This window comes from Rhodococcus sp. KRD175, assembly GCF_017168275.1.
In the GTDB taxonomy this organism is placed as follows: domain Bacteria; phylum Actinomycetota; class Actinomycetes; order Mycobacteriales; family Mycobacteriaceae; genus Rhodococcoides; species Rhodococcoides fascians.
Genome location: NZ_JABFAQ010000016.1, coordinates 1 through 55,650 on the forward strand (window position 1 = coordinate 1; position 55,650 = coordinate 55,650).

A 55,650-nucleotide genomic window follows, 5' to 3' on the forward strand; every position below is an offset into this window, starting at 1 on the left:
CAACACTCGTACGATGATTCTTCACTGGGGCCTCCCACATCTGTGGCTCTACCGGCCAGGACCCACTCCTGTCGGCAACCCACGCTTACATGCGGAGGGGCCCCAGCCAAGACCTCCATACCGTCTAGGTGCACCGGGAGATTCGCCGGCCGAAATGTTCCGGCCGGCGGATCAGGCCACCTACGGTGTCCACCGAATCGAGCTCCGCTTCGCTCCGCACCGTGGAAAGAGCACAGACGTTTTTTCACAGCGGTTCTGGCTACCGGCGAGCATTCATCACCCGTGCCCGCCGCCTCAACCCCGCGCTCCGCTGCGCTACGGCCGAAGGCTCCGGTGCCTCTCTGTTTGTCAAGCCGCGAGTCTGTTGTCTGCAGCCGCATTCACCCGACGCGTGCAATCGCTGTTACCGACATCGACACATCCAAATCTGGAGGGAGGGGCTGACAACACCGCCTGGCCGATGGGTTCGATCGGGGGCATGCGCGATCGTTCGCGGTGTTCTCGGAATTATCGATCCGCGGGCGCGCCGTCATCATGTACCTGCGTGAGCAGACAGTCAGTCTGGTAACACGATTCGGCCGGTAAGAGTCAATATTAGTGTCGTCGCTGACATTGCCGTTGCCGGTCCGTTGCCTATGGTGAAGTCCACGTCGTTCGCGGCCAGGGTGCGGTGGCCGATATCGACGCCGAAGTGGCGTGCGCGGTTTTTGGTTTCGATGGTCTCAAGGACGGTCAGGAGCTGCTGGGAGGTCGCGGTGGACGGTCGGCCCAATCCCTCGGTGAGATCGAGTCCGTGAATGACATCGTGGCAGAGCGAATCGGTGAGATCGCTGCCCGGAACTTTCCACCGGGTGGTGGTGTTGACCCGAAGAACCTCCACCAATTCGGATCGGCTTAGGCGCTCGATGTCGTGTCTGGCCAATCGGTCCGCTACTCGATCGAAATCCCCACGGGCGGCAACGAGCGATACGAACAGTCTCGGCAGTCCTATCCGGAACGGCATCGACAGGTGCGCGGCTAAGTGTGCAACAGTCCATCCGCGACACAACGTAGGACCGGTCCACTCGGTGTCGGTCAGATCCGTCAGCACATCAACTGTTGCGGCTCGCTGCTCGCGCGTCATGATCTCTACGGACTTGTTCTCGGCCTTGCCGGTCATCTCGATCTACTCCTTGCGATGATTTCTGATGGTCATCCAGTCAGACTCGCGATTGAATGAAAAGTCATCGTCGGCGGCATGTCGAATCGATCGTAGAGGGTTTTCTGTGCAGACATCGGCCATGTCAAACGCTGCGCTCGTACAGGCGTGTTCTGCGCGCGTGCGTCCGTGAGCGATGTGGCTGCGCCGGGTAGTCGAGATGTGAAATCCGTTGGCGCTCAGGCTGAATTGAGTTGAGCGGAGCTGTTGTCGTGTGCTGATCGAATGTGGTCGGCGAGCATAATTTTCCACAGGTGTGTCGCGAGATGACGTTTGAGTGATCGTCTTGCCGCGCGGGGTGTTTTGCCCTCGGCAATCTTCTTGTCGTAGTAGGCGCGGCCGTCTGTGTGGGGCATGCGGATCTGGGTGATGGCGACGGTGTGGATCGCGGAGTTGAGTTTGCGGTCACCGAACCGGGAGAGTCGGTGGTGGGAAGTGTGGGCGCTGGCGATCTGCACGGGTGCGGTGCCGGTGTAGGTGGCGTAGGCGGCAGCGGTGGGGAAGCGCGATGGTGTACCGGTGCGGGCCAGGATGCGGGTAGCGACGACCTCGCCGATGCCATCGATCTCGCGCAGCCGGGTGCCGTGTTCGTCGAGCAGTTTCTTCGCTTGGGCGCTGTTGGAGCGTAGTTGTCGATCGAATCGGCGTAGATCGTAGATCAGGTCGCGGACGAGCACCAGCCGTTGTGTATCGGTCGCTGTGAGCGGGGTGAAGTTCTCGATCGCTGCCTCGGCTTTGGCGGGACTGAGTGCGGTGGGTGCGCCGCCTGCGAGCAAATCGCGTAGCAAGGCATGAAGTTGGTTGACTGTTCGGGTTCTGCTGTTGGACAGGTTCTCTCGGCGTTCGTCGAGTATCCCGAGGGTGTCGGTGATCGTCTCCGGTTGTATGCGGCGAGCATCGCCTTGCAACGCCGCGACGCAGGCCGCTGCGGCGGCATCGATGCGGTCGGTCTTACGTCGTCCACCGCGCGAGAGTTGTCGAACTCGGGCGGTCGCGGTAGGCCGCACGTCGAGGACGGTTTCACCGATGGCCAGGAGCCAGAGAGCGAGGTGGTGTCCAAGTCCTTCTGCGTTCTCGATGGCCCATTTTCTGGTCGGCCAGGACTGGGCCCAGGTCATCAGGCGTTGGTAGTGCCCGAGGTCGGCGTCGATGCGGATCGAACCGAGATCGGTGTTGGTGGCCGCGTCGACGGCGGTGGCGGTGTGGGTTGTCTTGTGTGGGTCGATTCCGATGACGATCATGGTGTGCGCTGGTGCCCTTTCTGTGTTGGTCGATAGGGGGATTCGCAGCGGACATTCCGACTTTCAGTCCCTGACGTATCTGGGATTCACGCCTCTCTCGAGTCACACCGCGAACGCAGGGCGGGAGAGTGAACACACCGGAGCTGGGTCAACCCGGATGCGGGTGACAAACACTTTTCGAGTCAACCCTCCCGTCCTGCTACGGGACGCTAGAGGTAGCTGACCTTGCCACGTGCCCGTGACACACATACAAGTCGAACACTTTTCGTCCCGTGCTCGCTCCGCTCCCACGAAAACTGTCCGGCCGAAGGGTTGCCCCGTCGGCCCCGTGCGCTGCCTTCTCTCCTCACGCCAGAAACGGCGAAAAAACGGGGGGAGGACGCAAGACCGACCCGGCACCAGTTCCGAAGGGCAGCAACAGTTATGACCGAGACCACGAACACCGAGACCGCTACCTGCATCGCGGACGGACCCGACTGCACCGGCGACGTCGAATACCGGGACGCACTGTCCGGAACCGGAGTAGCGCACCCGAGATGCGACAAGCACTGGCAAGACCGCCTCGACCTCGAGGACGACCTCCGACGCCGCTACCCGGCCCACGCACCCGCCGACTTCGACCCCACCTACGCAGGAGAGCGGTGGGACGAGGACTACTGACCCGCCACGCCCACCACCGATCGACCAGACAGAGGAGCAAGTCATGACCGCCAACGACAACGACGACTACTGGACCACCTACGACAAGGCCCTCGACGCGGCCGCCGAATGTCGGAGCGTCGAATCGCTGATCGACACCCTGGGCCGCTACTACCCGCCCTCGTCCGGAGTCGCGTTCTTCCCCAACGGAGCCGACCGCGACCTACTCGGCACCCTCACCGGCGCCGGACACTTCGATACCGTCTGGATCCAAGCGGACTACCACTTCGCGCTCCGTGACGGCCGAGGAGACGGATTCACCTACATCGAAGGCGACATCGTCCGCGGAACCGCACGCCTGTGACCACCCGCCCCGGTGCCTGACGGCACCGGGGCAACCAACCTCGCACCACCTGGAAGGAACGCCCCTGATGCCCGCTCAAGCAGTGAACACTGGACACAGGGTCGCTAGGCACCACGATTGACCTACCGCACAAGTGACCGGTGTGTCTTTCCCAAGACGCGTCGTCGCGGTGTCGAGCGGCCCGCTCGTCGGTGGTCGGGCCTGGCGGCGTGACTTCATAGGACCTTGAAGCGACTCTGCCCCATCACTGTTTTGTCCACCGCCAGCGTCCGCCCACCCAGCGCGAAACTCGGTCGGAAGGCCCGCCGAGTCCGTCGAACGGGAAGGCTCGGATCACATGGACGGTGACATCGTCGTCGGCATCGATTCACACAAAGACACTCACTACGCAGCTGTGCTCACACGGGGTGGAAGGAGGCTCGGAGCGCGCCAGTTCGGAGCCACAGCGCAGGGCTACAACGAGCTGTCGGAATGGGTGGAGACGTTCGGAACTCCGGCGAGCTTCGGTGTCGAGTGCACCGGTTCGTACGCTGCGGGACTGACGCGTCACCTGCTCGAACGTGGCATGTCGGTCGCGGAGATCAACACGACCAACAAACATGCGCGGGCTCGCCGTGGGAAGGACGATGCCCTCGATGCGGAGATGGCTGCTCGGCACGTCCTCACCGGAGCCGACGCCATCGTTCCGAAGTCGAGTACCGGAGCGGTGGAATCGATCAGAATGCTGCTTCTCACGCGGGAGTCGGCAGTGAACGCTCGTACCGTTGCGCTGCAACAGATTCAAGATGTTCTGATCACCGCCCCGGTGGCTCTGCGTGAGTCGATCACCTACAAGCGGGGGAAGGGAGCCGTCGAAGCGTGCTCCCGGTTGCGTCCGGACTTGTCGCGCCTGTCCGATCCGGAACAAGCTGCGAAGTTGACATTGCGGACTCTCGGTCGCCGGGCCAGCGATCTGGCCGAGGAGATCGCCGTTCTGGAGCGCGAGCTCGACACTTTGGTGACCGCGACGGCTCCGACGATGCGCGCAGCGTGCGGGGTAGGACCGGTCAACGGGGCGCAGTTGTTGGTGACCGCGGGGCAGAACATCGGCCGGCTTCATTCCGAGGCCGCGTTCGCCCGGTTGTGCGGTGTCGCCCCTGTTCCTGCCTCGTCGGGCAAGACGACGAGGATGAGGCTGCACCGAGGCGGTGATCGCGCCGCGAACAGAGCGCTCTACTTGATCACCGTGTGTCGGCTGCGGTACGACCAACGCACGATCGACTACATGCAACGCCGGCGCGGTGACGGGTTGTCGAAGAAGGACGTCATCAGGTGCCTCAAGCGGTTCGTGGCGCGGGAGGTTTTCAACGATCTCGTCGCTGATCTCGCAGGATGTGGCAGCATGTCAGCAGAGGTTGACGTACCTGCCGCTCGCGCCCCGTCCGGGGTTCGGTGAACACGTTGCTCTGAGGGTCCACCATCGGAATCCGTCAGGAAGCAGCTGACCGCCGGTAATGCGAGCATCCGGACTCGGTTGTGCTTCCAACGAAGGATCCCTGATGCCCGTTCACATGACCATCGATGAGTTGAAGTCCGCTGCACGAACGTTGCGAAAGTTCCTGGCCGAATCAGGTGCTGCACAATTGACCCACGCCCAGTCACTCGAGGCCGTCGCTCACACTGCCGGATTTCGAGACTGGAACAGCTGCAGCGCCGCTCTTCTCGCTCCCCGTCCGCTGGCGGCTGTTCCGATCCTGCGGGTGTATGACGAGGTCGCGACACGAAACTTCTATTGCGACTACCTCGGATTCGAGGTCGACTTCGAGCATCGCTTCGCCGCCGATCTACCGCTCTACATGCGGGTCACCCGTGGCGGTGTTCACCTGGACCTGAGTCAACACCACGGGGATGGAACACCAGGGGCCGCTGTGTGGCTGCCGACGGTCGACATCGCGGCGTTCCACCGGGAGCTGCGTCGGCGAGACCATCTGGTGACTCTGCGACCCGGTATCGATCGCTCCGCACCTGGTGGACCGACCGTCGAGCTACTGGATCCGTTCCAGAACGCCCTGCGCTTCTGCGAACTCGACGACTGACACATGCTCGACTGACAGACGATTCACTGCTCCCGCCCACGGATCGCTTGACATGTATAGGACCGTCCTGGGTCACCCTGATCGTCGGTGTCCTCGCCGTCGTCGGCGTCGCCCTGACCGTCCGCCAACGCACCGTGGCCGACAAACGCGCCCAAGCCTGGCAACGGATCACCTGGTGCCTCGAACGCACCACCAGCGACAACGAAGCCGAAGCCGCCCTGGGCTGGGACATCTACACACCGGTGACCGACTCACCGCTCATCACCCGAACCGAACGAGACGTCCTGCGCGCTGTCGCAACCCGGGCATTGTGGCGAGCACTGGCGTCACCGGCACAAACCGAGGACACTGACAACCAGAACGAGCAGGAGGACCCACGATGACCACCACCGAGAAGCGCACCACCGCAGCCCGACCACAGGTCGCGCGGGCCGCAGCACGGGCATCGGTCGCGTTGTACGAACGCGACGGCCTCGAGGTACCCCAGTGGATCCGTGACGCCGCCGAAGGGCGCCCGACCACCCCACCAGCCGAACAGCCCTGACACCGGCTCACAGCCCGTAGACCGAAAGGCCCGCACCCCACACCGGGTGCGGGCCTTCTCCATTGCCTGGGATCGGGAAAGCGTGAGGGAGCAGGGTCGGGCCACCCTGCGGGCGTCCGCCGAATCGAACTCCGCTGCGCTCCGCACTGCTACACCCCGACCACAGCGCAGACGGGCCGCTCGTGCACGCGCGGTTCAGGCTTCAACCCGTTGCAGCGCAACACAATCTGTCGGTACCCGATGCCACACTCGAGGCCATGCGAATCCGAACCATCGACGGACCACCACTACCCGCCGAAATCGCCGAGATGACCGCCCGCGCAATCGCTCTGACGCAGCTACACCACGCCGCCAGACGTTCCATCAACGGGAACAACACCGCAGTGGGTGGTCTTGACGCGCTCACCAGCGCAGTTGAATATCCGTCCCCGTCAGCTGCCGAACGTATGAACGCTGACTAAAGCTTATATGTGCGGGTTACTCAGCGAGACAAAGCAACTGGCCGTCCGATGACAGGCCGGAGAGGTAGTGTCGAGCTATGCCTACTCTCCCGGAAGGTCAATCCCTGCTCGTTCGTACCCATTTCGCCGCCGACGATGTCTGGCAGCAGATTGCAGCTGATGCCCAAGCTTCTCACCGACAAGCCGACGGAACCGAGGCACAGGCTTTCCTTACCGTGGTCGACGACAGCGAGTTCAGTGACCTGACACCAACCGATCTTGCCGAATTGATCCCGTCACCACCGCCGTATTACGTGTTTGTGGTCGACCGACAAGCGTGTGAACAGCCCGAGCATCCCGTTCTCGTCCTCGATATTGCAGAAGGCGTCGCACCTGCCTCGTTCCGCGTGATTCCCAGTCGACTCGCGGTGGTGGAGAACAACCTGTCCATAGCAAACCTGAGTTTCGACGAGCTGCGCTCCCAGGCCGACCCTGACGGGGTGTACCGCGGTACACCCGCGGAGCCGCTTCCGGCGGAACGGAGCGTGAACCATGAGGATTTGGTCGGTGCTGCAAACCGCGCAGAGGAGACACCAGTCGTTCAGCAACTACGACAAGATCTCGAGGCGAACCACGCACCCACCCTGACCGCGAGACTCAATAATGATTTGTACGACACATACACCGTATTGGCTGGTCAAACCCACCGACCTGATCTAAAAGTCGGTCGCGACGAAATGTTGGAAGTCCTCGAGCACGGGGGGAGGGGGTATGGCATTCATCTGCCCCTGATCGACAGTTACTGGACGATCTTCTTGGATCCATCGAGTTTGGATCTACAGGCCGCGATGAAAGTCTTCTATCCGCCGCAACCCGCCCCACGGCGACGCCCGGCATAACCGCAGCTCGATGGCCGGCCCCGAGAACGCCGGGACCGGCCATCGACGGTGTCAGGAAATCGCGAACTCGCTGACCTGAGTCGTTCCGTCCTCCGCGTACACGGGAACAGTCTTAGGGGCAGATCCGAACACCTCGGTGCCGTCGATGTTCTGCTTGCGCAGCTTAGAAGCTTCGGCCGGCGACGTGGCTCCGCTGTCGAGGTCCTGCTTGAGGATGTATCCCTGCACTCCGTCGGTGCCGATCGCAGCGACGAGGTCGGGCAATTCCGCGTCGGACGGTGCGGTGTCGCCCGGTCCGAAGGATTGACCCGCTGCATTGGTTCCCGACTCGACAGTGGTCGTTTCGGACTCGGAGGTGGTCGCGGACCGGGCAGCCGGGGCGGTCCAGTCCAGCGGGTTGCTCGGGAAAGTCAGGGCTTCGCGGTATTTGCTTCCATCCCATACCGCAGTGAAACCGTGACTGTTGTACGAACCTGTCCCGCAGGTCGCGGTCGTGCCCAGTGTCAGTGAAGCTGTACCGGTGGAGCTGTACTTGTAGCCGACAGCCTCACACAATGCTCCGCTCTTGAACAGTCGAGCTCGCACGCCGATGTCACCGGGTGCGACCTGCTGGCCGAAGACAGAGTAGATCTTCGACTGTGCGGTCAGGTTGGGCGAATTGATGATTGTGGAGGTGTTCAGGAACTGAACACCTGCGCCGTTACTTCCTGCTGGGCCGACCCAACCGGTGACAACGTCCGCGCTAGCAGCGCCTGGAGCGGCGAGCACCAACGCTCCTAGCAGGGCGGCGATGGTAGCTGTTTTACGTAGTGGTCGAGTTCTCATGTTCGAGGCCTTTCCGTTGGGTACCTTTTATCGGATTCTGAAGATGAAACGGGCTCGTTCAGCCGATTGCCGAAACGAAGTAGTCGTCACCGGGCATCACTCTGTTCCCGCGGTAAAATTCGACCATAAGGGTGCCTTGTTTATTGTTCTCGGTAAGAGGGACCCATCGGACGGTCGACCCGTAGCCGCCCTGCACGGTCGATGCGAAAGGGTATTCATCGCAGGATGGGTCTTTCATGTTGAGAGGTTTCTCGCCGAGTAGATCCAACCGCTGTTGTGACGACCGTGGGCATGCGGCGTCCCGATTTGCCTGATTGTCAGCAGAATTTCCACGAGTCAGCGGCGCGCCAGTACCAGGAATTCCGAAACCAAAGGCAGCCTGGCCAGCCTTAACTGTCTGAGATATGTTCGGGAACGCTGCTTGGGTGTACTGGACAGTCGGCTTCTCGTTCGGGTTGACGCAGCCGGTGCCGTAGTTGACTGATTGAGCAGCATCACACCTGAATTGCTGGCCGGTGGTGCGCGTGCGAACGGGAGTACCATCCAAGTCGTTCGCCGGCGAGTCTCCAATGTATATGAATTGAAGCGTTCGCTTGTCGAACGCGTTTGTCGCGTTTCTCGTCACATAATGCTCGTACTGCTGGTACCCAGTCCCTCCGATGACCATCGGAAAAACGTAGGCGGGATAGGTAGTGGTGCTGTCGTTGGCGAGATCGAGAACAACGAGTTGGAAAGAGTACGTACCCGGAATGGTGGTTGTTGGAGAAGTCGACGAGACATCGCCGTAGAATTGGATCACGTTTTCTTTGGTCTGTGTCTGAAGAGGGCTACGGACCTGGAGAGTGACGTCGATGACCCAGTTTCCGATCGGCTCCAACGGGCCGTTAGGGAAATTGGGTTGAATGAATTGCTCGACGATGGTCGAATATGTTTTGCACGACTGAAAACGTGTTTGGAAACATATAGGACCGGATTGGCGTGCAGATATACCCGACTCCTCGGCATGCTTCTGTGTCAGCCTTTGTGCAATTTCCTCCGCTTCGGCAGGGTCGGTCACTTCGCGAGAACTCCGCTTTTCGACCACCTTCTGACCTGAGGTGGTCGTCGCTCCGGAGTCCGGTGGCACCTCGACTGGAGGCGCATTCTGGCCAGGTGGAGTGCCCTCTATGTCGCCCGGCGCGCCTCGTTTATCGACGGCACCTGAACCTCCACCGGAGCGGAGTCGCCCCCCGAGGGGCTGGGCTCGACTGGTTGCGCGCTGGCGGTGACGCTAGGTGCCGCGATGACGACCAAGCAGGTAAGACCAGTAGCCAACAACCTTGCGAACGAGCGAACTGCTGGCTTCTTCACGACTTTCTTCCGCACTGATTCCTCGTAAGGTCCGTCTGCCCAGACGCCATTACGCTTAAAAGCAGCGTCAGGCAGAATTCGGGCAGGAGAGTGGAACGTCCGAAAAAGACGTGGAGGCCGCCCCGACTACTACAAGGTGCGTGCCACAGGCGCTCGGTGAGCGTAGGCAAACGCTACCAACAGCTGGCTTGTCTTGGCAACGGAAACAGAAATTACGGAACCTGTGGTCGGAGCGTCACCAGGATTGCTCTGGAGCGGTCATCGAGGTCGATAGCTCTCGCAGACACCGACACCGCGACATAATCCGAATAGGGTGTCAGAAAACGAAATTCGGCCGATTCCACAGCCCCGGCTTGCGCAACTTTCAAGGATTGTCCGATTCGGATTGCATCAGGAATGTCACCGGGGTGTAGAACCGGTTTAGCGCCGGGTAAGTGGCTTGTTTGCCATGCAATGCCAGTCGGAGCGTCGCCATACCAGTACAAAAGCTGAAGTGAATCGGGGTCAGCGATCGCGCGATACTCCGAGGGATCGGACAGCGACCGTGCAACCAGCGTATCCAGACCCGCGTTACGTCGATCGATGTGTTCAGTACCCTCCGAAGGACCAATATCCACAGACACTCCCCGAACAACCCGATGAGGTTCACCAGTAGGGCCGATGCCGTCGTGGAGAAAGTGTGCCGTGAACTGCATACGCCGATGTGCACCCGATGGACGGCATTCCACACCGACCTCTTGGAGCACAGTTCCCGGCCCACCGGAAACGAGCTGCGCCAGCACCGATGCTGTGGCGTCCCCAAGATCCAGCTTCGCCAAACCATCCGGAATCGGCCGACTCAGATCAACGCCGAGCTCAGCCCACGTCTGAGTCGCGCTCACGATCGGGCTGCGCCGGGCCACCCCTGAGGTCAAGTCCCACTCGAATGCCCACGCCGAGGGCCGATCACGCAGAGGAGCCAGACGATTAGCAACCTGAACCCACACGCCATGAACGCGACCAGACACATCGTCGGCAATCGGATCAACGCCAACCGTCCGCGAACCATGACTACACCGAACAGGGCTCCCATTTCGGCACACCTGCATGACAGCATCCAGTACGGCCTCGGAATCTCTACGCCAAGTATTTCGGTTGTCCTCATTCCTGGATATCTCGGAGTCGGACCCCGGTGTCATCGCGGGATCTCGTGGCGGGCCGAACCCCAGGGGAGGAAGAGGGAGTAAGCCGCTCAACAGCGGCAAGCGCCCGCATCAGCCGCGCGGGTGACCGCCTGCGGTCGCGTCGAAATGTCGCTATCTGTTGTCGGGCTGGTCTCGACCGGGCCGAGTTACGTCAGTGTGTACAACGCCTGGGGGCTGGCTGCGTAGGCGGTGTCGTAGTCGACCGCGGTCAATGCCTCGACGGACCCGGTTGCGGAACGCTTCTGCCAATCGGCGCCGTTGCGACTACGCCAGGCGTATCCGTCGGTGTCGATCCCCCACAGTGCATCGCCGGCACCGGCGAGCAATACCAAGTTCGGTGCGTCGAGGACAGGAGAGAATGTTCGGGCCGTGTCGGTGCTGTGCTGAAGTCCATCAGGTGTCACCGCCCATACTCCGGAGCTCGTAATCGCCAACGACGCCGCGGGCGCAGCGGCGCCGGGAGTCCAGGTGGAGCCGCTGTCGGCGGAGACGAGTAGACCGGTACTGCCATCGAATCCGACGAGGATGCGTCCATCGGCAGCCAGCGCGTGGAAGTCGACTTGTCCCTCCAGTGACCGATCCGACCACGACATTCCGCCGTCATTGCTGCTACGCAGTCCCAGTGGGTTCGCCGCCGTGCTGGATTCGCCGGGATGACCGGAGGTGAAGAGGGTATCGGTGGCCGGTACACCCGACAAACCCATGAAGTCATCGTCGGAAGAGCCGACCCTGGTCAGGTTTCCGGACGAACCGATGGCGAAGAGTCCTGTGTGGCTACCAGCGAGGACGGTGCCATCGGCGTTGACGTGCAATCCGTGCACATGAGCCAGTGAGGAGGTGAAGTCGACCACTGCCGGATCGGCCGCGCCGTCAGTCGCTGCCGGAGCGGAACATCCAACGAGGGACAGAGCTGCGATCAGAGACGGCAGCAGGATGCGGGAAAGCGAGATGGACATAAAGTGCGGTTCTCGTTCTGTCGATGAGGGCTCGGTGATGTAATCGCTTGAGCGTCAACGCCAAGTGATCTCCCGGTCAGGCGCGGTGAACATGACCGGATACGGCGGCTGAGGTGGACGTGACTGCTCGGGCGGTATGTGCGGGACGACGTAGACGCATCGACCTTCATCTCCATTCACTTAATCTCCAATCACTGAGGCGATGTACGAGCGCGGATCGTTCGGCGGCGAACAGCCGTGGCAGCGACATCGCACCGACGATCGGTATCGGCTGAGTGCGAACAATTCCGACACCTTCACCCGCCTCGCCGTGGCGAGCACTCAACTACTAACCAGCATAGTATTTCGGGCAGGTCAGGCCGAAGTGCCCATCCGGTTCGGTGTCATCGCAGATGCGCCGGTGCGTCGCCCGGGGTGATGCCGACGTGGACGTGGTCGCTGTGCACGTCGTCGGTGAAGAATCCTGGACGGTCACCGTTGAGGTCGGTCGGACCTCCGACCTCGGTTGCGCCCAGTAGGGCTGCCGCAGTGACGAATTCGGAGATCGTTGGGTTGTTGAAGGGATCGTCGACAACGCGCCGACCGTTGATTTCTCGGATGTCCACCGCTCGTCCCACTGCGTGGTTGGACAAGCGCGGGTGCGGGAAGACGGTCTGGATGTGACCGGTGTGCATCACCTGCACTGCGTAGGTGAATCGATCGGCAAGTCCGAGCATGATCTGGAGCACATTGTTGTTGATGCGTCCGGTTCCGATGTCGAGTCGTGCAGGCTCGGAGAGCGTGATGCGAGGGCTGCTCAGCACCGACGACGCAGCGGCGGTCAGTGGTACTGGGGACCCAAGAGAGGTCAAAGGGTTGATCTTTTCCACCGTCCAGGCCGCGCCAGCGGCGATGTCGCGCTTGAGCCGGATATCGAGTGCCATCTGCCGGGTCGTCTCAGCCGGCTGCGCGAGCGTGGGGCGTTGTAGGAGTTGGTCGAACAGCACGATCACTGCAGCACTCTCTGGACCGATTCCGGCGTACTGCGGATACACCACTCGCAGGGTGCTGGCGAGGGCCTCGTCGGGTTGAAGCAGTGCTGCCGTCGCCGCGACTTCGAGCGATACCCCTGCGGTGCGCAAGCTGTCGAGTACTCCTCCTCCCTCGCTCCAGCTGCCACCTGCTTCGAGGAAGCTCGTCGCTGCGCGTTTGATCTCGGGCATCACTTCGCCAGCTGTCGGCATCCACCGCCCCGGATTCACCGGGGCCGATGATCGACTGCTCGGTGCGCTCACGGCCGGGGACCGTGCGGGAGATGCGTTACTGCTCGGTGCGAGGCTGGGGGATTGTCTGTCGGCGGTGTTGATGGTGCAGCTGACTGTGAGCGGCAAAACCGCTGCGGCTGTGAGCAGTTGTCGACGGCTGACTGTGATGGCGTTTCCTTTCGTGCGCGGGGGTCTCAAGGGTGAGTGTCGTGGGTGATCACCGCGGCGGCGGTAGCGGCAGGCCGGGAATGTCGATACTGGGCGGCGCTGGCGTGGGCGTGCGGTCGGGGGCGGGGGAGCCGTCACTGATGTACAGCGTGATCAGCGATCCCGGGATCGCCGCGCCGGATGGGGATGTGCCGGTAGCGGTACCGCGAGCGCCCTGACCGGTGGTGGTGACGACGGTCACCTAGAATCCTGCTGCTTCCAATCTCGATGTGGCCGACGACTGGCTCATGCCGCTGACCTCAGGTACTTGGCCGTTGGCGGAGCCGCGGACGTATTTGTCGTCGACCGGTGGCAGCTCGATGGGGCCGAAGTTCGTGGCGATTGGGTCCATCGCGTCGTACCAGGTTCGTGCGGGTTCGTTACCGCCGTAGAGGTTCCCGGAGCTGCAGGGCCGCAGTGGGAAGGAGCAGATCTGGCCCGGTGTCGGTGAGTCACCGTAGGTGTAGACGGCGGCGGCGTAGCGGTTGGTGAAGCCGAGGAAGCCCGAGGATCGGTTGGATTCGGTAGTGCCGGTTTTCCCGGACATCGGCAGCGTCCAGCCCACGGACCCGGCCGCCGATGCCGAGGTTCCTCCGGGTTGGTCGTCCTTGCTCATCGCGTTGGCGAGTGTGTTGGCCAGGCCGGGTTCGACGACCTGCTCGCACGCTTGTTGTGTGACCGGTACAGCTACACCCTCGCGGTCGGAGATGGAGTCGATCGGGTTCGGCGGGCACCAAGTACCTCCCGAGGCGAGGGTAGCTGCGACGTTGGACAGCTCGAGCGGGTTGACCCAGGTAGGTCCGAGTGTGAACGAGCCGAGGCTTTGCTCTTTCTGGAGGTCGGCCATGCTCTGCTCGTCGAATCCAGACGAGCCGGGGAGGGTGTAGGAGCGAAGCCCTAGCCGCACTGCCATGTCGACTGTCGGTGTGACACCGACGGACTCGAGCAACTTCACGAACGCCGTGTTCGGTGATTGCGCCAGTGCGTCGGTGACCGTCAGCGCCGGTGGGTAGTTTCCGACGTTCTCCACGCAGTAAGCGCCCGCCGGGCAGTTACGCGCGCCGCCGTCGCCCAACCCCCTGACCTCGACGCGCCGGGGAACCTGCAGTGTGGCGTTGGTGCCGAGTCCGCGTTCCATCGCGGCGGCAGTGGTGAATATCTTGAAGATCGACCCGGCGCCGTTGCCTACGAGTGAATACGGTTGCGGCTGAACCGTTTCGTCGGCGTCGGCATCGAGTCCGTAGGTGCGACTACTGCCCATGGCGAGGATGCGGTGTTCGTCCTGTCCGGGTGCGACGACATTCATCACGGTGGCGACACCGTCGAGGTCGGGATCTGTGTTCGCGGTCAGTGCGGCCTGGGTCGAGTTCTGCACCGCCGGGTCGAGAGTCGTTTTGATCAGATAACCGCCCTCGTCGATCTGCTCGCGGCTGATACCGGCGTCCTCAAGATATTGGAGTGCGTAGTCGCAGAAGAACCCTCGATCACCGGCGGCGATGCATCCACGTGGGAGGGTGTTGGGCTCGGCCAGCACCCCCAATGGCTCGGATTTGGCGGCCTCGAATTCTGCGGCTCGGTTCGGGATGGTTTCGATCATGTTGTCCAAGACAAGGTTTCGGCGGCTTGTGACTCCCTCGACGTTGGTGTACGGGTTCAGTGCCGAACTGGACTGAACCATCCCTGCCAGCATCGCTGATTGCGTCGCCGTTAACTCGCTGGCATCGACACCGAAGTAGGTTTGCGCGGCGTCTTGGATGCCGAACGAGGCATTGCCGAACGGAACCAGGTTCAGATAGCGGGTCAATGTCTCGTCTTTGGTCAATTCTCTGTCCAAGGACAACGCCATTCGGATCTCGCGGATCTTGCGAGCCGGCGTGGTCTCGATCGCGGCACGCCGCTCGGCGTCGGTGTCAGCGACGACCAGTAATTGATAGTTCTTCACGTACTGCTGATCGAGTGTCGATGCGCCCTGCTCGACCTGCCCGCTGGTGGTGTTGGTCAAGAACGCTCGCAACGTTCCCTGCCAGTCCACGCCCTGGTGTTCTGCGAAGCGCCGGTCCTCGACGGAGACGATCGCAAGCTTCATCTCGTTGGAGATCTTCGCGCTCGGCACTTCGGAACGGCGTTGCTCGTATAGCCACGCGATCGGGTTGCCTGCCACGTCCGTCATCGTCGAGATGGCAGGAACTACGCCCTCGGCGAGTTCGCCGGAAACGTTGTCGTCGGTGTCAGCGGCGCGGTTCGAGACGTATCCCAGGCCACCGACGATGGGGAACAACACTCCTGCAAGCAGCACGCCTGCGAGCGCAGTGCATCCCACGAGTTCGAACACCGTTCGTCGGGTGCTTGACATCATCGTCTCGTTTCTGTCGACGGGGCAGTGCTCGCGGTCGTCCGGGTTGGTGGGACCGACAAGGGGAGCGGAGCACGGCCGCAGCGGCCGTCTAGCTCTCGCCGGTAGGTCTGCATGGTCCGGCCATCTCGATCGAGACGGTTTCCGCTTTTCTGCCATCCGAGGCGCTCGTAGAAGCCGCCTGCATTGTCGGCCACCCCGAGATCGGTGGACAGCTCGGCGCAACGTGCACCTGCCCGCGCAGAGTCGGATTCGAACCAGTCGAGCAACTGTGCACCCACTCCGATCCCTCGCACCCGTGGGCTCACCGCTATCGCAACGACGACGGCGACACTGTCGGCCGGGGGAGTCTCGGGTTCGCCGTTCGGCAGTGGGATGGGCCGAGCGCGCGCCACCGCTCTGCACCAGGGGCGAAGACGCGTACGAACGAACCGCATGGCGGTGCGCGGGCGGACTGCCATCGCCGCACCGGCGTGTGCAGCCAACGGCAGCACGGTCATCTTCTCGCGCAGTAGATCACCGATATGGGCATGGTGATCGAGGGTGCCGAGGAGGAATCCGACGACGGCGCCTTCGCTATCGGTTGCGACAAGAGCGATGGCGTGTCGTCGGTTGACGAAGCTGCGGTGCCACCGGCGCAGGAACCGTGCTCCCAGCTCGGGGAACAGGCCAATCGGTAGCTCGTCGAGGTGCAACTGCGCGCTCTGCGGTAGATCGTGCGGCCCGGCCTCGCGAAGGACGATCGCGACTCCGGGAGGAGGCGCGGCGGGGTTGGGATGAGGGAAACAAAGGTGCGGCGTAGACGATGAAACGTTGAAGATGATATGCATGGCGTTGTCCTCGACGAGGCAGGCTCGCGCCCTCACCGCGGAGGCGGCGCGCGAGAAGAAAGGTGGACCGATCTGCGCAAACGCAGACCTCTCACACCCTCAGAAGGCATGCCGCGTCGAGCACGGACATCGGCGCAGGGGGAGAGACCGACCTCTCAGTTGGCGACGATCTCGATGCCTGTAGACCTCGAAGCTGGTGCAGTAGCACTGTCCATCCGGTCCGGCGCAGCAACATTGCCAGCCCTAGCGCAAGGATCGCCACCGCTATGTGGACGGACCCGATCAGGGATCCGTGATTGTCGTGATGACTGGACGCGCTACCGCCGATCCCCTCGTCCTGCTCCGGCGCCGACGTGTGCTCGATTTCCGGGACGCTCTCGATGACCGCAGCCAGCGGAGCGTGGCCGGGCTCTGCGGTGGTGTGTGCGACCTGCGACATCATCAGCACCGCCACTGCCGTGGCCGCCATGATGGACCAGAGCAGAATTCGGCGAATACACTCGCTCAACCGAATCGGACACACACGACGAAAATAGCAGATCCATGTCGCCGTCTACCCGCGCTAGCGACGAATACCGTGTGCGGTGACGCCTCCAGCGTTCCATGCGGGCCGCACCCTCAACTGCCAGGCATTGTTGGGTTCGACGTTGGCGCAGGGCCGTGGTGACCCAGAGGGCGGCGGGCCCGTCATCGAGCAGGTGCGCGGCGGCGCGATCCACGGTGACCAGTACATCCTCGTAGGCCAGTCGTAGTGGCGCTCGCTCATCGAGTTGGGACATCGCGACATCCTCGATCAACTGCAGAGGGAACCGCGCCGCTTCGTACTCGGCACGCAAAACAGCTAGTGCAAGTGTGCCTGATCTCACCGCACAGGTATTACTCCGCGGGATGAAACGCGTTTGGACGGCATGAGTAGAAGAACCGATCCGCGCCTACCGTGGGGCCGAAAGCGGCCTAAACCGAACCGCAGCCCGGCAGCGTTCCGGATGGACCAAGTACCACGTTTGTGGTTGCAGCACTTACCCTCTCGCCCAGGCGACTACCGCGCACAACTGCACACGGCCCATCAACTACTATGTTGCATAGTAATTGAGATGCAATCGTCGAAAGGGTGTGGCGGTGTGACAGCTGATCAAACCCCGGCGCTCACATCGCAGGGACGGTTACGCAGAGCAATCGCTGCGGTGCGCAACAGGTGGCGGCAACTGACCTCGATGCGAACGGCACTGGTGCTGCTGTTTTTGCTCGCTATCGCAGCAATCCCAGGCGCCCTGCTGCCACAGCGCAATCTCAACACCCAGGCGGTTGATTCCTACATCGCAGCGCGCCCGGCTCTCGGGGCCGTCATGGACACGCTGGAATTGTTCGACGTATTCGGAAGCTTCTGGTTCACCGCCATCTACGTCCTACTGTTTGTGTCGTTGATCGGCTGCCTGACTCCCCGAATGATCGAACACGGTAAAGCCCTTCGCGCACAGCCAGTTCGCGTACCCCGAAACCTTTCGCGACTACCGCTTCATCATTCGGGCGCTCTCGCCGGTAGCCCGAAAACCGTCATCGACGACATCGCGCCCCACTTGAGAGGGTGGCGTACTGCCGTTAGGCCCGAGCCCGATGGGGCGCTCACCCTCTCCGCCGAGAAGGGCTATACCCGCGAAGCGGGAAACCTACTTTTTCATTTCTCGCTGATCGGTCTGCTCGCGGCCATCGCCATCGGCAAGCTCTTCGGTTACGAAGGATCGGTCATCGTCATCGCCGACAACGGGCCCGGTTTCTGCAACACCTCGCCCGCCATCTACGACTCCTTCCGGGCCGGCAACAGCACCGACGGAACCGGGCTGGAGCCGTTCTGCATCAGAGTCAAGGACTTCAACGCCGACTACCTTGAGAACGGCCAGGCAGAGATGTTCACCTCGAACATCTCCTACCAGAGCGCCGACGACATCGCCGCAGACACCTGGCGCGACTATCAACTCAAAGTCAACGAACCCCTCCGGCTCGGAGATGAACGCATCTACCTCACCGGCCACGGGTACGCCCCGGAATTCACCGTGACCTTCCCCGATGGTCAGAGTCGAACCGAGGCCCTGCAGTTCCGGCCCGACGACGCCACCACGTTCCTGAGTAGCGGGGCGTTGCGTTTCGATCCACCCGGCGGGACCTATGCCACCGCCGATGAGCGACGCCGCGGCCAGATCGCCATCGAGGGCCTCTTCGCTCCCACTGCGCAATTCAACGGAACCCTGCTCTCCTCCCGCTTCCCGGACTTGGTCGATCCTGCTGTGGCAGTGGATATCTACAAAGGTGATACCGGCCTCGACACCGGCATACCCCAGTCGATCTTCTCCCTGGACCAGGAGATGATCAACCAGGGCCGACTTGTCAAGCAGGATCGGGTGAACCTGCGTCCCGGTGAATCGACGACCCTCACCGACGGCACCAACATTCGATTCAACGGCGCCAAGGAGTTCGCCAACCTGCAGGTCGGATACGACCCCGCACAGTTGTGGGTGCTCGTGTTCGCGATCACGATGATGACCGGACTGTTGGTCTCGCTGGTGATCAAGCGACGTCGAGTCTGGTTCCGTGTACTCCCGGCCGAAACAGGCCGATCGAGCGTGGAGATGGGCGGGCTCGCCCGTACCGATCACGCCGGATGGGGACCCGAATTCGAGACCCTCCGCACCGAAATCTGGACGCCGCGGACAAAGAACCACTCCGAGACCCTCGATACAGAAACGGTGTAGCGCCATGCCGATCGACGACAACCTCGCCCGCTGGAGCGACATCAGTTTCGAGACCGCCTTTGTGGTCTACCTTCTCGCCGCGATCCTGTTCATCGCACAACTCGCAACGACGCGAACAGCGACTTTGAGCCGGGCCTCGAGTCTGCATCCGCAACTGATCGCAGCGACATCATCGACACCGGGATACGTGCCGGTCCCCGAGCGAAGAGCCCCGTCCGAACGCCTGGGCCGCACGGGACTCGCCCTGGTAATGCTCGCACTCACTTTGCATGTCGGGTCGATCGTCCTGCGCGGGATCGCCACTGGCCGCCCGCCGTGGGGAAACATGTACGAATTCGTCTCCGTCACATGCGCGGCCGGCATACTTGCCGGACTGATTGTGCTGCGCTCGGAGCAACTGCGCACACTATGGTTGTTCGTCCTTGTTCCGACTTTGATCCTGCTCTTCATTGCCGGAACTGTGCTCTATGCCAACGCGGCGCCCGTCGTACCAGCCTTGCAGTCGTATTGGCTCCCCGTGCACGTCTCCGTCGTCTCGCTCGGCAGCGGGGTGTTCCTGATCTCCGGTGCAGCCAGCACATTGTTCCTGATCCGGATCCGATATCCCAACAACAACGCCGTCCCCGACAGCAGAGTGGGCCGGATCGTCGCTCGTCTCCCCTCGGCGCACTCGCTCGACGTGCTGGCGTACAAGACCACCATCTTCGCGTTTCCCCTGTTCGGAATCGGTGTCATCCTCGGCGCGATCTGGGCCGAGGCCGCGTGGGGTCGGTTCTGGGGCTGGGACCCGAAAGAGACGGTCTCATTCATCGCGTGGATCATCTACGCCGCGTACCTGCACGCCCGGGCCACCAGCGGGTGGCGTGACACCCGGGCCGCGTGGATCAACATCGCCGGATTCGTGGCCATGCTGTTCAACCTGTTCATCATCAACATGGTGGTCTCCGGACTGCATTCGTACGCGGGTTTGAACTGATGTCGCCTGCTAGCCGCCGCCCTGTGCTTCGGCGAGGTCATGCGGCACCGGTCGCGTCAATCCCGCGTCGACCCGGCCGGTGTTGCCGACCGGGTATCGACCGGACCAGGATCCAGGAGCCACGACCACGATCCGAATCAACTGACTGCCTCGTGTCCGTAGTGCATTCCGGAGAGGGAAGTCACAGTGCCCCGAGCTTCGTCACCGGCCAAGACTGGGGCATCGACCGCGTCACCGATCCCACGATGTTCGAGACATCGGCGCAGATCCGTACTGCAGCAAAGGCGTCGACTTCATGAGACTCGGCCGCCCTACGGGGGCTCGCACACGCGAACAGAGCAGTCTGCCCGCCACGGCAACGGCATCCATCCTTGCCGTTGCACTCCTGGTCTCCGGATGTTCCGCAGGCGCCGACGCCGTGCCCTCCGGAGGTAGCTTCGATTTCGTTGCACCCGGTGGTCAAACCGACATCGTCTACGATCCCCCCGAAACGCGCGGAACCATCGGTGAACTCGCCGGACCCGATCTGATGGAGGAAGGTAAGAACACCGCTCTGTCGGACTATGACGGCGAGGTGGTCGTGATCAATCTCTGGGGTCAGTGGTGCGGCCCCTGCCGCGGCGAAGCCGACGACCTCGAAGAGGTCTACGAAGCAACCCGCGAGCGCGGTGTGCAGTTCCTCGGTATCAATGTTCGAGATCCGCAGAAGGACAAAGCGCAGGACTTCGTTGTCGACAACAATGTCTCCTACGCCTCGATCTACGACCCCTCGATGCGGACGCTGATCGCCCTCGGCGGGAACTACCCGACCAGCGTGATTCCCTCGACGCTGGTACTCGATCGAGAGCACCGGGTGGCGGCAGTGTTCATGCGTGCCCTCCTCGCCGAAGACCTGCTCCCTGTCGTCGAACGGATAGCAGACGAATGACTGTTCTTCTTGCCCAAGGCGGCGTTGGCTCGACGTTCCAAAATCTGGCATCGAGCGGACCTCTGGTACTGGCGATCGCCGCATGTATGCTCGCCGGGCTGGTCTCGTTCGCGTCACCGTGCGTGGTGCCCCTGGTGCCGGGCTACCTGTCGTACCTGGCGGGCATCGCAGGTGCCGACGTGCCGTCGCTCGCCGCCGCCTCGACTGGTGAAGCACCGCCGAAGCTGGCAAGCCGCTGGCGCGTGGCAGGTGCAGCGGGGTTGTTCGTCGCCGGCTTCACCATCGTCTTCGTCCTCGCCACCGCCTCGATTTTCGGGGTCATCGGCACCCTGCGCATCAACGAACAGGTGCTTCAGCAGGTCGGCGGTGCCATCACGATCATCATGGGCTTGACGTTCATCGGGTTCATTCCCGCATTCCAACGCGACACTCGATTCGCGCCGCAAACCATCTCGTCTCTTGCTGGAGCGCCGCTGCTCGGTGGCGTGTTCGCGCTCGGCTGGACGCCGTGCCTTGGCCCCACGCTCGCCGGGGTGTTGTCCGTTGCCGCTGGCACTGAAGGCGCAACCGCAGCGCGCGGCGTCACTCTCATCGTCGCCTACTGTCTGGGACTCGGTCTACCGTTCGTGGTCCTCGCGTTCGGCTCGAGTTCGGCGATGCGCGGTGTCGGCTGGCTACGGCGGAACTCGCAGAGAATCAAAGTGGCAGGCGGAGTGATCATGATCGCCGTCGGTGTCGCCCTGCTGACGGGGGTGTGGGGTCTGTTCATTGCCTGGATACGCAATGAATTCGTCAGTTCGGTTGTATTACCCATCTGAGAAGGAAACCGAGCAGCCGCACGTGCAAGACCACGCCTCCCCAACTGCCAGTGCCGGTGGTATCGAACCCACTCTCTGTCGACGGCGCGCCCCCGCCGGGCCGCGATGACCCGATCCGAGAGCCGCCCCCTGTCCCTACCGCGGATCTGCGTGTCCCAAGGACCCCGCAGGCGGGTGCATCAGCAGGGGAGGGCATGTTTCCGGGGCCGTGTTGATCGGTGTGGCAGCTAAAAGGGCCAGGTCCTTCGAAACCGAAGGGCCGGGGCTCGGTATTAGCCGAGCCCCGCCCTACGGTTGATAGTTCCCAGAATTGAGAGTTACTGGGCGAGCAAACTTTCCATTGTGGAGATTTCGCTCTGCTGCGCATCGATGATTGTGGAGGCAAGCTCCTTGGCATCAGCATTGGAGCCGTCGGCCAACTCGATCTGAGCCATCTCGATTGCCCCCTTGTGGTGCTCGATCATCATGGTGAGCCACATGGAGTCGAACTCCGCTCCGTTAGCGGCCGACAACATGTCCATGTCTTCCTGGCTCATCATGCCGGTCATGCCACCGCTCCCCATGTCCATACCGCCCATGTCCATTCCGCCCATGTCCATTCCGCCCATGTCGGCGGACGCTGCGGGCTGTCCCCATGCGGTGAGCAGGGCATTCATCTGCTCCATCTCCGGTGCTTGAGCTGCTTCGATGGCCTGGGCCAGCTCGATGACCTGAGCATTCTCGGTTCGGCCGTCGACAAGTGAAGCCATCTCCACCGCTTGTGCATGGTGGGGGTACATCCCTTCGACGAACGTGACATCGGCATCGTTGAATTCGGCCGATGCTTCGGCGGAATTCTCGGAGGACGACGAGGCCGGTGTATCGCTGCTCGACATGCCGGGCATGTTCATTTCGCCGTCGTTACTGCTGCAGCCAGCGAGAACTGCGGCGGCGACAGCGGAAGCCGCCGTTATCGCGATCGTGAAACGGGTAGATCGATTCGAACGCATAACAAACTCCTGAAATTATGGTGGGGTGGTTCGGATCGACAGGCACACTGACCCGTCGACATCTGTGTCTCACACAACGGTGAGTCACCTGTCAGATCCGAAGCACAGACAATTCGGAGAGAGTGAAAATGGTCCAGGGCGGCGGGTGCCCGGTTCGACGACGAACTGCCGACAGCCGCGCAGCGTGGACGAGAGAACCGGCGAAGCCCACAACGATTGCCCGTAAGACGGCCAACGCCGCGACAGCACCGATGATAGCCAGACACAGATGCATGACCGAGCTGTGATCGCCACAGCCGTTCCCGCAGTGTGCTGCGGAACCACTCTCCGATGCTGTCGCAGATGATGCTCCCGAATGCTCGTCGACGGCAGGTGGAGCGCTCACCGTCGAGGTCATCGAGTGTTCGCCGATACTCGTCGCCGTTGCGAACGACATCGGCGCAGAATGCATGAGAAGGACTCCGAACAGCACTATCGAAGCGCAAACAGCACCTAGGAGCCACTTCTGGTTCATAGGTTCCGTGGCTGAAGTCCTCACCGGTTCGATCTTACCGGTCTGCCACACGGGCATCCGGTCTCCTCGCAGTCGCGGCGTCCGGACCGTGGACATCGAATCAGGTGGCGATGGGCCGGTTGATTGCGGTCACTTCATCCCAGGGAACGGGCGCGACTTTGACGACGTCGCCGCCGGTGGGGGCGTTGACGTATTTCCCGTCGCCGATGTAGATCCCGATGTGTCCGATCGGTGAGTAGAGAGAGATGAAGTCACCCGGTTGCACTGATTCGCGGGAGACAGGTGTGCCCGCTCGTGCTTGGTCTGCGGCCACGCGTGGAACGGTCAGTCCCAGTTGTTTGTAGGCGAAGTAGATCAGTCCGGAGCAATCGAAGGACCCCGGCCCGGTAGCTCCCCAGGAATAGGGTTTGCCGAGTTGGTCGAGGGCGATGCGCATCGCCTCCGCTGATGTTCCACTCGCAGCCGAGACGGCGGCGGGTAGCTCGGAAGGATTCGTGGTGCCGGGGCTGACGATGGCAGCTCGATCCGCATCGGTGAGGGCGGCGAATTGGTCGGTGATTTTGGCGATCTGATCGGCCAGGTCGGTCTGGCGTTGCTCGAGGTCGCGTTGTGTACGTGCGGCGTCCGCCTCGGCTACCGCAGCGGACGCCTGTGCTTGCCGGGCTTGTTCGAGCTGGTCTCGCGCTTCGTCGTCGATCTGTGTCGAGTCGGCGAGTGCAGCGGCTCGATCGGCGAGGATCCGGTCCAACAACACCATCTGATCGAGTAGTTGCTGTGGGCTGTCCGCGACCAGAACGGCCCCGAGAGGGGATTGCGGTACACCTTTGTACGCGGCGTCGACAGCTGTGGCCAGTGCTCGACGGTTGGCAGATGCGGCCACTTCGGCTTCCCGAGCCGCCGCCGAGGTCTCGTGGGCGAATTGAACTGCGGTACTCAGTTCGCCGCGGCGACGATCGAGGGTGTCCTGCGCGGCGTACATGCTCTCGGTGAGAGTGAAGGCGGTCGCATTGAGTTCAGCGAGTTGTCGTACGGCTTCGGATGCGTTCACCGGGGGTGCAGCAGGGTCCGCCGAAGCTGGAGCATTTACCGAAAATGCCGCGGCAACAACGATGATCGAGGCGATCAGGGTAGCGCGGACACGCCGCGTCGGGCCTGAAAAAGAATGCACAGAAGAAATCCTCTGGGGTCGGTGTGGGTTCCCTGCGTCACCAGCGAAGGAAACGGAGCGCGGCGAGAGCCGCATGGGACTGTGTCCGGCCTCGCCGGTCACCATTGTCGGGTATCGGCAGTCGTAGACGGTTCCTCACGGTCGGCTGAGGCTCGCGTCGACGCTCGACGCCTGTGCCGTATGGGCGGCGAGTCGGCGTCGATTGACGCCGACTCACCGCACCTGCAAACTACTATCATTCATAGTAGATGGTGGGGTGGTATCCGCTGACCGGGAGAGGGATGACGACTGTGACGATGCGTGACTGGCCGGCGCGGCGTTGGGTGGCCGCGTTACTGGGCGCGACGGTGGCCGCGCTGGTCGTGGCGATCCCCACCGGGATCATCCACACTGCGTTCTACGTTCGAATGACCCCGGTGTTGTGGTGGAACTATCCGGTGTGGATTGCCACCGCAGTTCTCAGTGGCCTCATTCTTGCGACATACGTGAGCACTGGGCTGGCGTCGTCGGTTTCTTCCCGTGTAGGGGTCAGTGCGAATGCGTTGTCGTTGTTGGCAGTCGGATGTCCGATATGCAACAAACTGGTAGTGGTGGCGGTCGGGGTGAGCGGTGCTCTGGATCTATGGGCACCCGTGCAGCCCGTAATCGGAGTGATGTCGGTGGGGGTGATGGTGTGGGCTCTTCGACTGCGAATCCGCGGGGAACGCGCGTGCCCTACTTCTCGCGTAGGTCAGGAGTTCGGCAACTCCGCTGGCTTTGGCGGTGCAGGCGCAGCAAAATTGTAGGATTTCTCGCCACGTCCTATCCGCGGTCCGGCAGCAACAGACGACGAAGGCGACCGCTTCTCGATGCGCCATCTGCGGTGTTGGGCTGTGCCTGCGACACCGGCAGGCGGGCGTCGGCCAGCAATCCTGCCACCCCGGCGGCCACGCAGGCCGACGTCACCACTATCAATGCCGGATTCGTTCGCCCGGTCAAAGCGTCCCCGAACAGCACCGCGGCGATCGTACCGGGCAGAATCCCCACGACAGTGGCCGTCGTGTAGGGCAGCAGGCGCACCGCGGAGAGTCCGGAGCAGTAGTTGACCAGGGCGAACGGTGCCGGGGCAATGAGCCGTAAGGACCCGACGGCCAGCCACCCCCGCCGAGCCAACCGGGCATCGATGGACTTGACCGCAGGATTCGTCAGCCGCTCCTGCACCGCGGTGCGCCCGAGCGCGCGCACCAGCAGCAACGCCAGCACAGCGCTGACAGTTGTGGCGGCGATCGTGACGGCGACCCCGGTGGCGGGACCGAACAACAGTCCGGCGCTGAGGGTGAACACCGTGCGCGGTACCGGGGCAATCGTCAACACCGCCTGGGTCAGAAAGAACACCACCACGAACGACGGGCCCATCGACTCCGCCCACTCGCGCACCACAATGATCGACGGGCGGGGTACGAGGGCGGCAGCCACTGCCAGTATTGCCAGCGCTGCCACGGTGGCGAGGACTCGGCGATCGCGCAGAATCGCCGATACGGTTTCGGTCATGACGGTCTCTGCCTGCGCCGCCTCGCCGAGGTTTCCGACAAGCACGCGGGAGTGGACGGCGAGGAATGGCTTCGCACTGCCGGTGCTCAGGAGCGGACGAGCCGTGAGATCGCGTCGGTGGCCTCTTTGATCTTCGCGTCGGCTTGGGGACCGCCGGCGATGGCGGCGTCGACCACGCAGTGGCTGATGTGAGCTTCGAGCAGGCCCATGGCCACCGCCTGCAAGGCTTTGGTCATCGCCGAGACCTGGGTGAGGATGTCGATGCAGTACTTGTCTTCCTCGACCATGCGCTGCAGTCCTCGGGCCTGGCCTTCGATGCGCTTGAGGCGTTTGAGGTAGGCGTCCTTTTCGGTGATGTAGCCGTGCGCGGCGTGATCATGGCCGTCGGTCTCGGCGGGTGCCTGCGCGGCCGCGGGAGTGGCCATGGTGTCCTCCTGGAATCCGAGTGTCATGCCGAGCATCCTCGATTATGCCCGCCCGGGGTATGGCGCGAGAGGGTCGGTCCGTCGAGTCGTCGCTGGGCCGCCGCCGCAGCGCACATCACCGCGCAGCGGGCCACCGCTCGGGTCGCCGGGTGCCGGGTGATCTGCACCAAGGTCGTTGTCACGAAGGACATGGCCCTCTCCTTTCGTAGGCTGCATCGGGGTTGTAGCGGTGGGGTGGGGTGGCGCGCCTGCATGCCACGCCCACCCCAGCCTTTTGGGTGCTTGTTCTACCCGCGCGGTTATCCGGTGAGGGACTTGAACCGGCGCAACCGCAAGCTGTTGCTGACCACGAACACCGACGAGAACGCCATCGCTGCACCGGCCAGCATCGGATTGAGCAGCCCGGCCGCAGCCAAGGGGAGGGCGGCCACGTTGTAGGCGAACGCCCAGAACAAGTTGCCCTTGATGGTGCCCAACGTTCGGCGGGACAGGCGGATAGCATCCGCTGCTGCGCGCAGATCACCGCGCACCAACGTCAGATCGCTGGCTTCGATCGCAACGTCGGTACCGGTGCCCATCGCCAGACCGAGGTCGGCCTGCGCCAACGCGGCGGCGTCGTTCACGCCGTCGCCGACCATCGCCACTACCTTGCCCTGCTCCTGCAGCCTTTTGACGACGTCCACCTTGTCTGCGGGCAGCACCTCCGCGATCACTTCGTGGATGCCGACCTGGTCGGCGATGGCACGCGCGGCGGCTGCGTTGTCGCCGGTGAGCATGATCGGCGTCAAACCCAGGCCCCGCAGCTGCTCGATCGCCTCGGCGGAGGTGGGTTTGACCGCGTCGGCGACGACCAGTACTCCGCGAGCCCGACCGTCCCAACCGACTGCGACGGCGGTCTTGCCCTCGGATTCGGCTGCACGCATCGCACTTTCGAGTTCGTCCGGCAGCTGCTGCGCCCGGTCGGCGAGGAGGCGGGCCCGTCCGACGATCATTGCGTGGTCGTCGACTATGCCCTGCACCCCGAGGCCTTCGATATTTATAAACTGCTCCACCGGTGGCAGGGCTCCGACCTTCTCGCGGGCACCTTTGGCGATGGCCTGGGCGATGGGGTGCTCGGACGAATCTTCGAGTGCACCGGCCAGGCGCAGCACCTGCGCGGTGTCCTCGCCGTCGGCGGTGATCACGTCGAGCAGAGTCATCTTGCCGGTGGTGACGGTGCCGGTCTTGTCGAGTACCACGGTGTCGACACGGCGGGTCGATTCGAGCACTTCGGGACCCTTGATCAGGATGCCGAGCTGAGCGCCGCGGCCGGTGCCGACCATCAGCGCGGTCGGGGTGGCCAGGCCGAGGGCACACGGGCAGGCGATGATCAGGACGGCGACGGCTGCGGTGAACGCGGCCGCGATCCCACCGCCGGTGCCGATCCAGAAGCCGAGTGTCGCCGCGGCAAGGGCGATCACGATCGGGACGAAGACTCCGGAGATCTTGTCGGCCAGACGCTGAGCTTGGGCTTTACCGGTCTGAGCGTCTTCGACGAGTTTCGCCATCTGTGCGAGCTGGGTGTCCGAGCCGATGCGGGTCGCCCGGACCACGATTCGGCCACCGACATTGACCGTCGCGCCGACGACCAGATCATCGGGTCCTACCTCGACGGGCACGGATTCGCCGGTCAACATCGAATTGTCGACCGCGGAAGAGCCGTCGGCGACCACGCCGTCGGTGGCGATCTTCTCCCCGGGGCGGACGACGAACTCGTCACCGACGATGAGTTGATCGGTGGGGATGCGCTGTTCGACACCCTCGCGCAGGACGGAGACTTCCTTGGCACCGAGCTCGAGCAGGGCACGCAGGGCGGCACCGGCGCGTCGCTTGGAGCGTGCTTCGAAGTAGCGGCCGGCGAGGATGAAGGTGGTGACTCCGGCTGCGGCCTCGAGGTAGATGTTGCCGGCCCCGTCGGAGCGGGAGATGGTCAGCTCGAACGGGTGTGTCATGCCGGCCGTTCCGGCGGTGCCCCAGAACAGGGCATACAACGACCACCCCAGTGCTGCGATGGTGCCCATCGAGATCAGGGTGTCCATCGTTGAGGTGGCGTGCCGCAGATTGGTGAAGGCGGCCTTGTGGAACGGCCATGCCCCCCACACCACCACGGGTGCGGCGAGGGTCAGGGAAAGCCACTGCCAGTTGGTGAACTGCAGTACCGGAACCATGGCCATCGCGATCACCGGCACGCTGAGCACCAGCGATATGAGCAGGCGTTGGCGCAGCGAGGCGGTGGGGTCGATCTCGGCTGGCCCGGCCGCGTCGGGGTCGGTGGAGGAGGCGGCGGGCGCGGGGACCGTGGCGGTGTAGCCGGCCTGCTCGACGGTGCCCACGAGATCCTCGGTCGAGACATCACCGACGTAGTCGACGCGTGCTTTTTCGGTGGCGTAGTTCACCGTCGCGGTGACACCGTCGAGCTTGTTGAGCTTTTTCTCGATCCGGTTCGCGCAGGAGGCGCAGGTCATACCACTGATGTCGAGTTCGACCCGGCCGTCGGCGGTGGGGTGGTGCGTGACGGGATTCATCGTCGCTCCTCTCGGGGTGTGGTGGTGTGTCAGTGTCCGTGCCCGGCGGGCATCGGCTCCGAGGCGGCGGGCACCGCGGCGTATCTGCTGTCGGTGACCATCAATCCTCCAGGTCTCTGATTGGCGACGGGCCCGCCCGCAGTGGACACCGCGGCGGCGTCGTGAGTCGAGGTGTCGTGTGTGTCGGGTGGTGCGGCACCTTCGGGGCCGAAGGCGTCCCCGGCTCCGAAGGCGAGCCCGAAGACCGCGGCTAGGGCGATGGTGAATCCGACGAACTTCGATGATGCGTTCATCGTGCGAATCTCCTGTCCGGGTCTGGTGTCGATCAGGAGGCGAGCTGGTAGCCGGCCTCGTCGACTGCGTGGGCGATGGCCGTCTGCTCGATCGGGGTGTCCGAGTCGATATCGACTCGGCCGCTCGCGAGGTCGACATTCACGGCGGTCACACCGGGGATGCCGCTGATCTCCTCTCGGACCGAGGAGACGCAGTGCCCGCAGGTCATTCCGGTGACGGTGACGGTGGTGTTCATCGATGCCCTTCTTTCTTCGATTCGGAATGTGATCGAGGTCGTCGCGACCCACTTACAGATTTACCATACCCCCCTACGGTATGCAACGAGATGTGCCGCACCGGTGCTACGGCATGACCCTGGGCACTGACCGGAACACCGCCCTCGGATGCGGGAGCGGCACCCAGAATCGAACGTCGCACCAGAGCCTGCATCGGCGGGCGTCCTCGACTCCGGCTACTACGAACGCGGATTACGCGCGCGCAGAGATGCCCACAATCTTCTCGATGATGTCGCTTCCGTCCTTGCCGACGTCGAATCTCGTGCGGACAGAGTGTTCTTTGGGTGATGATCATCGTCATCGCCATACTGGCCACGATCATGCTCTTCGTATACGAGCGTTCGGCCATCACACCGGTAGTCGGTACGCAGGCAATCCATTCGGCGTTCTGTCGTGGCTGCGCTCGGCGTCGCTGCACTGACCGTACTGGCGTTCGACCTCGGGATGGGTGGCTGGATGCTGCTGCTGTACTACACCGAGACCATGCCACCGGCCACCGACGCTGCGTTCTGGATGCTCATGCAAATCGGTATCGTCCTCGGGGTGGTCACGGGTTACCCCGTCGTCCGTCGCCTCCAACGTCACCGCAACACCCCCGCCTGAGGCGTGGGTGGCCCGCATTCGTGTGAATGCGGGCCACCGGTCGGTGGATAGTCGTGAACGGTGCCGCGTCACACCCTCTGTTCGGCAACCATCGTCGAGGTCTCGGGTGTGGGCAATGCAGGCCACTTCTCGGCGTGCACTGCCGCTAGCCGGTGGCCGGTACCTCGCCGCTTTCGGTCACCGTGGTCTCGGTGGGGGGTGGGGTGAGCCGGTCGGATCGATCGAGCGCATAGAGAGCGGCCACAGATGCCGCCCCGACCAGGGTCAGTATCGCCCAGATCAGTGCACCCAGATGCGCGTCGCTGAGAAGCCCGAAGACGGCTCCTGTACCCAGGTTGCCGAGCAGGATGCCGACCCCGACGATGGTGTTGTAGAACCCGTAATGGGTGGCCACCAGCTTCCCGCCCGACAGGGTCACCACCGTGTCCATCTCGAACGGAAACACCGCGGCGGTGCCGACCGCCAACAGTGCAGCGGTGAACACCAGGGCACCGGCGGCGGCCCACCCGCCCAGCGCGGCCGGGCTCGGCAGCACGATCAGCGGGAGGAACGCCAGCGCCATGATTGCCATACCGACCACCACGCTTCGCCCCGAACCCCACCTGCGGGACAACCAGGACGTGATCCGGAACTGCCCGGCGATCGCGACCACGCCGGAGACCACGAACAACGAGGTCACCAGAGCGGTGTCGGACCTGCCGTTACCGACTACCACCGCAGCCTGCAGCGGCAGCGCAAGATAGATCTGGAACGAAAGCACGTAGGATCCGATCATCGCCAGCGCGAACAGCACGAAGGGTCGGTTGGCCATCACCACCCGCCAGTCCTCGAGTACCGATGTCGTGGCCCCGGTCGTCTCGGCCCGGTGCGCGGGGAGCGTCCAAATCTGCACGATCGTCAGAACAGCAAAAATCGCGGCCGCTGCCAGTGAGGTGACTCGGAAGTCGAGGGTGGTCAGAGCGAGACCGATCAACGGGCCCAGCAGAATCCCGGCCTGATAGAACACGTTGAACACCGCGAACGCCTCGACCCGCCGTGGCCCTGCGTCGGCGGCCAGATACGCCCGCACGGCCGGGTTGAACAGCGCACCGGCGAACCCGGTCGCGGCCGAGGCGAGCAGGATCGCCGGCAGCGATTCCACGGCCGCGAGCAGTACGAAACCGGCAACTCGCAGCAGGCAGCCGGCGACGATCAGGGGTTTGTATCCGAGGCGGTCGGCGAGGGTGCCGCCGAGCAGGAACATCCCTTGCTGGGAGAAGTTCCGCATACCCAGCACCAGCCCGACCGCCCACGCCGCCAGGCCCAGGGAACCGGCCAGATACCCGGCCAGGTACGGCATCAGCATGTAGAAACCGACGTTGATGGAGAACTGGTTGACCATCAACACCTGGCTGGGCCGGTCGAAGCTACGGAACTTGGTCAGAAAAGTTTTCATCGAACGCTCTCGGTGGGATCGACGACGGTGGGATCGACGACGGTGGCGCACCGCGTCCACGACGTCACAGTCTCATCGGTGGGGTGGGCGATGGTCGTCGGCTCGGTCGGCGGGTCAACGTCGAGCAGGCCGTGCTCGGTGCAGTAGTCGTCGTTGTAGATGGTGTCGAAGTAGCGCTGCGGTCCGTCGGGGAAGACCGCCGCGACCCGGGTCTCCGGCGGGCTGGTGCGAGCGATCCAGCCGGCCGCGAGGGCGACGGCCCCGACGCTCCAGCCGCCGCTGGCGTGGTGCGTCGCCGCCAGGGTGCGGCACGACCACACCGCTTCGTGCGGGGCCACCCAGTGCACCTCGTCGAAGGCGGGATAGTCGATGTTGTCGGGATAGATGCTCGAACCCAACCCGCGCATGAGCCGAGTGCTGGCGGGTTGCCCGAAGATCGTCGATCCGATGGTGTCGACACCGACCAGTTTCAGGTCGGGGCAGAACTGCCGGAGCACCCGGGCCACCCCGGCGGAGTGCCCTCCGGTGCCCACCGAGCAAACCAAGGTGTCGACGCGTCCGAGCTGGGCGATGAGTTCGTGAGCGAGCGACTCGTACGCCTCGACATTGTCCGGGTTGGTGTACTGATCCGGGCACCACGACCCTGGATGTGTATCGAGGAGCTCACGGACCTTCTCACGCCGGGCCTGCTGCCAGCCGCCGTCGGGGTGCGGTGTGGTGACCAGTTCGACGCGGGCACCGTACGCGGCGAGCATCCGGTGCACGATCGGTTCCAGTCCCGGGTCGGTGACGAGGGTGACGGGGTGGTGATGGGTGATCCCGGCCAGGGCCAAACCCAGGCCGAGGGTGCCGCTGGTGGATTCGATGATCATCGAACCGGGAGCGAGGTCGCCGCGGGCCTTTGCTTTCTCGACCATGTGCAGCGCGGGGCGGTCTTTCATCCCGCCGGGATTGCTGCCTTCGAGTTTCGCCCAGAAACCGCGGCCGGAGTCCGCGAACGGTTCACCGATCCACAGAACAGGAGTGTTGCCGACCATCGTGCTCGGTTCCGGGCAGTTCTTGGCGGTCGCCAACATGTGGCCGGCGGAGGACGGTGGCACGAGTGTGGAGCGAACAGCACTGTTCATGAGTAATCCCTGTATGTGACCTGCGAGGGCGCAGTAAGTGAGTGATGGGCAGCACGAACTGGGCCATGAGAAGAGGAGTCCTCGGATGGCCCGCGGGCTGCTGATCAGCACCTGTTGATACAGAGTTCGTTCAAGACGGTTCGGCCGTGCCGGATCGGAATGGGTAGATCCGGTGGGGCTCGCGAAATGCGCGGGGCAGACATCGCCACCAACACCACATCGAAGGCCATCGCGGCGACCGCGGCGATGGTCGATGGGCGGGGCGGGTTGTCGGATCGGGGCATTGCGATGACGGTGTTCGTATCGTGCGCCATGTGGGGCGATCCGACGTCGATGTGCGCGTGGTTCGGGGAGAGTTCCGCGGCGGCCTGAGACGAGGACGAAACGATGTGTACGCCGTCGCTGTGATGGTCCTGTTCCCAGGCGATGCCGCATTGAGCGATGGTGTGAGCCAACAAATACAGGACAGCGGCGACTGCGATAACCGTCCGCAGGCGCGGCGGGCCCAGCACAGAGATTCTCACAACGCCTCGACGGTAGCAGCCGGAAACTGGGTTGGCCCAACCCATTCAGGGTGCCCCTGATGTGGCGCCGCCGAATCGGGCGGTCACACCGCCCGCCCGCAGGCACCACATGTTTCTGGTCACGTCGAACACGGCCAGGACGATCGGGGCGGTGATCATGATGGCCGCCAGAGCAGATGCACCCGCATATGTCGGCGTGCTGCGGCGCGGTAGAAGCCAGTCTCCATCCCGGGGTCCAGCACGCATCTTGTGCGAGCCGAGGGTGGTCCGTGCACCGGTCGATGCCCGGCCACGAAGGGCACCGCGAAGAAGAAAGGGCACAGCGAAGGTGCGCGGTCGATATCCCGGGGTATGCATCGACGTCGCAGAGGCGCGGTGTCGGCGGGGGAGCCGGTCCGGGCTCACCGCTGTTACTACTATCGTGCATAGTAGCAACCGAGGGTGGTCAGGTGGCGCTATGCCGTACATGAGAAAAGAGCCATGCAGGCATGCTCGATATCGAGTCCAGCGCAACAACAATGAACCGTCACCGACGAACCCGACGTCGTGCGTTCACCGCGATAGCAGGCAGGTCATCGTCCGCGGTATCTGCTGGTGTGCTGTTGTACGCGGGCTTTCCACCTCGGTCGCTGTGGTTCCTCGCGCCGCTGGGTATCGGGGTTCTTGTTCTCGTCATCCGCGGCCGTTCCATCCGGGCGGCATTCTTCTATGGGTATCTGTCGGGGCTTGCGTTCTTTCTGCCCCTTCTGCCCTGGGTGGGCGTCTACGTCGGCGCCCCGCCGTGGCTGGCGCTCGCGGCGATCCAAGCGATAGCAGTGGCACTGTTCTGCGCTGCAGCGGCCGCAGTGTCCGGGTTGCGCTTCGAAGCGCTGTGGATCGCCGCGATCTGGACCGCCACCGAAGGTCTGCGCGCACGGATTCCGTTCGGGGGATTTCCGTGGGGGAGATTAGCTTTCGCCCAAGCAGACGGCCCTCTGCTCTCGCTTGCCGCGTTCGCCGGTGCGCCCGGTGTATCTTTCGCAGTCGCAGTGATCGGCGCGGCACTGGCAAGTGTGGTCCGCCAGGTACGCTCGCCGACGTCGCGATTCGCAGTCGGATCGGTGGCCACTGTAGTGATCGTGCCAGCTCTGGCTTTCGCGCTCACTCCCGCTGGCGACGCAGGCGCAGCGCGTGCGACGGTCGCCGTTGTGCAAGGCAACGTTCCGCGGTTGGGTCTGGACTTCAACTCGCAACGTCGAGCAGTTCTCGACAATCACATCGAGCGAACAAGGCAACTCGGGGACGACATCACCGTCGGCAGTGTGCCCGCTCCCGACCTGGTGATCTGGCCGGAGAATGCATCCGATATCGATCCGCTGCGCAATGCCGACGCCACTGCCGGGATCGACGCTGCAGCGCGGTCGGTCGGGGTGCCGATTCTGGTCGGTGCGGTCCTTGGCAACGACGACGGCACCTCGACGAATACCTCGATCGTGTGGGATCCGGTACTCGGACCGGGGGAGCGACACGACAAACGCAAACTTGTTCCTTTCGGAGAGTATCTCCCGATGCGATCTGTGATGACGGCGTTGTCCTCGTACGCCTCGCAGGCCGGTAACTTCGTTCCCGGGTCGGGCGACGGTGTCGTCGATATCGCCGGAATTCCGACGGCCGTCGCCACGTGTTACGAGGTCGCGTTCGATGACCTGGTCACTGAGTCCGTGCGTGCGGGGGCGCAGCTGATCACGGTCCCCACCAACAATGCGACGTTCGGGCGCACCGACATGACCTACCAGCAGTTGGCGATGTCGCGGCTGCGGGCGGTCGAGCACAACAGGACTGTTCTCGTTGCGGCGACCAGTGGGGTCAGTGCCGTCATCGACCCACAGGGGAAGGTCGCAGATCGTTCGGGCTTGTTCACTGCGCAGACGTTGGTCGCTGATGTTGCCCTGGAAACGAGATCGACGTGGGCGACAAAGCTGGGACCGCTTCCGGAGTACGCCGCGGTCGTTCTTGCTGTCGTGGGGTGTGCTCTCGCATGGAGAAGGCAGCGTTCGCCGGCCGATGGTCTCCGACCGTCGACGTCCGGTGCTACCGCGCTGTGAGGCACGAAACCACTGCGGGGGACATCGAACTACTAACCATGATAGTAATTACCCCACTCGTCGTGTATCTTTTCGTTATCGCGTCGTGATCCGTTCGATACATCAGTGAGGTGCGCACGTCGATGATTACGCCTCGCTCCATTCGATTACCGAGGACTCTGCTGTGGCACAACACCGTATGACCCGCATGACCGACCGACGTCGACAGTTGATGGACTGTGACGTGCAGGGAGTGGCGGTGACGCCGAGAGGGCGGCATCGCGCTCGGGCGCGCGCCACCGAGCGCCGCGGCAGTGTCGCTGTCGGTATTGCGGTGGCAGCGGGCGCTCTGGTCACGGCGGGTGCCCAATATGCGAGTCCCGCACAGGCGCAGGCAGTCCCCGTGCACGAAGCGACACCGATGCAGGACCCGGTGGCCGAATACTTGCCTCAGATCCTCGCCATACCGGAGATCTCCAATATCAACGATGCGATCGAGCAGTTGGCGAAGGGGCAACGAAGGGCAGAGGAGAGCGCTGCGCGTGATGCAGCGGCGCTGCGACCACTCGTCGTTCGTCCGGTCGCCGGGACCCTGACCTCGGATTTCGGTCCACGATGGGGGACTACGCACACCGGGCTCGACATCGCCAACGCTATCGGAACTCCCGTCTACGCGGCAGCCGACGCTACCGTGCTCGACTCCGGTCCTGCAGACGGATTCGGCCTCTGGGTACGTCTTCAACATGACGATGGAACGACAACGGTCTACGGGCACATCGATCAAACCTTGGTGACAGTGGGGCAACGAGTACAAGCCGGTGAGCAGATCGCCACCGTCGGCAATCGTGGCCAATCGACCGGGCCTCACCTGCATTTCGAGGTCGTCGACGCGGCGGGGAGCAAGGTCGATCCTCAGGAGTGGCTCGCCTCTCGGGGTGTCGCGCTGTCCGACGCGGCTGTTCGGTCGTAGGCCCCCGTTTCACCTCTCGGGCTCGCAGTAGGTACGGCGAACTTACCGGAATGCGGGCGATCGTACTGCGCTCCCGCTGAACATGTCGAGGCACCGAGGGTTCAGGTCTGATGGTGAAAACGAGACCGCAGAGACGCATCCGAAGTCAGTGCAACAGTGCGGAATTCGTTCCCATCGGCGGGCCGTGCGGTCGAGGCTCGGCTACGAGTCACGATCCGAACCGGTGATGGTGGCTCCGCGTTCCGCGAGCCAGGGTCTGGGGTCGACCTTGTTGCCGGCGGGTGTGTCGACCTCGAAGTGCAGATGTGGACCGGTGGAGATACCCCGGTTTCCTACCGTCGCAATTTCTTCACCAGCAGTGACGCGTTGACCTACGGTCACGAGGTTGTCGTTGTTGTGCCCGTAGGTCGTTACGGTGCCGTCATCGTGGCGTATACGCACCCAGAGTCCGAAGCCCTGGGCCGGTCCCGCGCTGATCACCTCGCCGTCCGCAACGGCGACGATCGGTGTACCGGTGGAGTTGGCGATGTCGATTCCTTGATGGGCGCGGCCGTCGCCGAAGGTCGAGGTCAACGTTCCTGTTGTCGGCGCACGATACTTTCCGTTGCTCGACCCTGTTGTGCCGGTAGGGGATTGCGGGGCGGCCGACGAATGATCGCCCGCCTCGGGTGTCGTGGTTTCGGGTGTCGTTGTTTCAGATGACGTGCCGGGTGCCGACGTTTCAGGCACAGTGGCGTCGGGTTCGAGCGCGGGCAGTTCGGGCGTCGCCGAGTCGGCCGACTCGGCGGCCGACTCGGGGTCCTGAGTGTCCTGGGTGCCTTGGGCGGTCGGTTGTTCGGTCGAGGGCTCGGCGTTCGACCTGCCGGGTGGGACCGCCGCATGTGCGCGCGACGAGGTGTGCGGGGTGGCCGGATCGTGGGGAGTCTCGGCGGCCGCGAGTGTGGATGCAAGTGTGGCGACGTCCATCGACGACACCAGTCGGGGGAGAACTGTGGGGTCGATGTCGTCGATCGGCGCGAGACAGGGGATCAGTCGCGAAAGGGCTCCCGTTGGTCCGTCAGCTGTATCGGTGGCTCCGATCGTGCCCACGAGGCAGGAGACGATGCGGCTCTGTGGGCCGGCCAGGTCGTCGAGAGCACCGTTGGCGCGAATCTCGCGTAGTGCGCCGACGACGAGATCGAGGACCTCCTGTTGGACGTGCGGGTCCGATTGGGCCTGCGCGGGGAAGGCAGGCGGCGGCGCAGCCGGATCGGCGTCCGGGGCTGCAGACGCCGTGGGTGCCAGCGCGAGGATGCCTCCCACGAACGCGGTACCGACGAGGATGCGAGTACCCCACCGAGTTCGGTGCGCCATGTACGAGGACGAGGGTAGAGGTCTCATGTCGGTGGTCCTCCTGGACGGCAACTGCATACCTGGCAGTAATTCAGGTCGCCTTCGAGTCAAGGCGACACGCCGCATCACTATTACACTCTTTCCGCACAAGCACCATCAGTCACAGTGAATTACATCGGTAACATTCGCACCCTGCGACCCATTTCGATCGTCGGGTTGTTTCTCGGGAGCCGGGGTTCATGTACGTAATATCTTCTGCGCCAGAAGGACTCGGCGTCGCTGGACGGCCTTCATCGTGCGCCTCGATGGGGGCGGTCGTCTTCGGCGAACGGCCGGAGAGCTGTGTGCTGGCACTGTGAGGCCCGAGGGTGAAGGGGGCCGCGAAAGCGTTGACGGCGTGCAGGATCCACGTTGCTACTATCGAAGATAGTAGATCGTGTAGTATGACGCTGACAGACCGGAAGACATCGTCGAGGTGAACGAGACAGAGGTGCAGGGTGCAGCGGGTGACGACACGCTGGTCCCTACTTGCGATCATCGTCATCGTGACAGTTGTTGGAGCGCTGGCATTGTGGTCTCGAGATCCCTCGACCCAGTCGGTGGGGTCCGCAGGATCGGCACCTCACGTCGAGGACGAGGATCTCCCGTCGGCAGTGATCGCTACCCGTGCTGCCCTCGAGCCGTGCCCGACCTCGTCGCCGGTTCCGTCCCCCGTAACTGGCGAGCTCGTCGGTACGTCCGCACGATGCTTGGGAACGTCGGACTTATCCGATCTGGGGACCTCCCTGGCTGGGCAACCCACATTGCTCAATGTCTGGGCGTCGTGGTGCGGTCCGTGTAGACAGGAGATTCCGGTTCTGGCCCAGTACGCCGCAGAACCGGATGCGGTTCGGGTCGTCGGTCTCAACGTCCAAGACGATGCCGATGCGGCATTGAGCCTGCTCACCGAGCTGGGAGTGCACTATCCCTCGTTCGATCAGGCCGACGCGGCGTTGCAGACACTTGACGCGCCCCCTGTCCTGCCCCTGAGTTTCTTGGTCCAGAGCGATGGAACGATCGAGCGCATCACCTCGACGCCGGTGTTCTACGACCCGAGTCAGGTGCGGGAGGCGGTAACAGCGCTTGTGCGCTGATCTCAGCACGAGCACGAGCACGAGCACCAGCACCAGCAACGCGGCGAGGATCGAACGCCCGCCGGCGGACGGACTTCTACAGAATTGGGAGATGTGTATGACCGGGCAGCGGGCAGGTGCGTTCTCGCTCACGCGCCGCAACTTTCTCGCGCTGAGCGCGGCCGGAACGAGTGCCGTCGTGTTGGGGGCATGCGGCAATGGCTCGTCCGCAACAGCAGTCGTCGGACCGGACTCCGATGTGGTGGGACAGGCCGAGGACGCGCGCCGCTCGGCTACCGGCAGACAAGTCGATATTTCCTTGAGTGCTCAGCCCAGCACGATCGACCTCGGCGGAGTGCAGGTACAGACCTGGACTTTCGGCGACAGACTCCCCGGTGCCGAGATTCGCCTGAGCCGAGGTGATGTGTTGCGCGCACAGCTCGACAACCGCCTCGAGCAGGAGACGACGATCCATTGGCACGGAATCGCCTTGCGCAACGACATGGACGGAGTGCCGGGCCTGACTCAGCCGGCTGTGGCTTCCGGTGACTCGTTCGGCTACGACTTCACCGTGCCCGACGCGGGCACGTACTTCTTTCACCCTCACGTCGGTACCCAACTCGACAGAGGACTGTATGCACCGCTGATCGTCGAGGACCCCGCCGACGGCTCGGACTACGACCTCGAAGCCGTCCTGGTCCTGGACGACTGGCTCGACGGGGTAGCCGGCGACCCCGATCGAGAACTCGAACGGCTGCGCAGCGAGGGCATGTCGATGGGCGGCATGTCGATGAGCGCGCCCACCGCCCAGTCGCCTCTCGGTGGCGACATCGGCGACGTGAGCTACCCGTACTACCTGATCAACGGCAAGATCGGGGCCGATCCCATCGTGCTCGGCGGACGGCCGGGCCAGCGGCTGCGCCTGCGCATCATCAACGCAGCTGCCGACACGGCCTTCCGTTTCGCAGTGGGGGGGCATCCTCTCACTGTTACTCACAGCGACGGATTTCCGGTTCAGCCCGAGCAGGCGCAATGCTTGTTGATAGGGATGGGAGAGCGTTACGACGCAATCATCACCTTGCAGGACGGGGCGTTTCCGATTGTCGCCGCCGCGGAAGGTAAGGACGGGAGCGGGTTCGCTGTGTTGCGTACCGGGCCAGGCGCCGCGCCGCAGTCCTCAGTCCGGCCTGCCGAACTCTCTGCAGCCCCGGTGATGGCTGATCGACTGAGGTCGCTCGATACGGTCCGCTTGTCCGCACGCGAGCCGGATCGCACGTACGACATCGCTCTCGGGATGGAGATGGGCGGGTACACCTGGACGCTCAACGGTGAGACGTACGAGCAGCACACCCCCCTCGACGTTCGCGAAGGCGAAAGAGTACGACTTCGCTTCGTCAACGCCACCACGATGTTTCATCCCATGCATCTGCACGGACACACCTTCGAGGTTGTCAACGGTGCCGGATCAGGCCCCCGGAAGGACACCTCGCTGGTCTTGCCGAACCAAACTGTCGAAGTCGACTTCGACACCGACAATCCCGGCCAGTGGCTTCTGCACTGCCACAACCTCTATCACGGGGAAGCGGGAATGATGACATCGGTGTCCTACCTGGCGTGAGCCTACGGCCGCATTCGTATTCGAGGCATGCAAACCTCTCGGACCAGGGTGCTCGCTACCGAAGGATCACGTAGCTGGCTCGTTCGACGGGATAGAGTGAACACGCGCCTAGGAGGCACTCATGCAGGGTTTGGGAGAGCTCGAAGCTCTGGTGATGGACGTGGTGTGGAATACCAGCGCCGCAGTCCGGGTTCGTGATGTCATCGATCAACTCGAGGACGGTCGAGAACCGGCGTACACCACGATTCAGACGGTGCTCGACAATTTGCACCGTAAAGGCTGGGTACACCGACAACGCAACGGACGGGCATATTGGTACGAAGCCACCCGAAGCAGGGAAGAAGCCGCCTCCGACGCCTTGCGAATACTTCTCGAATCGACCGGCGACCCGACGAGCGTGCTGCTGCACTTCGCCCGCGGCGCTTCCGATGACGAATCGAAGGTGCTCACCCGCGGTCTGAAAGAGCGTCAGAGGTGACTGCCGTACTCCTGTGGGCCCTCGGTGGGCTGTTGGTTGCGGCTGCCGCGCCATTGCTGATGAGGTCGATGATCGACAGAGGTATCGATGCGCACGTCACGCTCTTGACGTGGTCGGCGCTCGTTGTGGGCACCTTGGTCAGCATTGCGGTACCGGTCGTGCTCAGTGCGATCCCCAGTCATGGGGGCGTGACGACCCTGGTCGACATCGCACACCAATGCTGGCTCGCCCTTCAGGGCGACATACCTGCCCGCGTCGAGGCCATCGTCGGGGTTGTCGGGATTGCGATGTTGGGCTGCGGCGCAGTCCGCTGGATCGTCCACCTGAGGCGCGCAGTGTGTGAGCGACGGCGAGTGTACGAGCGGCACATCGATCTGCTGCGCATCATCGCTGGAGGCGTCGGGTTTTCCGGTTCGAATCAACCCGCGTCGACCTTGTGGCTTCCGTTGGACAGTCCTCTCGCGTACAGCGTCGCGGGACGACCGGCGATGGTCGTGGCCAGCGAGGGGCTGCGTACGCAGTTGACGCCTGCTGAAGTCGAGGCGGTCCTCGCACACGAACATGCGCACATCGATGGCCGGCATCACCTGCTCGTAGGCATTGCCGAGTCGGTGGCCTATGCGTTTCCGTGGCTACCGATCATGCGAGCGTCACCTTCGCTCGTGCGCGCTCTCGTCGAACTCGACGCCGACGCTCGGGCAGCACGCTCACACGGACGACACCCTGTGCGACGCGCCCTGACTTCGCTGCACCCGCACCCGGTCCCTCTGCCTGCACTCGGGATGGTCTCGGACACCACCGCTGTGCGGCTCGATCGTCTCGCCGTGGACCGAGTGATCCCGCATGCTCCCTTCCGGTGGGCGCGCGCGTTCGCCGCGTGCACCGCCGTCGCCCTGCCCGCGTTACCGGTACTGACTCTGCTGGGGGCCATGACGTTGGCATCCTGCGCCGTGGGATGAGACGAACTGCGACCCTGTCGATCACGTTCGCTGGCCCGCCGTACTCACCCTCTGCTGCCCGGGGTGGGAAGCGATCGTCGTGAAACGACGAGCGGCGAGGACCATCGCCATCGGATGGCCTACCGCGAGATCCTGCCGCTCGGCGTTCGGAAGTGACCCGAAGCTGCCCGAGATGACGTGGGTCGACCCGATCACGACACCCGCTATCAGTGCCACCCAGCCCCGACCTCGACGGCGTCGCTCACGCTCGTACGCCTCGGTGTAGGGGCCGCCCGCGTCTTCCGACGACCGGCCGTCTCGTTCTTCGCCTGACATCGCGCGCTGCCAGCACGTCCATACGTTGTCGATCGTGAGCGAGTCGGCCGACGGAGCCGAACCACCGCCGAGGAGAAGGCAACCTGGGGCGAGGGCACGCCTGCGCTGGTAGCACTGAGGGTGACAGCGGGCGAGGTTCTGATTCGCCGGTACAGGCCGGGGCCCGTTCGACGTCGTTTGCGCCCGCTGGCAAACCGATAGGTTCACTTCCCGGCAGTAGCGGGACCATCGGCGAAGTGTCCGGTCCCGACCTGGTAAACCCTGACCAAGACGATCTCGGCATTCGATTTCACCGGATCGGTTCTGGTGCTCGACCTTCGGGGGCGGTGGTGCGGAACGTGCGTGATCATTCTCCGATGGTTCGTCCGGTGTGTCGCCACGCGAGCATGCCGCCTTGTAGTTCGACGACATCGGTATAGCCGAGAGCGGCCAGGTCTTTCGCCGCGGTGGCGCTCATTGTCCCGGTACGGCAGTAGATCGCCAGCGGCGTGGTCCGGTCGGGCGGCAACGTCGCGGCCTGTTGTCGGATCTGGTCGAAGGGAAGGCTCGAGTCGGTTCCCGGGAGCTGGCCCTCGTCGGGGGTATGGACGTTGATCGTGACTCGGGCGGGATCGGCGATTGCGGCGGCGAAGTCAGCGGGATCGAGCAGTTCCGCCCGTGTAGCAACGGGCATTGACGCGGTGGGCTCAGAGACCTCGCCGCCGGTACATCCAGCGAGTGCAAGGACGAGGACAGTCAGTATCGATGCCGGACTACGGAGCGTCGATCGGGACACCGAATGCGGTGCCATCGCATCGAGGTGATCATCGAAAGGCACACGCATAAAAATACGTTCGGTGATCACGAGAGCACCTGCGACGCTGCGAGGACGCCGATGAGGACCGCGCAGCAGATGAGCGAGACAGTGAGTCGGCCTCGACGAGTGTGCGCGTCCACCCGGAAGAGAAACAGGCCCTGCCGGACCAATGTGTATGCGGCAATACTCCCCAGGAAGACCAGCCCTCCGACGGGAAGGTCGACCTGAAGCACCACTGCGAGCGCAACTCCTGCGATCAACAGGGCTGCAGCGGCCTCGTAGAGCTGAACGGGAATCCTCCTCGTCGCCAGGGTGCGATCGGACGAAAACAGACCCCACCGAGATCGAGTCGGACGCCCCGAACAGCAGCCCGCCAAGAAGCATCCCGGACGACCGATCGCCATGCCGAGAAACAATCCCGGGGTGGTTGCATCCAGGACTGCGCCGACGTCCATACCCCCGAGTGCTCCGCCGATGACCAAGGTGCCCAGCGCAACGAGAAGAAAACCTTGTATGCACGCTCCTGCGCGGATGAAAGTAGATATCGGTCGACGGTGCAAGATCAAGTACCAAACCTTGGCACCGATATATCCCAGAATGCAACTCAGAGCTGAAATTGCAACAGCAGCAGCAACATTGGCATCCATGCGTGAGAGCAGGAATCCCTGAACAATCAATGCAACCACCGCTCCCGCGGCTACCAACGCCGGCCAACTCCACACCCGCACAGCGGGACCGTATGTCAGTAGCGCAGTGCGCGCGGTGAGCACAGAGTTCTGCTGCCGTTCGCTACTGTCTGCGCCCCCGTCGATGCGTCGCGCACTCACCTCCCACTCCCCGCTGGCAATGCCCTGAATACGGGTGGTCGCGGCGAACCGGCCTCCAGCGGCAGGACGTGATTTCACGACCAGAGTCCGATCGAAACCGACCTTCTCGGTCGATGCATGGCCCTCGACTTCCACCCGCGATCCAGTGAAGCGAATCGCCACGTCGTGGCTGGGCTCGGCATCGGCCCCGCCGACACCCCAGTACGTCACCGCAAGCCCCAGCGGCTCGACCTGGGAAATCTCATCGGTACAACTGGTGGCTGGTGAGCGCTTGGGTGCGTAACTCTGCGGTGCGGGCGCAACAGCTTCAGGCGTGCGGGCACGTGGGCGCTCCGGCGGCGCTGCAGTATCGATCGTCGGATCTGCGGCCTGGGCCGACGCTCGCGGTGGGGTAGTGGAGGCCGGCGCGAAAGCCCGGGCGACAGTGGGATGGAGTGCACCGCTGCCGGGCGAGTGGCCCCTGCTTCGAAGATAATCGGCGGCGGCGACGCTGACCGCAGAATGTGGGGCCACCGCTGAGAGGGGATGCCTTGGCTGGGGCTCAGTACGTATGGCACCGGGGTGGGGAGCCGGTGGGCCGCCCCCGGATCGTGTCGCCGTGGTTCGTCGTTTGTGCGCTTTCGATCGCGACTTGCTGGATTTCTTTCCCACAGGTTGCCTCCATCATCGCCTGTCCGGGCGACGGCGTCTCGACAGCAGTCAACTACTATGCTCGATAGTAGCTGAACTACTAAGCGTTATAGTAGGAGCTGCGGGATGACCACACTCCGCAGGTCAGCAGGTGGCTGGTGCGAGAGTGAGGAGCAGCAATGATGAATATGGGCACCATGAGTGGCGGATGGACGATGATGGCAGGAATGGCCGCGTTCTGGCTGGTCGTGATCGCTCTGTTGATCTGGGGTGCGGTTCGGCTGATGTCCGCTCGCCCGCAATCGGGGGAGGACGCGCAGGAAATCCTCGATCGTAGATTCGCGGCCGGGGAGATAGATCGAGATTTCTATCGCGCAGCGGTCGCAGAATTGGCGACCGCTGCGCTGCGCAAGCGTGCCGACACTCGGTAAAGAGCAACTGCGGTGTGACGGGCAGGCATTTTCACCGCATGTGACCGAGTTTGCGGACTGGATATGTCGGTGCGCGCCGGCTGGCCGGTAGGGCAGGGCTCGCCCGGGGCCGGTGAGCGGCAACTGTCGGCGCGTTCGAAGGCGCACCGAAACGATCAGATCGAAAGTGGAACCGAACGTGAGTGATACACCCATCTACGACTTACTCAACGCTACATCGGCGTCGCCGCAGCCCCATGGTGAACGAGACAGTATCGCTCCACCGTCCGATCTGCGGCGTCAGCGATCGACCGAACGAGCAGTTCCGCGATCTTCGAGAGTCGACACGCGGGCTCGCCATGCGCGCCGTGACACGGCGTAATTCGCCCTGCCCTGCCTCCAGTCGGTGAGAAGACTCGTAACGGAAATCGCAGCGAACGCCGATGATCCACGCGCGTGTGCAGGTACGCCCGTCGCTGTAAGGCTCAGCTGTGCCGCGGATGCATGCGCCCCTTGACCGAATCGGTATCGACATCCATGCCCGTCCGTGAGCATGACAGCGACCGCGGGTGCACCTGGTGGCCAGCCGACTGGCGCTCACGCGTTGACAACACCCTGACGGTTCTTCCCAATGAGATCAGGAAGGGGTATGGTTCGACTTGATCGACATATACCCCTATGGGGTATATGTTGTCCGAGATGTCGAAAGCTACGCATGATCATCACGCACTGTCAGTTACGCCGGTATCGATGTACGGCCACTGTGAGTCGTCGGTCCGCAACGACGTCAACGCCGTGATCGGAATGGACACTGTCGCGTTATCGGCGGCGGCAGGGACATTCACGGTCACCAGTACAGCCACGCTCGTCCAGGCGCAGATCATTGTCGCCCTCGACGCCGAATACACAGCCGAACCAGAACCCACGAGTTCATGGGATGAATGGATATCGAACTCGATGGATGAGAGGACAGCACGATGAACGATCACACACACTCCGACGTCGACTCCGCGCGGACGGATCCGCCGAACAGACTGCAGCACAGCGGGCATGAAGAAGGACCCGAAATGCACACGGACGTGGCAGAGAAGGCGACTCCGCAGTCGGACCACGACACCGGCGGGCACAACGCAGAGCACGGCGGGCACACCGGTCACGGTGGTCATGCCGGTCACGGGGATCACGTCGGTATGTTTCGTCGCCTGTTCTGGGTCATGCTGGTCCTCGCCGTTCCGGTGATCGTTGCCTCGAACATGTTCGCGATGCTCCTCGGATACTCACTGCCCGACTCATCGTGGATCGCCTGGGTCTCCCCGGTGCTGGGCACCGTGATGTACGCCTGGGGCGGGTCCCCGTTCCTCACCGGCGCAGTCAGCGAAATCCGTTCACGTGCACCGGGAATGATGCTGCTCATCGCCCTCGCGATCACCGTCGCATTCGTCGCGTCGATGGGAGCGAGCCTCGGCCTGCTCGATCATCAGCTCGACTTCTGGTGGGAACTGGCGCTGCTGATCGTGATCATGCTGCTCGGGCACTGGATCGAAATGCGATCCCTCGCGCAGACCACCTCCGCTCTGGACTCGTTGGCGGCGCTGCTCCCGGACACCGCCGAACGCGTCGACGGCGACGATGTGGTGCCGGTGTCCCCGGCCGAGCTGCAGCTCGGTGATGTCGTCGTCGTCCGCCCCGGCGGCCGAGTACCGGCGGACGGCACCATCGTCTCCGGATCGGCGAGCATGGACGAATCGATGATCACCGGCGAATCCCGCACCGTCCGCCGCAGCGACGGCGACCACGTCGTCGCCGGCACGGTAGCCACCGACTCCGGTCTGCGCGTCCAGGTCACCGCAGTAGGGGAGGACACCGCCCTCGCCGGCATCGGCCGCTTGGTCGCCGACGCCCAGAACTCGACCTCGCGCGCTCAGCGCATCGCCGACACGGCCGCCGGTTGGCTGTTCTGGTTCGCTCTCGGTGCCGCGATCATCACCGCCGCTGTGTGGACTCTGGTCGGGATGCCCGACGACGCCGTCATCCGCACCATCACCGTGCTGGTCATCGCCTGCCCGCACGCACTCGGACTGGCGATTCCGCTGGTGGTCTCCATCGCCACCGAACGCGCCGCCCGCGGCGGTGTCCTGGTCAAGGACCGGCTCGCACTCGAAACCATGCGCACGGTGGACACCGTGCTGTTCGACAAGACCGGGACCCTCACCAAGGGTGAACCCACCGTCACCGCAATCGAGGTGACCGGCGGGCGCACCGCCGACAACGTTCTCGCGCTGGCCGCTGCCGCAGAAGCAGATTCCGAACATCCACTCGCCCGTGCCATCGTCGAGGCCGCACGCGCGCGGAACCTGACGGTCCCGGCTGCAGCCGGCTTTCAGTCGTCCCCCGCCGTCGGGGTCGCAGCCGACGTCGACGGCGTCCGGATCCAGGTCGGCGGGCCGGCACTGCTCGAGCAGGAACACGGATCCGAACTCGCTGTCGCCGACCGGTGGCGCGGGGACGGGGCGATCATCCTGCACGTCCTCGCCGACGGGGCCGTGATCGGTGCCCTCGCGCTCGCCGATGAGATCCGGTCCGAGTCACGCACTGCGGTAGACGCGCTGCACGCGCGAGGAATCGCGGTCGTGATGATCACCGGTGATGCCGACGCCGTCGCGAAGTCCGTCGCCACCGAGCTCGGTGTGGACCGCTACTTCGCCGGGGTGAAACCGGAAGACAAGTCGCACAACGTCGCTGAACTCCAGAGCGAAGGCCGTACGGTGGCGATGGTCGGCGACGGAGTCAACGACGCCCCGGCTCTGGCGCAGGCCGATGTCGGTATCGCTATCGGGGCCGGCACCGACGTCGCGATCGCGTCGGCCGGAGTGATCCTCGCCAGCGACGACCCGAGGTCGGTGTTGTCGGTAATCGAACTCTCCCGTGCCTCGTACCGGAAGATGAAGCAAAACCTGTGGTGGGCAGCGGGATACAACCTCATCTCCGTCCCGCTCGCCGCTGGGGTGCTGGCCCCGGTCGGGTTCGTACTCCCCATGTCGATCGGTGCGATCCTGATGTCACTGTCGACGATCATCGTCGCCGCCAACGCACAACTGCTGCGTCGACTCGACCTTTCACCCGACGCCATCACCGGCGCAGTGGAGACGGGCCGCGACGCGCGGCTCGAACCCGGCTCGCAGCTGCACGTCTGAGCCCCCGAATTCTCCAGGAATCTTGACCGCAACACACTCGAAGGCCGCATCCTCTCGATCTTGTCGATCCAGAGGATGCGGCCTTCCTCGATACGGAACCAGGTCAGCCGAGCAGTCGCTGCATGGTCGCAATTTCCTGCTGCTGAGTGGCGACGATGGTGCGGGCCATCTCCTGCGCGTCAGGGTTGGAACCGTCGGAGATTTCGGTGTTCGCCATCTCGATCGCGCCGGTGTGGTGGGCGATCATCATCGTCAGCCACTGACGGTCGAACTCCGGACCCGACGCCGCCGTCAACGCGTCCATGTCCTGCGGGGTCATCATGCCGCTACCCGAACTGTGATTGATCGAGCTCATCTGCCCCATGTCGGCGGTGGGTGCAGGCTGGCCCCACTCGGCGAGCCAGGTGGTCATCTGGTCCATCTCGGGCTGTTGTGCGCCGGCGATCGCCGCAGCCAACGCCACGACATCCGGATTGTCGGTGCGGCCCTGGGCCATCGCGGCTATCTCGACAGCCTGGGCGTGATGCGGGTACATCATCTGCGCGAACATCACGTCGGCATCGTTGAACCGTGCGGACGCATCCGCCTGCGGTGACGCCGGAGCAGACGAGGACGCCGATGACGAGTTCATCGAGTGCCCGTCCATCGACGACTCGGTCGAATTATCGCTACAGCCGACGACGATCAATGCGCTCGCTGCGGCAGCAGCAAAGGCCGCGATCATTTTGGTACGCATGTGAAACTCCTTGCAAAAGTGGGTGATCCAGGAAACCGAGGGTGTGTCGATTCGCCGGTGGACGTGGATCCACCGGGCTCCCTGTCACACTCGCAAGGTCACCGATCTGTCCAACTCCCACAACGTCCACGGCGGCGCGCGTTCAAGGATGGAGTCGGTGCGCCCGAGATTCGGTTTTATCGACGCCGCAGACAGGTCGATCTCGGCGTTGATCGCCGGGATCGACAACGCGGGCCATGACACCGTCGTGCCCACGCAGGGATGCATCATCTGATGCGTCGGCGGGCAGCCGTGTTCGGCGGCCATCACCGGAACCGAGTCGTCGATCGAATCGTCGAGCGGGTGCGTCGACGCCATCGGGGGATGGCCCGCGCTCGTTGCCGGAGTCATCGGCGTGGACATCGGAGCAGTCATGGGCATCGACATCGACATCGACATGGAGGGGGTGGGTGTCACCGAATGCATCAACAGCACCCCGAGCACCGTCAACGCGATCAGCAACCCGGTCGCCGGGGCTGTGCCCCGTCGAGCGCGCCGGACTACTGGCTTCATGATTCGACGATAGCAAGACATACCCCCCAGGGGTAACTGCGTGGGGATAAGCCGGTGAATTGCCCGCCTGCCCGGCGATGTGTCGCCCACCGGATTCGTGCCGGGTGTCGAGGAAATGCTCTGCCTATGCGGAGTCGGCGGTGCTGGGCGCGTCCGGTGAGGACATTCCGAGGTGTTCGATGTGATAAACCGCTTCGTCGAGGAGCATCGCCACGTGGTTGTCGTACAGGCGGTAGACGATGCTGCGGCCCGAGCGCGCCCCGGTGACCAGGCCCATCGCGCGAAGCAAGCGGAGTTGATGGGACACGGCGGACTGTTCCATCTCCACGGCGTCGGCCAAGTCGTTCACCCCGCTGGGGCCTTGGCGGAGTTGGGTGAGAATCCGCAGCCGACTCGGTGTCGCCAACGCCTGCAGTGTCGCGGCAACCGTCGCGGCGGATTCGGCGTCGAGCTGCGCCGGAGGCCGCGGCCGCCCGTCGACTTCGTGTCCCATGCGGCAACTCTAGTCCATGTACACATGTAAAGATCTTCATATATTCCTGTACAGTCGCCCACGCATCTATTTCCGTCGGCAGAAGGCAGTCATGGCATCGATCGGCACCACTACCGCTCCGGGCGCGCCCACAGCGCGCAGCAACCCCGGTTACGCGCGGACGCGCCTCCTCGACGTTTCCGAGGTGAGGTGGGCGCTGGCGGCGACCGCGCTGTTCCTGCTCGGACTGACCGCGCAGCTTCTCGGTGCCCCGACTTGGTTGTTCTGGGCGCTCTACCTGGCCTGCTACGTCACGGGCGGGTGGGAACCAGCCTTGGAGGGTCTGCGTGCGCTACGAGAGAAGACCCTCGACGTCGATCTGCTGATGATCGTCGCCGCCCTCGGCGCGGCGGCGATCGGGCAGATCTTCGATGGCGCACTGCTCATCGTCATCTTCGCCACTTCCGGCGCACTCGAAGCGGTACTGACTCGCCGCACCGCCGACTCGATTCGGAGTCTCCTCGACCTCGCACCCGAGACCGCCATGATCCTCGACGCCGCAGGTATCGAGGAACGAGTCGACGCCGCTGATCTCCGCCGCGGCGACATCGTGATCGTTCGACCCGGCGAGCGCATCTCCGGCGAGGGCAGCATCGTCGAGGGCAGTTCCGACGTCGATCAGTCCTCGATCACCGGTGAGGCGATCCCAGTGTTCAAGTCGGTGGGCGACGACGTCTTCGCCGGCACCATCAACGGCACCGGCGCACTGCGGATCCGCATCGACGTCGACCCCTCTGAGACCGTGATCGCCCGCATCGTGGCCATGGTCGAACACGCCTCGGCAACGAAAGCCAAGAAGCAACTGTTCATCGAGAAAGTCGAGCAGTACTACTCCAAGACCGTCGTCGTCTCCACCGCAGCAATTTTCGCGATCCCGATGCTGCTCGGAAGCGAACTCCAGCCGGCGCTGCTGCGGGCGATGACGTTCATGATCGTCGCCTCCCCGTGCGCGGTGGTCCTGGCGACGATGCCGCCGCTGCTCGCAGCGATGGCCACTGCCGGACGCCACGGTGTCCTGGTCAAATCTGCTGTCGTCATGGAACAACTCCGCACCATCGAGGTGGTGGCCTTCGACAAGACAGGAACACTCACCGAAGGAACACCGCAGGTCGAGCACATCGACGCAGTCGACGGCTCCAGCGAAAGCGACGTACTCGCCGTGGCCGCCGCAGCCGAGATGAGCAGTGAACACCCGATCGGCACAGCCATCGTCGACCACGCCCGAAGCCGAGAGTTGTCGATCCCCGAGGCGACGGCCTTCGAGTCGACCCCGGGCGTAGGAGTCCGCGCGAGCGTCGATGGCGAGGTCGTGACGGTCAGCAAACCCGACCTCACACCGAAAACTGACCCTTCCGAACCTCTTTCGGCACACGAATGCGAGGCGGTGGCCGAGCGCACCGCTGCCGAACGCGAATCAGGCGGGATGACCGCCGTAATCGTCCGGGCCGGTGGCAGGCCGATCGGAGTGATCGCCCTCGCTGACACCGTTCGCTCGAATCTTGCCGCGACCATCAGCGAGCTCGAACGTGTAACCGGTAGTCCCTCAGTGCTGCTCACCGGCGACAACTCCCGCGCAGCGCACGCGGTGGCAGGGCGAATCGGGATCACCGACGTCCGCGCGGGACTGCTTCCCGAGGACAAAGCCGGGGCCGTGACGGAACTGCAACGCAGTGGACTCTCGGACGGCGGCACACGTGAGCGCCGCGTTCTCCTGGTCGGTGACGGCGTCAACGACGCTCCCGCTCTCGCCGCGGCGGACATCGGTGTCGCCATGGGACGCAAAGGTTCCGACCTCGCACTCGACACCGCTGATGCGGTCCTGGTACGGGACGATCTCGCAACCTTGTCGTCGGTGATCGAACTCTCGCGCCGCGCGCACCGGATCGTGGTCGCCAACCTCGCGATAGCGTCCACGTTCATCGTGGTCCTCGTTGCATGGGACCTGATCTGGACCCTTCCGCTGCCGATCGGAGTAGCAGGGCACGAAAGCTCCACCGTCCTCGTCGCGCTCAACGGCATGCGCCTGCTGTCCTCCCGTGTCTGGCGGCGCAGGACGTGACGTCGGGACGACACCGGTGCGAGCAGAGGCACACACGTTGTAGCCGCAGAACGGACCGGTTCTGTGTGTTGATCGGGAAAAATTCGGCCAATTCGGTCTCGACCTGCAGTTCGTCGAAAATTCTGTGCAGCAATGGAAGTAGTCGGCGTAGTTCCATACCGCAGATCACCACCACCGCTGTACCGGACAGAGGTCAGCTGTGCGGGGGTTCGCCTGTGATCGTGTGGTCGGCGTAGTTGAGTCCCTCACGGACCAACCGGGCGAGGTGCCCGTCTGCGAGGGTGTAGACCACGTTACGACCGCTCTTCTGCGTTTCGACCATGCCGACGAACCTCAGTTTGGCGAGGTGCTGGCTTACGGCAGTCCGCGACGCATCGGTTCTGGTGGTGAGTTCGGTGACGTCGGCCGGGCCGTGACTGAGCAGCCACAGCAAATGCAACCGGGTGCGGTCGGAGAGCATACGAAATGTATCCGTGGCGGCCTCTAGCCGCGCATGATCGGGATGCGCGGCGTGGTCGAGGCTCGCGTGCGAGTGCTTGGACACTGCGGACTTGGGCACTGCGGTCATGGTCGTCGATCCTGCTACGTCGGTGATGCCGCAGTGGTACTGGTGCGGGCCCACAGCCGTGTTGCTGTCAGTGCGGCAAGTGTAGCGATCACCACCAACGTGGCCGCCGCTGCGAACTGACTGATCTCTGCACCGAACCATCCCGCCAACGGGTAGGTCAGCAAGAATCCGGCATGGGAGAGGGAGAACTGGGCGGTGAAGATCGCCGTACGCGAGCTCTCGTCCGATTCACGCCGAAGAACCCGCGCCGACGGCGTATTGATCATCGACGTACCCGTCCCCATGATCGCCCATATCGCGGACAGTGCGACCCAACCGGGCAGAGCAGTCGGTGTCGACGCTACGAACACACAGGCGGCGGCGATCCCCACAACGACGACCGCGGCCCCGGTGAGCATCAGGGTGCGATCGCTGATCGTAGTCAGGATGCGCGGCACGGTCAGCGCGACGATCATCGATCCTCCGCCGTAGAAGGCCAAGGCGATAGCCACGCCGCTGCTCGATCCTCCGAGGAGGTCGCGAACGTAGACAACGGTGTTCACCACGACCAGAGCTGTTGCCGAGGCAACGACCAGATTGAGTGCGAGTAGCCCGCGCAAGGCGGGCCTCGTGACGAACACTCGGATGCCCGCGGTGGTGCGTTCGAAGAACGAGGGCGTTCGTTCGGCGCGAACGAAGGCAGGAAAGCGTGTTCCGATGACCATGATCGCCGAGACGACGAATCCGACTGCAGTGCCGACGAACAGTGAGTGATAGGAAATGAGCGTCAGCAGTGCCGCCGCCAGCACCGGGCTCAGCAGTGATTCGAGATCGTACGCGAGCCGCGACAGCGAGAGCGCCTTGGTGTACTGCCGATCGTCGGGCACGATCGAAGGAATGACGGCCTGGAACGTCGGAGTGAAGGTGGCCGATGCAGATTGCAGGACGAAGATCAGCACGTAGATCTGCCACACCTGATCGACGAAAGGCAGCATCACGGCGATCGCAGCCCGGATGGCATCCGCGGAGACCAATACCCGTTTGCGGGGCAGCCTGTCGGTCAAGGCGGACACGATGGGTGCGACACCGACGTAGGCCATCATCTTGATCGCCAGCGCGGTGCCGAGGACCGCACCCGCCGAACTGCCGGCGATGTCGTAGGCAAGCAATCCGAGCGCCACCGTCAGCAGTCCTGTGCCCACCAGCGCCACTACCTGTGCGGTGAACAGTCGACGGAATTCAGGGTTGGCGAGCAACATCGCCGGAATCGTGGTGGGTGGATTCACCGCGACCAATATACACAACGAGTGCGCACGTATGCACCTTTCAGGACGGTTCTAACTTCGTTTGATCACAGTTGGTTTCGGTCGGCCCCACCTCCTCGCCTGGGTGCGAACGCCGTGCTCTCGTTCTGCTTGTCTACATCCTCACCCGGCCCCTGGGTGCGAATCTCGGCGACTGGTCCGGGTTCCCCACAGCAGAACGCGGCCTCGGCCTCGGCACCGCCGTCACCAGCGTTATCTTCCTTATGGCGATCATCGCCACCGTCGTCTACCTCACACTCACCCGCGCCGATGTCATCACCGACGCCGACGACGCACCCCATGGGCGGGCTCAGACGAACACCACACGCGAGCGGCTGCTGCTCGGCTACTTCGCTGCCGTGGCCGTCGCCACGGGCATCGTGTTGTCGTGGGCCTCTGCCCAGCCGCACGCGGCGGCGCGCCCCGCCGCAGGTGGGTACAAGGCCGCGACCTCCGCCGGCGAGATCTCCACCGGGCTGGGGTGGACCGCCACCGTCGTCGCCACGCTGGTCAGTCTCGTCGTGGCGTACGCGAGCATCGCGTAGCTGCTCAAGCTCGTCGCGGGACATCGGATCACGTACTTCGTCGGCTATCGGGTAGCGCTGGGACTCGTGCTGCTCGGAACCGGAGCGCTGGCGTCGACCTGATCCCTGCCTATATCTGAACGTGCAGTGGCTCCGGACGACGTCGCCTGGGCCACTGCACGTTCTGGCGAGCGGGTGAGGAGGTCAGTGTTCCCCGAGCTCGCGGACCCCGCCCAGCTCGTGCTGATCTCCGATGTCGAAACCAGCGAACACCACCAGCGCCGCCAGTACCGCGAAGGACAGCACCGCGAGGGCGGCGGTGATGACTCGGTGCCGTTTCGCCAACGTCAGCAGCGCCAGCACGAGAGCGGCGGCGGCGAAGACGGTCGCCCGGATACCCTCGCGTACGGATTCGACACGTTCGACGCGTCGCGCCGACGGCTGCTCGGTCGGCAGGTCGGCAAGAAGCGGGTTCAGTTCGTGGACGTAGCGGGCCGCGTAAAGGGTGCCCAGGCGTTCCTCGACCTCGGTCATGGTCAGCATTCCGGCGGTGGCCGCGTCGTGCAGCTGCATGCTGACGCGTTCGCGGTCGACGTTGGATGCGCGGGTCGGCACCTTTTCGGCGGTGCCCGCTGCGGCGTCGCTGCGGTCGTGCTCGGTCGGTGTCATCAGCGGTCTCCTGAATGGTCGGTGTCGGGAAGTCTGTGGTGTCATTCGACTATGAGCGGGGTCTGCTGAGAACCCGCTGAAAGCCTGTGAACGGCCGACTGTCACGGGGGCAGTGGGTGGCTAGAGTCGTCGCCATGCCAATATCGAACGTGGCCCGCCGGCGGTGAGCGTCGCGCTCGCTCGACCCGGGGTTGCGCTCGCAGTGCTCTGCGTGGTCATGGTCGCCGCTGCTGCTGTCATCTACCGTGTCACCGCGATCGGGCGACCCATCGCAGTCCCTGCGGCAGCGCTCCGAGGAGCCACACAGCTCGCGGTCGTGTCCGCTGTACTTGTGGCGGCGTTGTCGCAGGTGTGGTCGGCGCTGGTGGTCCTGGCCGTCATGTTCGTTGCGGCTGGATTCACGGTGTTTCGGCGCGCAGACGCGGGCCGGTCCGGGCTTTTGTTGGCGTTGGCGTTGATCGCCGGCACTGGGATTGTGGTTCCGATGATGCTGATCAGTGGTGTGGTTCCGGTGGCCGGCGTCGCATTGGTGCCGGTCGGCGGAATCATCTTGGGCGGTTCGATGTCGGCGACATCGCTATCGGCCCGGCGCGCGTTGACCGCGCTCGGCGAGCGGCACGGTGAAGTGGAAGCAGCGCTGAGTCTCGGAATGTCCGAGCGTGACTCGCGCCTGGAGGTGATCAGAGAGTCTGCCGGTGACGCCCTGCTACCGGGTCTGGACCAAACCCGTACCGTCGGACTCGTTACGTTGCCCGGG

60 protein-coding genes and 1 pseudogene (1 of these 61 only partly in view) are annotated in these 55,650 nt (G+C 63.7%); 27 read left to right on the top strand and 34 right to left on the bottom strand.

The genetic code is table 11. The features are described 5' to 3' along the window. Positions 1-556 precede the first annotated feature (556 nt). Together J1M81_RS22340 and J1M81_RS22345 are read right to left on the bottom strand one after the other, a co-directional pair. The gene (locus J1M81_RS22340) at positions 557-1,159 is read right to left on the bottom strand and encodes a maleylpyruvate isomerase family mycothiol-dependent enzyme (protein WP_206498878.1); all 603 of its coding nucleotides are present in this window, start codon (positions 1,157-1,159) and stop codon (positions 557-559) included. 218 nt (positions 1,160-1,377) lie between these two features. Continuing rightward, complete coding sequence (locus J1M81_RS22345; protein WP_206498879.1) at positions 1,378-2,439, bottom strand: IS110 family transposase; 1,062 nt, start codon at positions 2,437-2,439, stop codon at positions 1,378-1,380. A gap of 423 nt (positions 2,440-2,862) precedes the next feature. Between J1M81_RS22345 and J1M81_RS22350 the strand changes: the two genes are divergently transcribed. The 8 genes from J1M81_RS22350 to J1M81_RS22385 all read left to right on the top strand — a co-directional run bounded on the left by J1M81_RS22350 (position 2,863) and on the right by J1M81_RS22385 (position 7,400). Beyond that, entirely contained in the window at positions 2,863-3,099 is a 237-nt protein-coding gene (locus J1M81_RS22350) for a hypothetical protein (RefSeq protein WP_094656103.1), read from the top strand. Positions 3,100-3,142: 43 nt separating this feature from the next. Then, positions 3,143-3,442, top strand: a complete 300-nt coding sequence (locus tag J1M81_RS22355) for a hypothetical protein (protein ID WP_094656104.1) — start codon at positions 3,143-3,145, stop codon at positions 3,440-3,442. Between the two features lie 337 nt (positions 3,443-3,779). Next, positions 3,780-4,877 carry an IS110 family transposase gene (locus J1M81_RS22360; RefSeq protein WP_206498880.1) on the top strand — a complete coding sequence of 366 codons (1,098 nt, stop codon included), beginning with the start codon at positions 3,780-3,782 and terminating at the stop codon, positions 4,875-4,877. 103 nt (positions 4,878-4,980) lie between these two features. Further along, positions 4,981-5,517, top strand: a complete 537-nt coding sequence (locus tag J1M81_RS22365) for a glyoxalase superfamily protein (protein WP_219520300.1) — start codon at positions 4,981-4,983, stop codon at positions 5,515-5,517. 47 nt (positions 5,518-5,564) lie between these two features. Next, positions 5,565-5,900, top strand: coding sequence for a hypothetical protein (locus J1M81_RS22370; RefSeq protein ID WP_094656105.1), 336 nt, complete (start codon positions 5,565-5,567; stop codon positions 5,898-5,900). Next, positions 5,897-6,061: a hypothetical protein gene (locus J1M81_RS22375; protein ID WP_155288773.1), complete on the top strand. Its 165-nt coding sequence runs from the start codon at positions 5,897-5,899 to the stop codon at positions 6,059-6,061. The genes J1M81_RS22370 and J1M81_RS22375 overlap by 4 nt, the downstream gene beginning before the upstream one ends. A 257-nt stretch (positions 6,062-6,318) precedes the next feature. After that, complete coding sequence (locus tag J1M81_RS22380) at positions 6,319-6,522, top strand: hypothetical protein (protein WP_141215061.1); 204 nt, start codon at positions 6,319-6,321, stop codon at positions 6,520-6,522. Positions 6,523-6,599: 77 nt separating this feature from the next. Further along, on the top strand, positions 6,600-7,400 hold the full coding sequence (locus tag J1M81_RS22385; RefSeq protein WP_052061711.1) for a hypothetical protein: 801 nt from the start codon (positions 6,600-6,602) through the stop codon (positions 7,398-7,400). A gap of 51 nt (positions 7,401-7,451) precedes the next feature. Here the strand turns inward: J1M81_RS22385 and J1M81_RS22390 are convergent, their stop codons facing one another. The 8 genes and pseudogenes from J1M81_RS22390 to J1M81_RS22425 all read right to left on the bottom strand — a co-directional run bounded on the left by J1M81_RS22390 (position 7,452) and on the right by J1M81_RS22425 (position 16,818). Next, positions 7,452-8,225 carry a hypothetical protein gene (locus J1M81_RS22390; protein WP_141216253.1) on the bottom strand — a complete coding sequence of 258 codons (774 nt, stop codon included), beginning with the start codon at positions 8,223-8,225 and terminating at the stop codon, positions 7,452-7,454. A 58-nt stretch (positions 8,226-8,283) separates the two neighbouring features. Then, on the bottom strand, positions 8,284-9,282 hold the full coding sequence (locus J1M81_RS26915) for a NucA/NucB deoxyribonuclease domain-containing protein (RefSeq protein WP_032401328.1): 999 nt from the start codon (positions 9,280-9,282) through the stop codon (positions 8,284-8,286). Positions 9,283-9,787: 505 nt separating this feature from the next. Next, positions 9,788-10,456, bottom strand: a complete 669-nt coding sequence (locus J1M81_RS22400; protein ID WP_141215302.1) for a hypothetical protein — start codon at positions 10,454-10,456, stop codon at positions 9,788-9,790. 449 nt (positions 10,457-10,905) lie between these two features. Next, entirely contained in the window at positions 10,906-11,715 is an 810-nt protein-coding gene (locus tag J1M81_RS22405; protein WP_032401329.1) for a F510_1955 family glycosylhydrolase, read from the bottom strand. Between the two features lie 383 nt (positions 11,716-12,098). Further along, complete coding sequence (locus tag J1M81_RS22410) at positions 12,099-12,938, bottom strand: hypothetical protein (protein WP_094656082.1); 840 nt, start codon at positions 12,936-12,938, stop codon at positions 12,099-12,101. Between the two features lie 238 nt (positions 12,939-13,176). Then, positions 13,177-15,519 (bottom strand): annotated as a pseudogene (locus J1M81_RS22415) (transglycosylase domain-containing protein). After that, the gene (locus J1M81_RS22420; protein ID WP_206498881.1) at positions 15,519-16,349 is read right to left on the bottom strand and encodes an N-acetyltransferase; all 831 of its coding nucleotides are present in this window, start codon (positions 16,347-16,349) and stop codon (positions 15,519-15,521) included. Before J1M81_RS22420 ends, J1M81_RS22415 begins: the two are co-directional and overlap by 1 nt. Positions 16,350-16,440: 91 nt before the next feature. Then, positions 16,441-16,818, bottom strand: a complete 378-nt coding sequence (locus J1M81_RS22425; RefSeq protein WP_155288774.1) for a hypothetical protein — start codon at positions 16,816-16,818, stop codon at positions 16,441-16,443. Positions 16,819-16,933: 115 nt separating this feature from the next. Here J1M81_RS22425 and J1M81_RS22430 point away from each other — a divergent pair, with 115 nt between their 5' ends. The 3 genes from J1M81_RS22430 to ccsB all read left to right on the top strand — a co-directional run bounded on the left by J1M81_RS22430 (position 16,934) and on the right by ccsB (position 20,072). Then, positions 16,934-17,101: a hypothetical protein gene (locus J1M81_RS22430; RefSeq protein ID WP_155288775.1), complete on the top strand. Its 168-nt coding sequence runs from the start codon at positions 16,934-16,936 to the stop codon at positions 17,099-17,101. Between the two features lie 342 nt (positions 17,102-17,443). Beyond that, a complete protein-coding gene (locus J1M81_RS22435; RefSeq protein WP_052061714.1) occupies positions 17,444-19,096 on the top strand; it encodes a cytochrome c biogenesis protein ResB in 1,653 nt (550 codons plus the stop codon). A 4-nt stretch (positions 19,097-19,100) separates the two neighbouring features. Beyond that, positions 19,101-20,072, top strand: a complete 972-nt coding sequence (gene ccsB / locus J1M81_RS22440) for a c-type cytochrome biogenesis protein CcsB (protein WP_206498882.1) — start codon at positions 19,101-19,103, stop codon at positions 20,070-20,072. Between the two features lie 9 nt (positions 20,073-20,081). Here ccsB and J1M81_RS22445 read toward each other — a convergent pair whose 3' ends face one another. Then, the gene (locus J1M81_RS22445) at positions 20,082-20,213 is read right to left on the bottom strand and encodes a DUF3703 domain-containing protein (RefSeq protein ID WP_080733457.1); all 132 of its coding nucleotides are present in this window, start codon (positions 20,211-20,213) and stop codon (positions 20,082-20,084) included. An 11-nt stretch (positions 20,214-20,224) separates the two neighbouring features. Between J1M81_RS22445 and J1M81_RS22450 the strand changes: the two genes are divergently transcribed. From J1M81_RS22450 to J1M81_RS22460, 3 genes are read left to right on the top strand one after another with little or no spacing between them, the layout of a single operon-like run. Beyond that, on the top strand, positions 20,225-20,371 hold the full coding sequence (locus J1M81_RS22450) for a hypothetical protein (protein WP_155288776.1): 147 nt from the start codon (positions 20,225-20,227) through the stop codon (positions 20,369-20,371). After that, positions 20,368-21,000: a TlpA disulfide reductase family protein gene (locus J1M81_RS22455; RefSeq protein WP_206498883.1), complete on the top strand. Its 633-nt coding sequence runs from the start codon at positions 20,368-20,370 to the stop codon at positions 20,998-21,000. Before J1M81_RS22450 ends, J1M81_RS22455 begins: the two co-directional genes overlap by 4 nt. Continuing rightward, positions 20,997-21,818 (top strand): cytochrome c biogenesis CcdA family protein, encoded by an 822-nt coding sequence (locus tag J1M81_RS22460; RefSeq protein ID WP_032375700.1) that lies wholly within the window; start codon positions 20,997-20,999, stop codon positions 21,816-21,818. The genes J1M81_RS22455 and J1M81_RS22460 overlap by 4 nt, the downstream gene beginning before the upstream one ends. Positions 21,819-22,135: 317 nt before the next feature. On the opposite strand, the gene J1M81_RS22465 is transcribed toward J1M81_RS22460, so the two are convergent. From J1M81_RS22465 to J1M81_RS26925, 3 genes are all read right to left on the bottom strand, one after another. Further along, positions 22,136-22,693 carry a DUF305 domain-containing protein gene (locus J1M81_RS22465; protein WP_308051299.1) on the bottom strand — a complete coding sequence of 186 codons (558 nt, stop codon included), beginning with the start codon at positions 22,691-22,693 and terminating at the stop codon, positions 22,136-22,138. Between the two features lie 205 nt (positions 22,694-22,898). Next, positions 22,899-23,417 carry a DUF6153 family protein gene (locus J1M81_RS27070; RefSeq protein WP_353852273.1) on the bottom strand — a complete coding sequence of 173 codons (519 nt, stop codon included), beginning with the start codon at positions 23,415-23,417 and terminating at the stop codon, positions 22,899-22,901. Between the two features lie 4 nt (positions 23,418-23,421). Beyond that, positions 23,422-24,369, bottom strand: coding sequence for an NlpC/P60 family protein (locus tag J1M81_RS26925; RefSeq protein WP_032375702.1), 948 nt, complete (start codon positions 24,367-24,369; stop codon positions 23,422-23,424). Positions 24,370-24,770: 401 nt separating this feature from the next. Between J1M81_RS26925 and J1M81_RS22475 the strand changes: the two genes are divergently transcribed. Next, complete coding sequence (locus J1M81_RS22475) at positions 24,771-25,274, top strand: hypothetical protein (RefSeq protein ID WP_176457804.1); 504 nt, start codon at positions 24,771-24,773, stop codon at positions 25,272-25,274. 16 nt (positions 25,275-25,290) lie between these two features. Here the strand turns inward: J1M81_RS22475 and J1M81_RS22480 are convergent, their stop codons facing one another. From J1M81_RS22480 to J1M81_RS22505, 6 genes are all read right to left on the bottom strand, one after another. Continuing rightward, positions 25,291-26,019: a TVP38/TMEM64 family protein gene (locus J1M81_RS22480; protein ID WP_045841173.1), complete on the bottom strand. Its 729-nt coding sequence runs from the start codon at positions 26,017-26,019 to the stop codon at positions 25,291-25,293. Positions 26,020-26,105: 86 nt separating this feature from the next. Beyond that, on the bottom strand, positions 26,106-26,444 hold the full coding sequence (locus J1M81_RS22485) for a metal-sensitive transcriptional regulator (RefSeq protein WP_032375786.1): 339 nt from the start codon (positions 26,442-26,444) through the stop codon (positions 26,106-26,108). Positions 26,445-26,467: 23 nt separating this feature from the next. After that, complete coding sequence (locus tag J1M81_RS22490; RefSeq protein ID WP_155288777.1) at positions 26,468-26,635, bottom strand: hypothetical protein; 168 nt, start codon at positions 26,633-26,635, stop codon at positions 26,468-26,470. Positions 26,636-26,743: 108 nt separating this feature from the next. Next, complete coding sequence (locus tag J1M81_RS22495; protein WP_032375703.1) at positions 26,744-29,008, bottom strand: cation-translocating P-type ATPase; 2,265 nt, start codon at positions 29,006-29,008, stop codon at positions 26,744-26,746. Between the two features lie 29 nt (positions 29,009-29,037). After that, positions 29,038-29,301, bottom strand: a complete 264-nt coding sequence (locus J1M81_RS22500) for a hypothetical protein (RefSeq protein WP_032375704.1) — start codon at positions 29,299-29,301, stop codon at positions 29,038-29,040. A gap of 32 nt (positions 29,302-29,333) precedes the next feature. After that, positions 29,334-29,537: a heavy-metal-associated domain-containing protein gene (locus tag J1M81_RS22505; protein WP_032375705.1), complete on the bottom strand. Its 204-nt coding sequence runs from the start codon at positions 29,535-29,537 to the stop codon at positions 29,334-29,336. A 418-nt stretch (positions 29,538-29,955) separates the two neighbouring features. Here J1M81_RS22505 and J1M81_RS22510 point away from each other — a divergent pair, with 418 nt between their 5' ends. After that, positions 29,956-30,180, top strand: coding sequence for a DUF4396 domain-containing protein (locus J1M81_RS22510; protein WP_094648397.1), 225 nt, complete (start codon positions 29,956-29,958; stop codon positions 30,178-30,180). 145 nt (positions 30,181-30,325) lie between these two features. Here the strand turns inward: J1M81_RS22510 and J1M81_RS22515 are convergent, their stop codons facing one another. The 4 genes from J1M81_RS22515 to J1M81_RS22530 form a co-directional block, all read right to left on the bottom strand. Next, a complete protein-coding gene (locus tag J1M81_RS22515) occupies positions 30,326-31,615 on the bottom strand; it encodes an MFS transporter (protein ID WP_032375707.1) in 1,290 nt (429 codons plus the stop codon). Next, a complete protein-coding gene (locus J1M81_RS22520) occupies positions 31,612-32,742 on the bottom strand; it encodes a PLP-dependent cysteine synthase family protein (RefSeq protein WP_094642698.1) in 1,131 nt (376 codons plus the stop codon). Before J1M81_RS22520 ends, J1M81_RS22515 begins: the two co-directional genes overlap by 4 nt. A 104-nt stretch (positions 32,743-32,846) precedes the next feature. Then, entirely contained in the window at positions 32,847-33,266 is a 420-nt protein-coding gene (locus tag J1M81_RS22525) for a hypothetical protein (protein ID WP_255182256.1), read from the bottom strand. Between the two features lie 45 nt (positions 33,267-33,311). Further along, positions 33,312-33,512, bottom strand: coding sequence for a hypothetical protein (locus tag J1M81_RS22530; RefSeq protein ID WP_143545450.1), 201 nt, complete (start codon positions 33,510-33,512; stop codon positions 33,312-33,314). A 242-nt stretch (positions 33,513-33,754) separates the two neighbouring features. Between J1M81_RS22530 and lnt the strand changes: the two genes are divergently transcribed. Together lnt and J1M81_RS22540 are read left to right on the top strand one after the other, a co-directional pair. Beyond that, positions 33,755-35,350 carry an apolipoprotein N-acyltransferase gene (gene lnt / locus J1M81_RS22535; RefSeq protein ID WP_373454000.1) on the top strand — a complete coding sequence of 532 codons (1,596 nt, stop codon included), beginning with the start codon at positions 33,755-33,757 and terminating at the stop codon, positions 35,348-35,350. Positions 35,351-35,513: 163 nt separating this feature from the next. Beyond that, positions 35,514-36,299, top strand: coding sequence for a M23 family metallopeptidase (locus J1M81_RS22540; protein ID WP_243597146.1), 786 nt, complete (start codon positions 35,514-35,516; stop codon positions 36,297-36,299). A 201-nt stretch (positions 36,300-36,500) separates the two neighbouring features. On the opposite strand, the gene J1M81_RS26530 is transcribed toward J1M81_RS22540, so the two are convergent. After that, positions 36,501-37,679, bottom strand: coding sequence for a M23 family metallopeptidase (locus tag J1M81_RS26530; protein WP_241258385.1), 1,179 nt, complete (start codon positions 37,677-37,679; stop codon positions 36,501-36,503). A 497-nt stretch (positions 37,680-38,176) separates the two neighbouring features. Here J1M81_RS26530 and J1M81_RS22550 point away from each other — a divergent pair, with 497 nt between their 5' ends. The 4 genes from J1M81_RS22550 to J1M81_RS26930 all read left to right on the top strand — a co-directional run bounded on the left by J1M81_RS22550 (position 38,177) and on the right by J1M81_RS26930 (position 41,798). Continuing rightward, positions 38,177-38,764 carry a TlpA disulfide reductase family protein gene (locus J1M81_RS22550; RefSeq protein WP_080733473.1) on the top strand — a complete coding sequence of 196 codons (588 nt, stop codon included), beginning with the start codon at positions 38,177-38,179 and terminating at the stop codon, positions 38,762-38,764. 97 nt (positions 38,765-38,861) lie between these two features. Beyond that, entirely contained in the window at positions 38,862-40,361 is a 1,500-nt protein-coding gene (locus tag J1M81_RS22555; protein WP_206498884.1) for a multicopper oxidase family protein, read from the top strand. A 121-nt stretch (positions 40,362-40,482) separates the two neighbouring features. Beyond that, complete coding sequence (locus J1M81_RS22560) at positions 40,483-40,839, top strand: BlaI/MecI/CopY family transcriptional regulator (RefSeq protein WP_032375711.1); 357 nt, start codon at positions 40,483-40,485, stop codon at positions 40,837-40,839. After that, positions 40,836-41,798 carry a M56 family metallopeptidase gene (locus tag J1M81_RS26930; protein ID WP_206498885.1) on the top strand — a complete coding sequence of 321 codons (963 nt, stop codon included), beginning with the start codon at positions 40,836-40,838 and terminating at the stop codon, positions 41,796-41,798. The genes J1M81_RS22560 and J1M81_RS26930 overlap by 4 nt, the downstream gene beginning before the upstream one ends. A 21-nt stretch (positions 41,799-41,819) precedes the next feature. Here the strand turns inward: J1M81_RS26930 and J1M81_RS22570 are convergent, their stop codons facing one another. The 3 genes from J1M81_RS22570 to J1M81_RS26935 all read right to left on the bottom strand — a co-directional run bounded on the left by J1M81_RS22570 (position 41,820) and on the right by J1M81_RS26935 (position 44,249). After that, positions 41,820-42,113: a hypothetical protein gene (locus J1M81_RS22570; RefSeq protein ID WP_094661921.1), complete on the bottom strand. Its 294-nt coding sequence runs from the start codon at positions 42,111-42,113 to the stop codon at positions 41,820-41,822. A 346-nt stretch (positions 42,114-42,459) separates the two neighbouring features. Beyond that, positions 42,460-42,930: a rhodanese-like domain-containing protein gene (locus J1M81_RS22575; protein ID WP_255182257.1), complete on the bottom strand. Its 471-nt coding sequence runs from the start codon at positions 42,928-42,930 to the stop codon at positions 42,460-42,462. Between the two features lie 23 nt (positions 42,931-42,953). Further along, the gene (locus J1M81_RS26935; RefSeq protein ID WP_255182258.1) at positions 42,954-44,249 is read right to left on the bottom strand and encodes a prolipoprotein diacylglyceryl transferase family protein; all 1,296 of its coding nucleotides are present in this window, start codon (positions 44,247-44,249) and stop codon (positions 42,954-42,956) included. 296 nt (positions 44,250-44,545) lie between these two features. Here J1M81_RS26935 and J1M81_RS22585 point away from each other — a divergent pair, with 296 nt between their 5' ends. After that, positions 44,546-44,797, top strand: coding sequence for a hypothetical protein (locus J1M81_RS22585; RefSeq protein ID WP_032401334.1), 252 nt, complete (start codon positions 44,546-44,548; stop codon positions 44,795-44,797). Positions 44,798-45,753: 956 nt separating this feature from the next. After that, entirely contained in the window at positions 45,754-47,970 is a 2,217-nt protein-coding gene (locus tag J1M81_RS22590) for a heavy metal translocating P-type ATPase (RefSeq protein ID WP_206498886.1), read from the top strand. Between the two features lie 103 nt (positions 47,971-48,073). Here the strand turns inward: J1M81_RS22590 and J1M81_RS22595 are convergent, their stop codons facing one another. The 3 genes from J1M81_RS22595 to J1M81_RS22605 all read right to left on the bottom strand — a co-directional run bounded on the left by J1M81_RS22595 (position 48,074) and on the right by J1M81_RS22605 (position 49,751). After that, entirely contained in the window at positions 48,074-48,706 is a 633-nt protein-coding gene (locus J1M81_RS22595; protein ID WP_032375716.1) for a DUF305 domain-containing protein, read from the bottom strand. 84 nt (positions 48,707-48,790) lie between these two features. Beyond that, positions 48,791-49,258, bottom strand: a complete 468-nt coding sequence (locus J1M81_RS22600) for a hypothetical protein (protein WP_032375717.1) — start codon at positions 49,256-49,258, stop codon at positions 48,791-48,793. Positions 49,259-49,382: 124 nt separating this feature from the next. Then, a complete protein-coding gene (locus J1M81_RS22605; protein WP_032375718.1) occupies positions 49,383-49,751 on the bottom strand; it encodes a metalloregulator ArsR/SmtB family transcription factor in 369 nt (122 codons plus the stop codon). Positions 49,752-49,842: 91 nt separating this feature from the next. Between J1M81_RS22605 and J1M81_RS22610 the strand changes: the two genes are divergently transcribed. Further along, a complete protein-coding gene (locus tag J1M81_RS22610; protein ID WP_080733462.1) occupies positions 49,843-51,849 on the top strand; it encodes a heavy metal translocating P-type ATPase in 2,007 nt (668 codons plus the stop codon). A gap of 193 nt (positions 51,850-52,042) precedes the next feature. On the opposite strand, the gene J1M81_RS22615 is transcribed toward J1M81_RS22610, so the two are convergent. Together J1M81_RS22615 and J1M81_RS22620 are read right to left on the bottom strand one after the other, a co-directional pair. Further along, positions 52,043-52,417, bottom strand: coding sequence for a helix-turn-helix transcriptional regulator (locus tag J1M81_RS22615; RefSeq protein ID WP_032375719.1), 375 nt, complete (start codon positions 52,415-52,417; stop codon positions 52,043-52,045). A 14-nt stretch (positions 52,418-52,431) separates the two neighbouring features. After that, positions 52,432-53,655 (bottom strand): MFS transporter, encoded by a 1,224-nt coding sequence (locus J1M81_RS22620; RefSeq protein WP_206498898.1) that lies wholly within the window; start codon positions 53,653-53,655, stop codon positions 52,432-52,434. Between the two features lie 98 nt (positions 53,656-53,753). Between J1M81_RS22620 and J1M81_RS26545 the strand changes: the two genes are divergently transcribed. Further along, positions 53,754-54,245 (top strand): hypothetical protein, encoded by a 492-nt coding sequence (locus J1M81_RS26545; protein WP_032375720.1) that lies wholly within the window; start codon positions 53,754-53,756, stop codon positions 54,243-54,245. Positions 54,246-54,428: 183 nt separating this feature from the next. On the opposite strand, the gene J1M81_RS22630 is transcribed toward J1M81_RS26545, so the two are convergent. Next, on the bottom strand, positions 54,429-54,893 hold the full coding sequence (locus tag J1M81_RS22630; RefSeq protein ID WP_206498887.1) for a DUF1707 domain-containing protein: 465 nt from the start codon (positions 54,891-54,893) through the stop codon (positions 54,429-54,431). A 163-nt stretch (positions 54,894-55,056) separates the two neighbouring features. On the opposite strand from J1M81_RS22630, the gene J1M81_RS22635 reads away from it, so the two are divergent. Next, positions 55,057-55,650, top strand: partial view of an ABC transporter permease gene (locus tag J1M81_RS22635; protein ID WP_032375722.1) — the 5' portion only. It continues 159 nt past the right edge of the window; the window shows 594 of its 753 coding nt (coding positions 1-594); the start codon lies at positions 55,057-55,059; its stop codon lies off the right edge, out of view.

Coding starts and splice junctions, on each gene's coding strand:
- J1M81_RS22340 (WP_206498878.1), bottom strand. CDS start 1,159: ATGACCGGCAAGGCCGAGAACAAGTCCGTAGAGATCATGACGCGCGAG.
- J1M81_RS22345 (WP_206498879.1), bottom strand. CDS start 2,439: ATGATCGTCATCGGAATCGACCCACACAAGACAACCCACACCGCCACC.
- J1M81_RS22350 (WP_094656103.1), top strand. CDS start 2,863: ATGACCGAGACCACGAACACCGAGACCGCTACCTGCATCGCGGACGGA.
- J1M81_RS22355 (WP_094656104.1), top strand. CDS start 3,143: ATGACCGCCAACGACAACGACGACTACTGGACCACCTACGACAAGGCC.
- J1M81_RS22360 (WP_206498880.1), top strand. CDS start 3,780: ATGGACGGTGACATCGTCGTCGGCATCGATTCACACAAAGACACTCAC.
- J1M81_RS22365 (WP_219520300.1), top strand. CDS start 4,981: ATGCCCGTTCACATGACCATCGATGAGTTGAAGTCCGCTGCACGAACG.
- J1M81_RS22375 (WP_155288773.1), top strand. CDS start 5,897: ATGACCACCACCGAGAAGCGCACCACCGCAGCCCGACCACAGGTCGCG.
- J1M81_RS22380 (WP_141215061.1), top strand. CDS start 6,319: ATGCGAATCCGAACCATCGACGGACCACCACTACCCGCCGAAATCGCC.
- J1M81_RS22385 (WP_052061711.1), top strand. CDS start 6,600: ATGCCTACTCTCCCGGAAGGTCAATCCCTGCTCGTTCGTACCCATTTC.
- J1M81_RS22390 (WP_141216253.1), bottom strand. CDS start 8,225: ATGAGAACTCGACCACTACGTAAAACAGCTACCATCGCCGCCCTGCTA.
- J1M81_RS22405 (WP_032401329.1), bottom strand. CDS start 11,715: ATGTCCATCTCGCTTTCCCGCATCCTGCTGCCGTCTCTGATCGCAGCT.
- J1M81_RS22410 (WP_094656082.1), bottom strand. CDS start 12,938: ATGCCGACAGCTGGCGAAGTGATGCCCGAGATCAAACGCGCAGCGACG.
- J1M81_RS22420 (WP_206498881.1), bottom strand. CDS start 16,349: ATGCATATCATCTTCAACGTTTCATCGTCTACGCCGCACCTTTGTTTC.
- J1M81_RS22425 (WP_155288774.1), bottom strand. CDS start 16,818: ATGGCGGCCACGGCAGTGGCGGTGCTGATGATGTCGCAGGTCGCACAC.
- J1M81_RS22435 (WP_052061714.1), top strand. CDS start 17,444: ATGCAATCGTCGAAAGGGTGTGGCGGTGTGACAGCTGATCAAACCCCG.
- ccsB (WP_206498882.1), top strand. CDS start 19,101: ATGCCGATCGACGACAACCTCGCCCGCTGGAGCGACATCAGTTTCGAG.
- J1M81_RS22455 (WP_206498883.1), top strand. CDS start 20,368: ATGAGACTCGGCCGCCCTACGGGGGCTCGCACACGCGAACAGAGCAGT.
- J1M81_RS22460 (WP_032375700.1), top strand. CDS start 20,997: ATGACTGTTCTTCTTGCCCAAGGCGGCGTTGGCTCGACGTTCCAAAAT.
- J1M81_RS22465 (WP_308051299.1), bottom strand. CDS start 22,693: ATGTCGAGCAGCGATACACCGGCCTCGTCGTCCTCCGAGAATTCCGCC.
- J1M81_RS27070 (WP_353852273.1), bottom strand. CDS start 23,417: ATGTCCACGGTCCGGACGCCGCGACTGCGAGGAGACCGGATGCCCGTG.
- J1M81_RS22475 (WP_176457804.1), top strand. CDS start 24,771: ATGACGACTGTGACGATGCGTGACTGGCCGGCGCGGCGTTGGGTGGCC.
- J1M81_RS22480 (WP_045841173.1), bottom strand. CDS start 26,019: ATGACCGAAACCGTATCGGCGATTCTGCGCGATCGCCGAGTCCTCGCC.
- J1M81_RS22485 (WP_032375786.1), bottom strand. CDS start 26,444: ATGGCCACTCCCGCGGCCGCGCAGGCACCCGCCGAGACCGACGGCCAT.
- J1M81_RS22490 (WP_155288777.1), bottom strand. CDS start 26,635: ATGTCCTTCGTGACAACGACCTTGGTGCAGATCACCCGGCACCCGGCG.
- J1M81_RS22495 (WP_032375703.1), bottom strand. CDS start 29,008: ATGAATCCCGTCACGCACCACCCCACCGCCGACGGCCGGGTCGAACTC.
- J1M81_RS22500 (WP_032375704.1), bottom strand. CDS start 29,301: ATGAACGCATCATCGAAGTTCGTCGGATTCACCATCGCCCTAGCCGCG.
- J1M81_RS22505 (WP_032375705.1), bottom strand. CDS start 29,537: ATGAACACCACCGTCACCGTCACCGGAATGACCTGCGGGCACTGCGTC.
- J1M81_RS22515 (WP_032375707.1), bottom strand. CDS start 31,615: ATGAAAACTTTTCTGACCAAGTTCCGTAGCTTCGACCGGCCCAGCCAG.
- J1M81_RS22520 (WP_094642698.1), bottom strand. CDS start 32,742: ATGAACAGTGCTGTTCGCTCCACACTCGTGCCACCGTCCTCCGCCGGC.
- J1M81_RS22530 (WP_143545450.1), bottom strand. CDS start 33,512: ATGCGTGCTGGACCCCGGGATGGAGACTGGCTTCTACCGCGCCGCAGC.
- lnt (WP_373454000.1), top strand. CDS start 33,755: ATGCTCGATATCGAGTCCAGCGCAACAACAATGAACCGTCACCGACGA.
- J1M81_RS26530 (WP_241258385.1), bottom strand. CDS start 37,679: ATGAGACCTCTACCCTCGTCCTCGTACATGGCGCACCGAACTCGGTGG.
- J1M81_RS22555 (WP_206498884.1), top strand. CDS start 38,862: ATGACCGGGCAGCGGGCAGGTGCGTTCTCGCTCACGCGCCGCAACTTT.
- J1M81_RS22560 (WP_032375711.1), top strand. CDS start 40,483: ATGCAGGGTTTGGGAGAGCTCGAAGCTCTGGTGATGGACGTGGTGTGG.
- J1M81_RS22570 (WP_094661921.1), bottom strand. CDS start 42,113: ATGTCAGGCGAAGAACGAGACGGCCGGTCGTCGGAAGACGCGGGCGGC.
- J1M81_RS22585 (WP_032401334.1), top strand. CDS start 44,546: ATGATGAATATGGGCACCATGAGTGGCGGATGGACGATGATGGCAGGA.
- J1M81_RS22590 (WP_206498886.1), top strand. CDS start 45,754: ATGAACGATCACACACACTCCGACGTCGACTCCGCGCGGACGGATCCG.
- J1M81_RS22595 (WP_032375716.1), bottom strand. CDS start 48,706: ATGCGTACCAAAATGATCGCGGCCTTTGCTGCTGCCGCAGCGAGCGCA.
- J1M81_RS22600 (WP_032375717.1), bottom strand. CDS start 49,258: ATGAAGCCAGTAGTCCGGCGCGCTCGACGGGGCACAGCCCCGGCGACC.
- J1M81_RS22605 (WP_032375718.1), bottom strand. CDS start 49,751: ATGGGACACGAAGTCGACGGGCGGCCGCGGCCTCCGGCGCAGCTCGAC.
- J1M81_RS22610 (WP_080733462.1), top strand. CDS start 49,843: ATGGCATCGATCGGCACCACTACCGCTCCGGGCGCGCCCACAGCGCGC.
- J1M81_RS22615 (WP_032375719.1), bottom strand. CDS start 52,417: ATGACCGCAGTGCCCAAGTCCGCAGTGTCCAAGCACTCGCACGCGAGC.
- J1M81_RS22620 (WP_206498898.1), bottom strand. CDS start 53,655: ATGTTGCTCGCCAACCCTGAATTCCGTCGACTGTTCACCGCACAGGTA.
- J1M81_RS22630 (WP_206498887.1), bottom strand. CDS start 54,893: ATGACACCGACCGAGCACGACCGCAGCGACGCCGCAGCGGGCACCGCC.